We start from the raw sequence: 57,671 nt of genomic DNA, 5'->3' as shown, positions 1-57,671 counted from the left end.
CACCACCCACCCGCACCCGCCCGCACAGCAGGGCGAGCCCGGCCGGTATCCGGCCACCCGGCCGCTCACCGGCTCGCTGGCCGCCCTCACCCCGTACCTCGCGGCCGCCGTCTGCACGCTGGGGATCCTCTACAACGTGCTCAACGGCCGCAGCGTCGACCGCGTGGTACTGCTCACCGGCGGCACGGTCGTGCTCGCGCTGGTGGTGCGCCAGGGGATCATGCTGCTCGACAACATCACCCTCACCCAGGAACTGGCGCAGAAGGAGAACCACTTCCGCTCCCTGGTGCAGGGCTCCAGCGACGTCATCATGATCGCCGCGCCCAACGGCATCCTGCGGTACGTCTCCCCGGCCGCCGCCGGGGTCTACGGACGCCCCGCGGACGAGCTGGTGGGGACCGAACTGGCCGAACTCATCCACCCGGAGGACCTGGGCTGCGTGGTGCACGAGGTGCGCCGCTTCCTCGCCGCCAGCCCCCTGGAGGAACCCACCACGCGCATCGAGTGCCGTTTCCGGTCCGGTGAGGGCGGCTGGCTGAACGTCGAGTCGACCGTCAACCGGCACCACGGCGGCCTGATCTTCAACAGCCGGGACGTGACCGAAAGAGTGCGCCTGCAGGCGCAGTTGCAGCACAACGCCGAGCACGACCCGCTCACCGACCTGCCCAACCGCGCGCTGTTCACCCGGCGCGTCCAGCAGGCCCTGTCCGGCCGCCGCAGCACCGACCGCGGTGCCGCCCTGCGGGGCACGGCCGTGCTCTTCATCGACCTGGACGGCTTCAAGGCCGTCAACGACACGATCGGGCACCAGGCCGGGGACGAGCTGCTCGTCCAGGCCGCGCACAGACTCCAGGAGGCGGTCCGCCAGGGCGACACCGCCTCCCGGCTGGGCGGCGACGAGTTCGCGGCCCTGATCGTCGGCGACGGCACCCGGGACCGGGCCGCCCGCGAACGCAACATCCTGGAGCTCGCCGACCGCCTCAGGGTGACGCTGTCGCAGCCGTACCTCATCGACGGCAACGATGTCCGGGTCGCCGCGTCCATCGGTGTCGCCTTCGCCGAACCGGGCCTCGGCGCGGGCGAACTGCTGCGCAACGCCGACCTCGCGATGTACCGCGCGAAGTCGGCCGGCAAGGGCCGGGTCGAGCTGTACAAGCCGCAGATGCAGCAGGACGTCGTACGCAAGGCGGAACTGGCCACCCGGCTGCGGGCCGCGCTGCACGACGGCGAGTTCACACTGCTGCACCAGCCGGTGGTGTGTCTGGAGGACGGCCGGATCACGTCGGTCACCGCGCAGGCGCGCTGGCGGTCGTCCCAAGGGGTGCTGTTCACGCCCGCGGAGTTCCTGCGCGTGGCCGAGGACAGCGACAAGACGGCCGAGCTGGGCCGCTGGACGCTGGCGGAGGCCGTGGAACGGGCCGCCGAACGCGCCGCGACCGGCCACGCCGTACCGGTCGCCGTCCGGATGGCCGCCCGCCGGCTGCTGGACCGGTCGATGCCCCTCGGCTCCGTCGAGGCGCTGCTGACCCGGCACGGGCTGCCGTCCGGGGCGCTGGTCATCGAGCTGTCCGACATCGATGCCAAGATCCCCCTGGACGACCTGGAGCGTCGCCTGGGCACCCTCCGCAGGCTCGGCGTCCGTATCGCGCTCGACGGCTTCGGCAGCGGCTCCCCGGCCGCCATCACGGCGCTGCGACGCCTCCCGCTGGACGTGCTGAAACTCGACCGAGGCCTGGTCGAGGGCGTCGTCGAGTCCGCCCGGCTGCACAAGATCACCAGCGGGCTGCTGCGCATCGCCGGCGATCTCGGCCTGCAGTCCGTGGCGGACGGCGTGGATCTGCCCGAGCAGGTCGTCGCCCTGCGCGCGATGGGCTGCACGCACGGGCAGGGCATGGCCTTCTCCGGGCCACTGGACGAGTACCGGCTGCGCCGGGCGCTCGGTTCCGGCCATTTCCCGGTGCCGCACGGACCGGCCGAGCCCGCCTTCGCGGGCGGCGGTGCGGGCACGTACTCCGGAGGGGTGACCACCGTCTTCGGAGGCGGCACACCGGTCGGCACGCCCGTCGCCACACCGGTCGGCCCATCGCTCGTCACTCCCCTGCGCTCACATAATGAGACTCCCGTCCCACCCACTTGACAGTGGGTGCGCGCCAGGGGGAGGGTCAGTGCCATGCGCACCCGAATTCTCGTACTTGGACAGCGCGTCGGCTGAGCTGGGACCCACCGGAGGACGATCCGGCAACCCCAGCGACCACACCGGCGCGCTCCCCTCGCTTGCCCTACGGCACGAGGGGTTTTTTGTTGCACAGGCACCTGCCGTACAGCAGTCGTACACCGCACAAACCTCGCAAAAACCCTCAGCATCGAGAAGAGAATGCCGATGACCGAGCAGGCCACCGGGGCCCATCATCCGCAGCCGCGGCCCCGTTCCGGAGGACAGCAGTCCGCCCCCGAGCACGTCACGGGCGCGCAGTCCCTCATCCGCTCTCTCGAGGAGGTCGGCGCCGACACGGTATTCGGCATTCCCGGCGGCGCGATCCTTCCGGCGTACGACCCGCTGATGGACTCCGGCAAGGTCCGCCACGTCCTGGTGCGGCACGAGCAGGGCGCCGGCCACGCGGCCACCGGCTACGCGCAGGCCACCGGCAAGGTCGGCGTCTGCATGGCGACCTCCGGCCCCGGCGCCACCAACCTGGTCACCCCGATCGCCGACGCGCACATGGACTCCGTGCCGCTGGTCGCGATCACCGGCCAGGTCGCCTCCAAGGCGATCGGCACGGACGCCTTCCAGGAGGCGGACATCGTCGGCATCACCATGCCGATCACCAAGCACAACTTCCTGGTCACCAAGGCCGAGGACATCCCCCGGGTGATCGCGCAGGCGTTCCACATCGCCGCCACCGGCCGCCCCGGCCCGGTCCTGGTCGACATCGCCAAGGACGCCCTCCAGGCGAAGACCACCTTCTCCTGGCCGCCCACCATGGACCTGCCCGGCTACCGCCCGGTGACCAAGCCGCACGCCAAGCAGATCCGCGAGGCCGCCAAGCTGATCACCTCCGCCAAGCGACCGGTCCTCTACGTCGGCGGCGGTGTGATCAAGGCAAAGGCCACCGGCGAGCTGAAGGTCCTCGCCGAGCTCACCGGAGCGCCCGTCACCACCACCCTGATGGCGCTCGGCGCGTTCCCCGACGGCCACCCGCTGCACGTGGGCATGCCCGGCATGCACGGCGCCGTCGCCGCCGTCACCGCGCTGCAGAAGGCCGACCTGATCGTCGCCCTCGGCGCCCGCTTCGACGACCGCGTCACCGGCAAGCTGGATAGCTTCGCCCCGTACGCCAAGATCGTGCACGCTGACATCGACCCGGCCGAGATCGGCAAGAACCGCGCCGCCGACGTGCCGATCGTCGGGGACGCCCGCGAGGTCATCGCCGATCTGATCCAGGCCGTGCAGAAGGAGCACAGCGAAGGCCACCGGGGCGACTACGCCGCCTGGTGGAAGGACCTCAACCGCTGGCGCGACACCTACCCCCTCGGCTACGACCAGCCCGAGGACGGCTCGCTGTCCCCGCAGCAGGTCATCGAGCGCATCGGCCAGCTCGCCCCCGAAGGCACGATCTTCGCGGCCGGCGTCGGCCAGCACCAGATGTGGGCCGCGCACTTCATCCAGTACGACAAGCCCGCCACCTGGCTGAACTCCGGCGGCGCCGGGACGATGGGGTACGCCGTCCCCGCCGCGATGGGCGCCAAGGCGGGCGTGCCCGAGCGTACCGTCTGGGCGATCGACGGCGACGGTTGCTTCCAGATGACCAACCAGGAGCTCACCACCTGCGCCCTGAACAACATCCCGATCAAGGTCGCCGTCATCAACAACGGCGCCCTCGGGATGGTCCGCCAGTGGCAGACGCTCTTCTACAACCAGCGGTACTCCAACACCGTGCTGCACTCCGGCCCCGACGACGTCAACCCGCAGGCCCGGGGCACCCGCGTCCCCGACTTCGTGAAGCTGTCGGAGGCCATGGGCTGCTACGCCATCCGCTGCGAGGACCCGGCCGACCTCGACAAGGTCATCGAGGAGGCGAACTCGATCAACGACCGCCCGGTCGTCATCGACTTCATCGTCCACGAGGACGCGATGGTGTGGCCGATGGTCGCCGCCGGCACCTCCAACGACGAGATCATGGCCGCCCGGGACGTCCGCCCCGACTTCGGCGACAACGAAGACGACTGAGCGAGAGAGACGTAAAAAGACCATGTCCAAGCACACGCTCTCCGTCCTGGTGGAGAACACGCCGGGCATCCTGGCCCGGATCGCCGCCCTGTTCTCCCGCCGCGGCTTCAACATCGACTCGCTCGCGGTCGGCGTCACCGAGCACCCCGACATCTCCCGCATCACCATCGTGGTGAACGTCGAGGACCTGCCGCTGGAGCAGGTGACCAAGCAGCTCAACAAGCTGGTCAACGTGCTGAAGATCGTCGAGCTGGAGCCGTCGCAGGCCGTGCAGCGCGAACTCGTCCTGGTGAAGGTGCGCGCCGACAACGAGACGCGCTCCCAGATCGTCGAGATCGTCCAGCTGTTCCGCGCCAAGACCGTCGACGTCTCCCCGGAGGCCGTCACCATCGAGGCCACCGGCTCCAGCGACAAGCTGGAGGCCATGCTGAAGATGCTGGAGCAGTTCGGCATCAAGGAACTGGTCCAGTCCGGCACGATCGCGATCGGACGTGGTGCACGTTCGATCACGGACCGCTCGCTGCGCGCGCTGGACCGATCGGCGTAACGATGTGAAACGGGCGGTCCGCGCGACACGGGCCGCCCGGATGGCGAGACCCCGAACCTTCCCTTCCCCCCGCCGTCATACGGTGGGACGCAACAACTGCACTCCAAGGAGAGACCCAAAGTGGCCGAGCTGTTCTACGACGCCGACGCCGACCTGTCCATCATCCAGGGCCGCAAGGTCGCGGTCATCGGTTACGGCAGCCAGGGCCACGCCCACGCGCTGTCGCTGCGTGACTCGGGTGTCGACGTCCGTGTCGGTCTGCACGAGGGCTCCAAGTCCAAGGCCAAGGCCGAGGAGCAGGGCCTGCGCGTGGTCACCCCGGCGGAGGCCGCCGCCGAGGCCGACGTCATCATGATCCTGGTCCCGGACCCCATCCAGGCGCAGGTCTACGAGGAGCACATCGCCCCGAACCTGAAGGACGGCGACGCGCTGTTCTTCGGCCACGGCTTCAACATCCGCTTCGGCTTCATCAAGCCCCCGGCCGGCGTCGACGTCTGCATGGTCGCCCCCAAGGGCCCGGGCCACCTGGTGCGCCGTCAGTACGAGGAAGGCCGCGGCGTGCCCTGCATCGCCGCCGTCGAGCAGGACGCCACGGGCAACGCCTTCGCGCTGGCCCTGTCGTACGCCAAGGGCATCGGCGGCACCCGCGCCGGTGTCATCAAGACGACGTTCACCGAGGAGACCGAGACCGACCTGTTCGGTGAGCAGGCCGTCCTCTGCGGCGGTACGGCCGCCCTGGTCAAGGCCGGTTTCGAGACGCTGACCGAGGCCGGTTACCAGCCGGAGATCGCGTACTTCGAGTGCCTGCACGAGCTGAAGCTGATCGTCGACCTCATGTACGAGGGCGGCCTGGAGAAGATGCGCTGGTCGATTTCCGAGACCGCCGAGTGGGGCGACTACGTCACCGGCCCGCGGATCATCACCGACGCCACCAAGGCCGAGATGAAGAAGGTCCTCGCCGAGATCCAGGACGGCTCGTTCGCGCAGAACTGGATGGACGAGTACCACGGCGGTCTGAAGAAGTACAACGAGTACAAGCAGCAGGACTCCGAGCACCTGCTGGAGACCACCGGCAAGGAGCTGCGCAAGCTCATGAGCTGGGTGAACGAGGAGGCGTAAGCCTCAGGCAACGGGGCCGGAGCAGTCGCTCCGGCCCCGTTGTCCACCTCGTCCAACCACGGACGAGTGATCCTTCCGCAGAGGCGCGGGACTGCCTCCGCCACGGCACTACACTGCCGTACTACATACGCGTCAGGCCCACAGCGTCGTGCGTCTTCCGCGGCCTAGCGACACCGAAGAAGTGCAGGCACGTTCCCACGCCGCCCGGCACGCACTCTCGCCGCACCGTGTGAAGGCCCTAGTAGCTCCGCTACGAGGACCTTCCCCCGGCACACCGAGAGCACGCACCGAACGACGCGGGAACGCACCCACCCTTCTCCGGTGCCGCTCCCCTCCACCGCCAGCGGCCGTCGGGACGGCCGTCCGCAATGGACATGTGAGGACTCACGTGAGCTCGAAACCCGTCGTACTCATCGCCGAAGAGCTGTCGCCCGCCACCGTGGACGCGCTGGGCCCGGACTTCGAGATCCGGCGCTGCAACGGAGCGGACCGAGCCGAACTGCTCCCGGCCATCGCCGACGTCGACGCGATCCTGATCCGCTCCGCGACCAAGGTCGACGCCGAGGCGATCGCCGCCGCGAACCAGCTCAAGGTCGTCGCACGAGCCGGCGTCGGCCTGGACAACGTCGACGTCTCCGCCGCCACCAAGGCCGGCGTGATGGTCGTCAACGCCCCCACCTCGAACATCGTGACCGCCGCCGAGCTGGCCTGCGGCCTGATCCTCGCCACCGCCCGCAACATCCCGCAGGCCAACGCCGCGCTGAAGAACGGCGAGTGGAAGCGCAGCAAGTACACCGGCGTGGAGCTGGCCGAGAAGACCCTCGGCGTCGTCGGCCTCGGCCGGATCGGCGCCCTGGTCGCCCAGCGCATGTCGGCGTTCGGCATGAAGGTCGTCGCCTACGACCCCTACGTGCAGCCCGCGCGCGCCGCGCAGATGGGCGTCAAGGTGCTGTCGCTGGACGAGCTGCTGGAGGTCTCCGACTTCATCACCGTCCACCTGCCCAAGACCCCCGAGACGCTCGGCCTGATCGGCGCGGAGGCGCTGCGCAAGGTCAAGCCGAGCGTGCGGATCGTCAACGCCGCGCGCGGCGGGATCGTCGACGAGGAGGCGCTGTACTCGGCGCTGAAGGAGGGCCGGGTCGCCGGCGCCGGCCTCGACGTGTACGCCAAGGAGCCCTGCACCGACTCGCCGCTGTTCGAGTTCGACCAGGTCGTGGCCACCCCGCACCTCGGTGCCTCCACCGACGAGGCCCAGGAGAAGGCCGGTATCGCCGTCGCCAAGTCCGTCCGTCTCGCCCTCGCCGGTGAGCTGGTCCCGGACGCGGTGAACGTCCAGGGCGGCGTCATCGCCGAGGACGTCAAGCCGGGCCTGCCGCTCGCCGAGCGCCTCGGCCGGATCTTCACGGCGCTCGCCGGTGAGGTGGCCGTACGGCTGGACGTCGAGGTGTACGGCGAGATCACCCAGCACGATGTGAAGGTGCTGGAGCTGTCCGCGCTCAAGGGCGTCTTCGAGGACGTCGTCGACGAGACCGTGTCCTACGTCAACGCCCCGCTGTTCGCCCAGGAGCGTGGCGTCGAGGTGCGGCTGACCACCAGCTCGGAGTCGCCGGACCACCGCAACGTCGTGACCGTGCGCGGCACGCTGGGCGACGGCGAGGAGGTGTCGGTGTCCGGCACGCTCGCCGGTCCCAAGCACCTGCAGAAGATCGTCGCGGTCGGCGACTACGACGTGGACCTCGCGCTGGCCGACCACATGGTGGTCCTGCGCTACGAGGACCGGCCGGGCGTCGTCGGCACGGTGGGCCGGATCATCGGCGAGGCCGGGATCAACATCGCCGGGATGCAGGTCGCTCGCGCGGCGGCGGGCGGCGAGGCGTTGGCTGTGCTGACCGTCGATGACGCGGTGCCCACGGCAGTGCTCGCCGAGGTCGCCTCGGAGATCGGGGCGACGGCTGCTCGTGCGGTGAACCTCGTCTGAGGTTGCCGTCCCTGGGGGCTGCCGTCCCTCGGGGCTGCCGCCTCCAGACCCCCGCTTCGGCCCTGAACGGGCCTCGTCCTCAAACGCCGGACGAGCTGAGCTTTCTCGGCTCGTCCGGCGTTTCGCATGCACGCTGCCCCACCTCGACCCGCCGCAGCGTGACCGCCGCCAGCACCGCCGCCCCCGCCAGCAGCACCGCCCCCGCGATCGCCGCCCCCTGCATGCCGCTGGTGAACGCCGCCCGCGCTGCCGCAGCCAGCCCCGGCAGCTGATCGGCGACCGCCAGCGCTCCGCCCAGCGTCTCGCGCGCCACGTCCGGAGCCGACGCCGGGATCTCGTGGCTGTAGATCGCCGTGCCGATCGAGCCCAGCACCGCCATACCCAGCGCGCCACCGAACTCCCCACCGGTCTCCATCAACGAGGACGCGGCGCCCGCCCGCTCCACCGGAGCGGTGCCCATGGCGAGGTCCATGATCTGGGACATGACCGTGACGCCCCCGACGGCGAGGACCCCGCTCGCGGTCAGCACCAGCCACATCGAGTCCGTACCGGCGAGGGCCAGCAGCCCGAAACCCGACGCGGCGATCGCGAAGCCCACGGTGACGACATAGGCGCGGTTGACGCCCTTCTGCACCAGCTGGGCCGCGATCGGCCCCGCCGCCCCGATCGGCACCGAGGGCAGCAGCGCCCACAGGGCCGCCTCCAGCGCGCCCTTGCCGAGCACCGACTGCAGGTACTGCGTGGTGAAGTAGGCCGAGCCCATCACCCCGAACATGCAGACGAGGTTGAGGCCCACCGAGGGGGCGAAGCCCCGTCCGCGAAACAGTGCCGGGGAGATCATCGGTGCGGCGGCCGTGCGCTGGCGGTGGACGAAGAGCGCCGCGAACAGCAGGCCCACGGTGATCGAGACGACGTAGCGGACGTTCCAGCCCTCGGAGGGGATCTCTTTCAGGCCGTAGATCACGGGGAGCACCGCCGCCATCGACAGGGGAACGCTCAGCCAGTCGAAGCGGGCGGACGAAGGGTTCCGGTACTCGGGGAGCAGTGCCGGGCCGAGGGCGAGCAGCAGCGCCATCGCGGGCAGGTTGACCAGGAAGACCGAGCCCCACCAGAAGTACTCGACCAGCACCCCGCTCATCACCGAGCCGAGCGCGATCCCGGCCGTCATCACGCCGGACCAGAGGCCGATCGCCTTCGCGCGCTGGGCCGGGTCGGTGAACATCGTGCGGAGCAGGGCCATCGTCGACGGCATCAGGGTCGCGCCGCCGATGCCGAGGATCGCGCGCGCCGCGATCAGGGTCTCGGCGCTGTTCGCGTACGCCGCCACCAGCGAGGCGGTGCCGAAGGCGGCGGCGCCGATCAGCAGGAGGCGGCGGTGGCCGATGCGGTCGCCGAGCGAGCCCATCGTCATCAGCAGGCCGGCCAGCACGAAGGCGTAGATGTCGAAGATCCACAGCTGCTGGGTGCCGCTCGGCTCCAGGTCCGCGCTGATCGCCGGGATCGCGAAGTAGAGGACCGAGACATCCATCGAGACCAGCAGCAGCGGCAGCATCAGCACGCCGAGTGCGGACCATTCGCGGCGCCCGGCGCGGGTGTTCGTCGCGTTCGTCGTCATGGCGGCGACTGTACGGACGTATAAAACGCTTGTCTAGTACGAACGTTTAAGACGGCTGTATATCGATCGCGCTACGATGGGCGCCATGGGACACCGTGAGGATCTGCTCGAAGGCGCCAAGCGCTGCCTGCTCGCCAAGGGCTTCGCCCGCACGACCGCGCGCGACATCGTCAAGGAGTCGGGGACCAACCTGGCGTCCATCGGCTACCACTACGGCTCCAAGGACGCCCTCCTCGCCCAGGCTTACGTCTCGCTGGTCGAGGAGCTGGGCGACGCCTTCGAGGGCGAGGGGACCTCCGGGATCAGCGCCGAGCCCGGCTCGATCGAGCGGTTCCAGGAGGTGTGGTCGAACATCATCGGGACGATGCGGGGTCCCGGCTCCATGTGGCGCCTCAGCGTGGAGGTCATCTCCATGGGCGACCAGCTGCCCGAGGTGCGCGACCATCTGTCGCGTGCCCAGCTGGAGGCCGGGCGCGGGATCATTCCGCTGCTCATGGGCGGGCGGGAGGAGGATGTCCGGGACGAGACCGTGGACACCCTCGGCAAGTTCTATCTGACGCTGATGACCGGCCTCATCGCCCAGTGGACCTTCGACCCCAAGACCGCACCCAGCGCGGAGCAGCTCACCGAAGGCCTCCGCCAGGTGATCGAGGCCGCTACCCGGAAGTGACGCGCCCCGCGCGCATTTCGATCGCCCGGTCCGCGAAATGCCGTACGACGGCGCGGTCGTGGCAGATGAACAGGTAGCCGAGGCCGAGGTCGTCCTGGAGGTCGGCGAGCAGGTTCAGCACGCCCGCACGCACCGAGGGGTCGAGGGCGGAGACCGGCTCGTCCAGCACCAGCAGGCGCGGCTCGGACGCCAACGCGCGGGCGATTCCGGCGCGTTGGCACTGGCCGCCGGAGAGTTCGTGCGGGTGGCGGTCGCCGTACGACGGGTCAAGGCCCACCCGGTCGAGGAGTTCGGCCACGCGGGCGGGGCCGTCGGTGTCGCTCCAGCGGCCCTGCACCTTCAGCGGTTCCGCCACCGCGTCGCGGATGCGGTGGCGAGGGCTCAACGACCCGTACGGGTCCTGGAAGACGGGCTGCATGCGCGGGCGGACCGGGCGCAGCTCGCGTTCGGTGAGGGTCGTCAAATCCCGTCCTTCGAAGAGGACTTCACCGGCGTCCGGGCGGCGCAGCTGGAGCACGGCCAGGGCGGTGGAGGACTTGCCGCAGCCGGACGGGCCGTTCAGGGCGAGGGTCTCGCCCGCGCCGACCGAGAAGGAGACCCGGTCCACAGCGGTGAAGTCGCCGTAGCGGACGACCAGTTCGCGGACGTCGAGGAGCGGGGTCGTGCGGGGGGTCATGCGGGGAGTCATGCGGGTTGCACCTCCTGGAACAGCTCGATCGTGACGTCCTCCGCGCGGTGGCAGGAGACGGTACGGCTGTCCAACGGGCGCGGCTGGGGCTCCTCGGTGCGGCAGCGGTCGGTGGCGAGTGGGCAGCGCGGGGCGAAGGCGCAGCCCGGGGGGAGGGCGCCGGGGGCCGGAGGGGTGCCGGGGAGGGTGGGCAGGCGGCGGCCGCGGGCGTACTGGGGGAGCGAGGCCAGCAGGCCCGCCGTGTAGGGGGCGCGGGGGCGGGTCAGGACGTCCGCCGCCGGGCCGAGTTCGCTCTGGCGGCCGGCGTACATCACCAGGACCCGGTCCGCGTGCGCCCGTACCGCCTCCATGTCGTGCGTGACCAGCACGAGCGCGGCGCCGACCGCCTCACGCTGCTCGCCGAGCAGCCGCAGGACCTGCTCCTGGCGCTCGGCGTCGAGTGCGGTGGTGGGTTCGTCGGCCACGACGACGTCGGGTTCGTTGATCGTCGCCATGGCGATGACGGCGCGCTGCCGCATGCCGCCGGAGTACTCGTGGGGGTACGCGCGTGCCTTGCGGGCGGCGTCCGGGATGCCGACCCGGTCGAGCGCGGCCACGGCGAGGGCGCGGGCCCCCTTGCGGGACACCCGGCGCACGGATCGTACGGCGGCGGCGAGTTGGTCGCCGACGGGGTGCACGGGGGAGAGGGCGGAGAGCGCGTCCTGCGGGACGAGGGTGATCCGGCGGCCGCGGTCCGCCGAGAGGTCCGGCCGGATCGTGCCGCTCGTCGTGGCGTCCCGCGGCAGCATGCCGAGCAGCGCCCGGGCGGTGAGGGACTTGCCCGCGCCGGACTCGCCGACGAGGGCGAGGACTTCGCGCGGGCGGACGTCGAAGGAGAGGCCGCGGACGGCCTCGACGCCGTGGAAGGCGATCCGCAGATCGCGTACCGAGAGCAGTGCGTCAGACGGCAACGGGGGTCTCCTTCACCACGGGCTTCACCGCGGGCGTGAGCTTGCGGACCCGTCGGGTGTATGTGGCACCCGTCACCGCCAGCGCCGCCAGCAGCGCCAGGGCCACGGCCGGGGCGAGGGCGGCCCACGGGGCGCGTTCCACGTAGGCGCGGGACTCGTCGAGGAGCAGGCCCCATTCCGGGGCGGGCGGCTGGGCGCCGAGGCCCAGGAAGCCGAGGGAGGCCAGCGCGAGGGCGATGCCGGGCAGGCGCAGCAGGGCGTGCCGGGCGACGGGTGCGGCGACGGACGGCAGGACGTGCCGGGAGAGGATCCACCACGGCGTCGCCCCGATCGCCCGCTGGGCGGTGAGGAACGCCGACGCCCGCACCTCCTGCACCAGCGCCGCCGCGTGGGCGGCCAGTGGTGGCCAGGAGATCAGCGCGACGGCGACGGCCGCGCCGCCGGTGCCGGGTCCGGCGGCCGCGGCGACCAGGATGCCGACGATGACCGGGGGCAGGGCGTTGGCGATGTCGGCGGCGCCGGCCGCGATGCCGGGGAGGAAGCCGAGGGCGAGCCCCACCAGCAGGGACAGCAGGCATACGGCGGCCGCCGTGCCGACGGTCGAGGCGGCGCCGTGCCCGAGCCGGGCGAGGACGTCGCGGCCCAGGCCGTCGGTGCCCAGGGGGTGGGTCAGGGAGGGCGCGGCGAGGCGGGCCGCGGTGTTCACGGCGTACGGGTCGCGCAGCAGGCCCCAGCCGATGGTCACGGCGAGGACTGTGAACAGGGTCAACGGCACCGCCGGGTGTGTACGGACCGGTCGGGCCGGAGGCAGGGCGAGCCCGGCGTCACGCAGGGCCGGGCCCAGCAGCCTGCGCCGCACGAGAGCGGCGACCGCCCCCGTGGCCAGGCCGAGCAGCAGCAGCGCCAGGACCGAGCCCTGGAGCAGCGGCAGATCCTGCGACTTGGCCGCGCCCAGCGCCGTACGGCCGATGCCCGGCACCGCGAAGACGGTCTCCACCGCGACCGCGCCCCCGGTCAGCCCGACGGCCGCCATCCCGAACTGCGGCACCAACGGCGGCAGTACGCGCTTGAGGGCGGCCGCCGAGATCAGCGTGCGGCCGACTCCCGCACCCCGCCACAGCTCCACCCACCGCTCGTCGAGCACGGCGGGCAGCGCGTCCGCGACCAGCCGGCCGAGCAGACCGCCCGCCGGGACGCCGAGCGCGAGCGCGGGCAGGACCATGTTCTGCGGCCCCTGCCAGCCGGACGTCGGCAGCCACCCCAGCCACACCCCGCACACCAGCAACGCGACGGTGGCCAGCAGGAACTCGGGCACGGCGGCCAGCATCGCGGCGAATCCGCCGCCCGACCCCCGCCCCCGTACCAGCACCGGCGCCACCAGCGCGGCGGCCAGCAGCACCGCCACCCCCAGCGCCACGCCCATCAGCCCCAGCGACACCTGGAGCCCGGCGACGACGGACGGCAGGACGTCCGTGCCCGACACCCACGAGGTGCCGAGGTCCCCGCGCAGCAGGCCACCGGCCCACTGCCCCAGCAGGGCGAGCGGACCGGCGTCCAGACCGAGGTCCCGGCGTACGGCGTCCAGGGCCTCCCTGGTCGGTTCCTGCTCGGCGGAGCGGGCGCGCAGGACGGTCAGCGCGGGGTCGCGGCCGGAGAGCCAGGGCAGCAGGCCGACGGCGGCGACGACCGCGACGAGACACAGGGCGCGGGTGAACCCCGCGGCGGTGGGCTTCACTTGACGTACGTGTCGACCGTGACCAGCTCCCGCTCACGCGGGTCGTGGGCGGCGTCGACGACCCCGGCGGCGTCGCCCTGGATCACGCGCTCGTGCAGCATCGGGATCGCGGCGTCGGTGCCGAGCACGGCGGCCTCGGCCTCGATGATCGCCTTGCGGCGCGCGTCACCGACCTCGGTCTCGCCTGCCTTCTTCAGGGCCTTGTCGACCGTCGGGTCGGCGAGCTGGGCGATGTTGAAGGAGCCGTCGGAGGCGAAGTCGCTGTAGAGGTACGCGGCCGGGTCGCCGGAGTCCAGGACGGTCGCGCGGGAGAGGATGAACGCGTCGAACTCGCCCGCCAGCGCGTCGGATTCGATGTTGGCGTACTCGCGCACGTCCAGCTTGACCTTGAACCCGGCCTTCTGGAGCTGCTGTTGCAGCGCCGCCGCGACCTCGGGCAGCTCGGCGCGGTCGGTGAAGGTGCCGATGGTGACGGACTGGCCGTCCGCCTTCTTGGCCTTGGCCCGCCGCACGTCCGAGCGCAGGCCGGCCGCCCACGGCAGTGCCGGGCCGAGTAGGCCCTCGGCGACGTCGGCGCGGGACTCGTACACACCGTTGACGATCGACTCTGCGTCGATCGCCTCGCGGACGGCGGCGCGCAGCGAGGCGTCCTTGAAGACGCCCTTGTCGGTGTTGAGGTACAGGGTGTTGGTGCGCGGCATCGGGACCTCGGTGATCAGCTCCTCGTCCAGCAGCGCGGCCTGCGACACCGGTATCGCCTCGACGATGTCGGCCTCGCCGCTGCGCAGGGCGGCGGCGCGGGCGGTGCCGTCCGGCACGAACTTCACGTCGATGCCGGCGGCCTTGGCCTTGCCGCCCCAGTAGGCGTCGTAGCGGTCGAGGGTGGCGGAGGTGGTGCCGTTGACCTTGGTCAGCTCGAAGGGGCCGGTGCCGGCGCCGATGGGGTTCACCGTCTTCCCCTGGTAGGCCTTGGCGGCGAGGATCGACAGCTGGGGGGAGCTGAGCCGCTGCGGTACGAGGGGGTCCTCGGCGGCGGTGGTGACGGTGACCCGGTCGTCCCCGGCGGCCTTCGCGGTCAGCTCGACGCCGTCGAGGATGCGGGGCTTGGGGGAGGCGGAGGCGGCCTTGGTGAGGGAGTTGACGACGGCCTGGGCGGTGAGCTCGGTGCCGTCGTGGAAGGTGACGCCGTCGCGGAGGGTGAACGTCCAGCTCCGCCCGGACTGCTCCCACTCGGTGGCCAGCGCGGGTACGGCGTTCCCGTCCGCGTCCAGCTTCACCAGCGTCTCGGCGGTCGACCAGCGGGACAGCTTGAACGCGTCGTCGGAGAGCGGGGACAGGCCCGAGCGGGGCGGCTGCATATGGGCGACGCGGATGCGCTTGCCCTCGGCGGTGTCACCGTCGGTGCCGGTGGTGGCGAAGCAGCCGGTGAGCAGGGCGGAGGCCGCGGTGAGGGACACAAGGCGGGCGGGGAGGCGCACGGGACACTCCGGGTAAGGGCAAGGTTAATGGTTGAGCTTTCGACGACCTTAGCATGATGACAATCGTTTTCATTCGCGCGCTCGTGGACCAGGTGGGGGCGCGGCATGAGGGGGCGCGGCATATGGGGCCGCCGCGACGCTTACAGTCGCGCCCCCTTCAGTGCCATGTGCAGCAGCAGCCGGTCCTCCCCGTCGTCCAGGTCGAGGCCCGTCAGCTGTTCCACCCGGGACAGCCGGTAGTACAGCGTCTGCCGGTGGATGCCCAGTTCGGCGGCGGTCCGGGCGGCCTGGCCCGCGCAGTCCAGATAGACCTCGGCCGTGCGGGCGAGCTCGTGGTGGGTGGGGGAGAGCAGCGGGGCGACGGCGGGGTCGTGGGCCGTCTCCGGGGGGAGTGCGGTCAGCAGGCGGTACGGGCCGATGCGGGACCACTCGGCCACCGGCCCGAGACGGGATTCGGCCAGCGCCGCGCGGGCCGCGGCCGTCGCCTCCTGCCAGGCCGTGCCGAGGCCGGCGAGGCCGGTCAGCGGATCGCCCACGCCGGCCCGGGCGCCCTCCTTCAGCAGCCGGGCCGCCGCCGCCAGCGCCGGAGTGCGTACGTCCGTGGAGCGCAGCCGGACCAGCACCGCCAGGCTCTGGCCGGTCGTACCCCACGGGATCGTGCACAGGGCCGTCGTGTGCGGCACCGCCCGGGCCGACGGGGCGTCCTCCGGGGCGGCGGACGGCCACGGCGCCACGCACACCACCACGTGCGGGCCCTCACCGCGCGGCCCGAGGGCCGTGCGCAGGGCGGCCACCGCCATGTCGCGCTGCCAGCCGCGCTCCGCCGTCAGCACCGCCCGGAACTCCCGGGTGAGGTCGGCGCCCGCCTGCGCCTCGTCGGCGAGCAGCGCGCCGATCCGGCCGGTCACCTCCATGGCGGCGGCCAGCTGGGCGTCCGTGGGCCCGGGCTCGCCGTCGAGCAGCCAGACGTAACCGAGGACGACCCCCCGGTGCCGTACCGGAAGGCAGATACGGCCCCGGTGCACCCCCGCCTCCGGGGTGCGCGGGATCCGCACCGGGCCGGTCGCCCGGGTGATGCCGAAGCTCTCGAACCAGGCGCGGACGGCCGCCGTGGAGCGGCGGGTCAGGATCGAGCGGGTGCGGACCGGGTCCAGGGCCGACGGATCGAGGTCGCCCTCGCTGTCGTAGGCGCCGAAGGCGATCAGCTCGAAGTCGCGGTTCTCCAGGGTCGCGGGGGCGCCCAGGAGCTCGGAGATCTCGTCGACCAGCTCCTGGTAGTCGCCCTGGTAATCGGCCGTCACCCGGGCATTCTCTCCCATTTCCCGAGAGCCTCACCGAGGGCCTTCATACATCTGTCTGAGATCTGCGGCACGGATGCGTGACAGCTGTCGATGGCCGACGATCGGAGCGATCCCTAGGTTTCACGGTGGTTCTCCGTGCCGTCCCCGAATCGTCGGGTATCGGCCTTATGTTGGTTGTGTTCTGGAGGTGCCCCGTGCTGGGTCCCGTGATTCTCGCCGCGTCGCGCAGCGACCGGATGCGACGCCTGATGACGGCGGCCCCGGGGACGAAACAGGTCGTCGACCGCTTCATCCCGGGCGAGCGGGTGGACGACATCGTCCCGATCATCGAGGACCTCACCGACCGGGGCCTGGAGCTGACGATGGACGTCGTCGGCGAGGACATCACCACCCGTGAGCAGGCCGCCGCCGCCCGGGACGCCTATCTGGAGCTCATCGACCGGCTCAAGCCGCTTCAGCTGGGCGAGCGGGTCGAGATGTCGGTGAAGCTGTCGATGTTCGGGCAGGCGCTGGAGGGCGGCCACGAGCTGGCGCTCGCCAATGTCCGTCCGGTCGTCGAGGCCGCCGCCGACATCGGGACGACGGTCACGCTGGACGCGGAGGACCACACCACCCTCGACTCGATGTTCGCCATCCACGAGGAACTGCGGAAGGACTTCCCGCAGACCGGCTGCGTCATCCAGGCCTACCTCTTCCGCACCGAGGCCGACGCCCGCCGCCTCGCCGCGAACGGCAGCCGCGTACGGTTGGTGAAGGGGGCGTACAAGGAGCCCGCCGAGGTCGCCTACCAGCAGAAGCACGAGATCGACAAGGCGTACGTCCGGATCCTGCGCACCCTGATGGAGGGCGAGGGGTACCCGATGATCGGGTCCCACGACCCGCGTCTGATCTCCATCGCCCAGGAGCTCGCCCGGCGTGCCGGGCGCAAGCTGAACGAGTACGAGTTCCAGATGCTGTACGGCATCCGGAGCGAGGAGCACCTGCGGCTCGCCGCCGAAGGTCACCGTATGCGCGTCTACACCGCGTACGGCACCGACTGGTACGGCTACTTCATGAGGCGGCTCGCGGAGAAGCCCGCCAACCTGCGGTTCTTCCTCCGTTCCATGGTCACCAAGGGCTGAACCCGAAACACCCGCTCACTAAGGAGTTACGGAAAACATGGACGCTGTGACCCAGGTCCCCACCCCCGTCAACGAGCCGGTGCACGGCTACGCCCCCGGCTCGCCCGAGCGCGCCCGGCTGGAGGTCAAGCTCAAGGAGCTGGCCGAGAACCCCATCGACCTGCCCTGCACCATCGGCGGTGAGAGGCGGATGGGCGGCGGCGAGGAGTTCCAGGTCGTGCAGCCGCACAACCACAAGGCCGTGCTCGGCACGTATCGCAACGCCACCCAGCAGGACGCGCAGGACGCCATCGACGCCGCCCTCGCCGCCGCGCCGGCCTGGCGCGCGATGTCCTTCGACGACCGCGCGGCGATCATCCTGCGCGCCGCCGAGCTGCTGGCCGGCCCGTGGCGCGAGACCCTGGCCGCCTCCACCATGCTCGGCCAGTCCAAGACGGCCCAGCAGGCCGAGATCGACACGCCCTGCGAGCTGATCGACTTCTGGCGGTTCAACGTCGCCTACGCCCGCCAGATCCTGGCCGAGCAGCCCCCGGCCAACTCCCCGGGCGTCTGGAACCGCCTCGACCACCGCCCGCTGGAGGGCTTCGTCTACGCGATCACGCCGTTCAACTTCACGGCCATCGCGGGCAACCTGCCCACCGCGCCCGCGCTCATGGGCAACGTGGTCGTCTGGAAGCCGAGCCCGACGCAGACCCACGCCGCCGTGCTGCTGATGCGGCTGCTGGAGGAGGCCGGTCTGCCCAAGGGTGTCATCAACCTCGTCACCGGCGACGGCATCGAGGTCTCCAAGGTCGCCCTGGAGCACCGCGATCTCGCCGGCATCCACTTCACCGGCTCGACCAAGACCTTCAAGTACCTGTGGAAGACGGTCGGCGCCAACATCGACAAGTACCGCGCCTACCCGCGCATCGTCGGCGAGACCGGCGGCAAGGACTTCCTGGTCGCCCACCCGTCGGCCGACCGCGCGGTGCTGAAGACCGCGCTGACCCGCGGTGCCTTCGAGTACCAGGGCCAGAAGTGCTCCGCCACCTCCCGGGCCTACATCCCGGCGTCCATCTGGAACTCCGGCTTCAAGGAGGAGTTCGCCGCCGAGGTCGACTACCTCACCATGGGTGACGTCACCGACCTGTCGAACTTCGTCGGCGCCGTGATCGACGAGCGCGCCTTCGCCAAGAACAAGGCCGCGATCGACCGCGCGAAGTCCGACCCGAGCTGCACGATCGTCGCGGGCGGCTCGTACGACGACTCGGTCGGCTACTTCGTCCGCCCGACGGTCATCGAGTGCACCGACGCGGAGAACGAGGTCTTCACCACCGAGTACTTCGGCCCGATCCTCGCCGTGCACGTCTACGAGGACGACGCGTACGACGAGATGCTGACGCAGATGGAGTCGGTGTCGGACTACGCGCTGACCGGCTCGGTCATCGCGGGCGACCGCGCGGCGGCGGCGTACACCGCCGACAAGCTGCGCTACGCGGCCGGCAACTTCTACATCAACGACAAGTCGACCGGCGCCGTCGTCGGCCAGCAGCCCTTCGGCGGCGGCCGCGCGTCCGGCACCAACGACAAGGCGGGCGCCCCGCAGAACCTGATGCGCTGGACCCTGACCCGCGCGATCAAGGAGACGCTGGTCCCGCCGACCGACTACACCTACCCGCACATGGGCTGACGCTCCGTCACCCGCTCATCGGGCCAGGGCACCTCCCCTCGGGAAGGTGCCCTGGCCCGTGTGCGTCCGGCCCGGGCAGACTGCCCTCATGATCTGGGCGGGACGTGGGAGTGAGAGCGCGACCGAGTCCGTGACCGTGACGGCCGACGACGGGGTACGGCTGTGGGCGTCCCGGTCGGGCCGGGGCGCCGAGCCGCTGCTGCTGTGCCACGGCGGACCGGGCCTGTGGGACATGTTCGAGGACGTCGCCGCGATGCTCGGCGACGTGACTACCGTGATCCGCTGGGACCAGCGGGGCTGCGGCCGCTCCGAGCGGTGTGCGGGTCCCTGGACGACGGAGCGCTTCGTGGCGGACCTGGACGCCGTACGCCGCCACTTCGGCCTGCGGCGCATGACCCTGCTGGGCCACTCCTGGGGCGCACGACTGGCGCTCGCCTACGCCCTCGCCCACCCCGGCCGCGTGAACGCGCTGGTCCACGTCGCCGGTACGGGCATCGGACCGGACACCGACTGGCACCCCGCCTACGAGCGGAACCTCTGCACCCGCCTCGGACGGAACCCCGAACACCTCGCGCGCTGGCGTGAGTTGAAGGGCCGCGCGCATCTGACCGAGGAGGAGGACCGTGAGCGGGCGGTCCTGCAGTGGTCCGCCGAGTTCGCGGATCCCGAACGCGGCATGGCGTACGCCCGTCGCATGGCCGACCCGTGGTTCGGCGTCAACGCCGAGTGCAACACGTCCCTGAACGCCGAGGCCAAGCGCGCCGCCGACGTCCACCGGGCCTGCCGGGCCCTCGCCGTCCCGACCCTCATTCTCGACGGCGCCCAGGACATCCGCCCCCGCTCCGCCGTGGACTCCCTGGAGCGGGCGCTACCCCACGTCCGTCGCGTGACCCTCCCGGACGCCGGCCACCTGCCCTGGTTCGAGGACCCACAGGGCTTTCGGCAGGCGGTACAGGACGCTTGGGCGTAGCGGACTGCCCTCGGGGAGGGCCGGGTCGTCGAAGTCGTCGGCCGGGTCGTGAGTCATGCCCAGACGGCGCATCACGGCCCGCGAACGGTCGTTGCCGGTCGCCGTGACGGCGAGGATCTCCGGCAGACCCAGCTCCGCGAAGCCGAACTCCAGCGCGGCCCGGGCCGCCTCCGTGGCATAGCCGTGGCCCCAGGCGGCACGCGCCAGCCGCCAGCCGGCCTCCACGCCGGTGAACGGCTGCCCCTCCTCCACCGGATCCAGGCCGGTGAACCCGATGAACTCGCCCGTGCCGCGCACCTCGACCGCCCAGAACCCCCAGCCCCGCTGCTCCAGAGCGGCCTGAAAGCGGGCCACGGCCGCGTCGCACTGCTCGCGGGTGGGCAGGCCGGGCAGGTACCGGCGGACCTCCGGGTCCGCGTTGAGCGCGGCCCAGGGCACGAGGTCGGACTCCCGCCACTCGCGGAGCAGCAGGCGGTCGGTGCGGAGTCGGGGCATCGGGCCAACGTAACGGGAGTACGGAAGGGGAGCCACCGAATTGGCCCGCGATACTTGCCCCATGACCACCCGGACCGCCCGCACTGCCCACACCGCCGACCTCGCCCCCGACGAACTGCTCACCGTCCGGGGCTTTCTGCACGACGCCTTCGACGGCGATTTCGGTGACGCCGACTGGGACCACACGCTGGGCGGCATGCACGCCCTGGTGCACGACGAGCGCGGGCTCGCCGCACACGGGGCGGTCGTCATGCGCCGCGTGCGGTACGGGCGGCGGTGGGTGCGCGTCGGGTACGTCGAGGGGGTCGCCGTACGGCGCGATGTGCGGCGCACCGGACTCGGCGGCCGGGTCATGGACGCCCTGGAGGGGATCATCACCCGGGCGTACGCCTTCGGCGCCCTGTCCGCCAGCGACGACGGCGCCCGCCTGTACGAGGCCCGGGGCTGGCAGGCGTGGGGCGGACGCGTCTGCGCGCTGGGCCCGGACGGGGTGATCCGGCTGCCCGAGGAGGAGGGATCCACGTACGTGTGGCCCGCCCCCGCCGGGGTGGCCGGTCCCGACGGTGAACTGGTCTTCGACTGGCGCGACGGTGATGTGCTCTAGCGGAAACACGCAGGTCACGGCCGTGTGACGCACTCCACCGTCTCAGATAGTAGGAAGTCCGAGTAATTGTGGAGACAGACGCTCCGTCCTCGCTTAGCTTTGTAGGAGCCGAACGTCTCGCTCGATCCAGCGAATGGCGGTCGTGAGTCGGGCCCCGTGCAGGCAACCCCTGCGGCACCGCTCCCCGCCCCACCCGGCGTCTCGAAACCCCCCTGCCGTACTCCACGCTGTTCGAAGGAGTCGATTTCCCATGGCCGAGACGACCGTCCGCCGCCGAGTCCGTCACCTCTCCCGTACGAGCGAGTCCGACCGCAAGAACGCCGCCGCCGCCCTCCAACGCGCCCTGGACCGCCGCGACAACGGCGGCGAGACCGGCCACTGAGCCGTCCGTATCGCGGACAGTGCGTGTCATCCCATGGGACGAGGAGTAGGGTGCCCGCATGTCTCGCAGCCTCAATCTCGCAGTGATCCCCGGTGACGGCATCGGCCAGGAGGTCGTGACCGAAGGCCTGAAGGTCCTCTCCGCCGCCCTCCCGCAGGATGTGAAGCTGGAGACCGAGGAGTACGACTTCGGCGCCCGGCGCTACCACGCCACCGGTGAGACCCTCACCGACGCCGACCTCGACGCCCTCAAGAAGCACGACGCCATCCTGCTGGGCGCGATCGGCGACCCGAGCGTCCCCTCCGGCGTCCTGGAGCGCGGCTTCCTGCTCAAGCTCCGCTTCGCCTTCGACCACCACGTCAACCTGCGTCCGTCGAAGCTGCTCCCGGGTGTGGACACGCCTTTGAAGGGTGAGCCGTCCATCGACTTCGTCGTGGTCCGCGAGGGCACCGAGGGCCCGTACACCGGCAACGGCGGCACCATCCGCACCGGCACCCCGCACGAGGTCGCCACCGAGGTGTCCGTCAACACGGCCTACGGTGTCGAGCGCGTCGTCCGGGACGCGTTCGCGCGCGCCCAGGCCCGCCCGCGCAAGAAGCTCGCGCTGATCCACAAGAACAACGTGCTGACCTTCGCGGGCCACCTGTGGACGAACATCTTCCACAAGGTGGCCGCGGAGTACCCCGAGGTCACCACCGAGTACATGCACGTCGACGCGGCGACCATCTACCTGGTCACCCAGCCCGAGCGGTTCGACGTCATCGTCACCGACAACCTCTTCGGCGACATCATCACCGACCTCGCCGCGGCCGTCGCCGGCGGCATCGGCGTCGCCGCGAGCGGGAACATCAACCCGTCCGGGGAGTTCCCCTCGATGTTCGAGCCCGTGCACGGCTCGGCGCCCGACATCGCCGGCCAGGGCAAGGCCGACCCCACCGCCACGGTCCTGTCCGTCGCCCTGCTGCTGCGCCACCTCGGCCACGAGGCCGAGGCGACCCGGATCGAGGAGGCCGTCGCTGCCGACCTCGCCGAGCGAGTCGGCAAGCCGGCCCGCAGCACCTCCGAGATCGGCGACGCGCTCGCCGTACGAGTAGCCGGCTGACCCGCCGCGCCGCACTTCACAAGGCCGCCGGGTCGCAATCCGTGCCCGGCGGCTTTTCTCTGTCCCCGTCGGGTGCGACCATCAACCTCTGGGTCGCATTTCACGCCGTTTTTCGTCCACGGCAACTCGCGCGCGATAATCGAACGCGGAGCCGCGGACTGAGGGAATGCTCGGACGTCCTAGCACTGGCCAGTAGCAGTACGGGCGTGAGCGGCGGCCCGTCACTACAACCGGTGAAGGACAACCACTCATGACGACGCCCACGATCGAGCTCAAGCCTTCCGCCAATCCGCTCTCCGACGCGGAGCGGGAGGCGATCCTCGCCAGCCCCGGCTTCGGCCGCCACTTCACCGACCACATGGTCACCATCAAGTGGACCGAGGGCCGCGGCTGGCACGACGGACAGCTCGTCCCGTACGCGCCGATCTCCCTCGACCCGGCCACCATGGTCCTGCACTACGCGCAGGAGATCTTCGAGGGCCTCAAGGCCTACCGGCAGCCGGACGGTTCGGTCGCCACCTTCCGCCCGGACCAGAACGCCCTGCGCTTCCAGCGCTCCGCCCGTCGGCTGGCGATGCCCGAGCTGCCGGTCGAGACGTTCATCGAGGCCTGTGACGCGCTGGTGCGGCAGGACCAGGCATGGGTCCCCGCGCACGGCGGCGAGGAGTCCCTCTACCTGCGCCCCTTCATGATCGCCACCGAGGTCGGGCTGGGCGTGAAGCCCGCGGGCGAGTACCTCTTCCTCGTCATCGCCTCCCCGGCCGGCGCCTACTTCCCGGGCGGCGTCAAGCCGGTCTCCATCTGGGTCTCCGAGGACCGCGTCCGCGCCGTCCCCGGCGGCATGGGCGACGCCAAGACCGGCGGCAACTACGCCGCCTCCCTGCTCGCCCAGGCGGAGGCGGCCAAGGAGGGCTGCGACCAGGTCTGCTACCTCGACGCGGTCGAGCACAAGTGGGTCGAGGAACTCGGCGGCATGAACCTGTACTTCGTGTACGGCGACAAGATCGTCACGCCGACCCTCACCGGCTCCATCCTGGAGGGCGTCACCCGCGACAGCCTCCTCGCCGTCGCCCGCGACCTCGGCTACGAGGCCGAGGAGGGCCGCGTCTCCGTCGACCAGTGGCAGCGCGACTCGGAGAACGGCAGCCTCACCGAGGTCTTCGCCTGCGGTACGGCCGCCGTGATCACGCCGGTCGGCACGGTCAAGCGCGCCGACGCGGAGTGGAAGCAGGGCGACGGCGAGCCCGGCGAGGTCACCCTCCGTCTGCGCCAGGCCCTTCTCGACATCCAGCGGGGCACGGCCGAGGACAAGCACGGCTGGATGCACCGGCTGGGCTGAGCCCTCCGCGAACGGTGCCGAACCACGCCTCACCAGGCACGGTTCGGCACCCTTGTTGTGATTCGGATCACAGCGGGCATAGGGTGAATGGGCCCGAAGGTCCCGCCGGGGTGGCGTGCCGAACGGCGGCGCGCGCCCCGAGCGACCTTCGGGTGAGGAAGTGATCCCGTTGTCCGTCGCCTGGGACGACATCGGCGGGCTCGTCGATGCCCACGAACGGTTTCTGGCCGGTACGCTCGTCGACTCCGCGGTCCGCGACACGGTGCTGAACTCCTGGAAGCGCTGCAGGTCCGCGGGGCTCGAACCGCACCAGCTGGTGGTTCCCTACGCCCCGGACCTGGCGCTGGAGGACCGCTTCCTGCGCGCTGCCGAACCGGTCCTGAAGGATCTGGCCGCCGCGCTCGCCGATGTGGGCATGGCGATCGCGCTCTGTGACGCGCAGGGCCGTATGGTCCAGCGCCTGGGCGGTGACCGGCAGCTGCGCGACCACCTCGACGAGGTGCGGTTCGCCCCGGGCTTCGACGCCTCCGAACGGATCGTGGGCACCAATGGCGTCGGCACGGCCCTGGCCGAGCGCGGTCCCGTCCTCGTGATCGGCCGTGAACACTTCGCCGACTGCCTGCAGCCCTTCGCCTGCGCGGGCGCGCCGGTGCGCGACCCCCTCAGCGGGCACATCGAGGCGGTCCTCGACCTCACCTGCCTGCGCGACGACAACGACCCGACCATGCTGCGGCTGGTGCGCGAGGCGGCCCGCAGCATCGAGGCGCGGTTGCTGGAGCAGGCCACGCAGCGGGAACGGGCCCTGCTCACCGCGTACCGGCGAGCGGGCCGCGACACCGGCCGATGGCCGCAGCAGCCCGCGGTCCGGGCGGCGCCCCCCTGGGGGGCTCCCGACGTCGGGGGCCTCGGGCGGCTCGACCTCGCGGTCATGCGGGAGAAGGCGGAGGAACTCATCGCCTCGCCGCAGCACACCCTCGACGAAGTGGCGCTCTCCGACGGCCGGACAGCCACTCTGCTGCGCCGCCCGGTCATGGGGGCGGCGGGCGTGACGGGCGTGGTCGTCGAGGCCCGTATTCTCGGCGGCCCGCGACTGCGCATGACCGGACCGGCCACGGCGGCCGAGGCCGCGACCGGCGTGTCGACGGGCCCGCCGACCCGGCCGAGGGCGGTGGCCGAGCCGGCGCCCCTGGGCGTTCTGGCCCAGCCGAGGCCGGTGGCCGAGGCGGCGCCCACGGGTGCTCCGGCCCGGCCGAGGTCCGTGGCCGAGGCACTCCTCGCGGCCCTGCCGACGCCGACCGCCACGCCGAGCGTGGCCCCGCCGCCCGCGCCGTATCCCGCCACCGAGGTCGCCTCGGAACCGGGCCTGGCCGTGACCGACCTGACCGACCTGGACGACGGCGACGCCGGCCGACTCGTGCTGGTCGGCGAGCCCGGCGTCGGCCGCCTGGCCGTCCTGGCCCGCAAGCGCCTGGAGCTGCTGCACGACGCGAGCGTCCGGATCGGCACCACGCTCGACGTCACCCGCACGGCCGACGAGCTGGCGGAGGTGACCGTCCCCCGCTTCGCCGACTTCACCGCCGTCGACCTTCCCGACTCCGTGCTGCACGGTGACGAGCCCGGCCCCCTCGGCGCGGACACCCCGCTGCGCAGGGTCTCCCTGGGCGCCGTACACGAGGAGTCCCACCTCTACCGCGTCGGCGACACGGTCCGGTACGTGCCGTCCACACCGCAGGTCCGCAGTCTGGAGAGCCGGCAGTCCGTGCTCGAACCCGTCCTCGGCGAGGCCTACGGCTGGCGCGCCCAGGACCCGCCACGGCTCGAACGGACGCTCGCGGTCGGCATCCACTCCCTGATCACGGTGCCGCTCCGGGCGCGGGGCGCGACCCTCGGCGTCGTCAGCTTCTACCGCTCCGAGAAGCCCGCCCCCTTCGAGGAGGACGACCTGTCCCTGGCGCAGGAGCTGGCCGGCCGCGCGGCCATCTGCATCGACAACGCCCGCCGGTACACGCGCGAGCACAACACCGCCCTCGCCCTGCAGCGCAGCCTGCTGCCGCGCGGCCGGCCCGAGCAGAGCGCCGTCGACGTCGCCTACCGCTATCTGCCCGCTCAGGCCGGCGTGGGCGGCGACTGGTTCGACGTGATCCCGCTGTCCGGCGCCCGGGTCGCGCTGGTCGTCGGCGACGTGGTCGGACACGGGCTGCACGCCGCCGCCACCATGGGCCGGCTGCGCACCGCCGTCCACAACTTCTGTTCGCTGGACCTGCCGCCCGACGACCTCCTGACCCACCTCGACGACCTGGTCGGCCGGCTCGACCGGGGCGAGGGCTGGGCGGTGGAGAGCACCCAGCCGGACTCCGGCATCGTCGGAGCCACCTGCCTGTACGCGGTCTACGACCCGGTGTCCCGGCGCTGCACCCTGACCCGCGCCGGGCACCCCCTGCCCGCGGTGGTCGGCCCCGACGGCACGGTCGAGTTCGTCGACCTGCCCTCGGCGCCGCCACTCGGGCTCGGCGGGCTGCCCTTCGAAACCGTCGAACTGGAACTGGCCGAGGGCAGCCAGCTCGTGCTGTACACCGATGGCCTGATCGAGGACCGGTACCGGGACGTGGACTCGGGCCTGCAGAAGCTCGGCGCCGTCCTGGCCCGGTCCGACCGGACGCCCGAGGACACCTGCGAGGCGGTCCTGGACGCCCTGCTGCCGGCCCGGCCCAGCGATGACGTGGCCCTGCTCGTCGCCCGCACCCACGCCCTGGGGCCCGAGCAGGTCGCACAGTGGGAGCTGCCCAGCGACCCGGCGGTCGTCTCCCGTTCCCGCGCCGCGGTCACCGACCAGCTGTCCGCCTGGGGCCTGGACGACCTGGCCTTCACCACGGAACTCGTCGCCAGCGAACTGGTCACCAACGCCATCCGCCACGCCACCGGTCCGGTCCAGCTGCGGCTGCTCCGCGACCGCGCGCTGATCTGCGAGGTCTTCGACGGCAGCAGCACCTCGCCCCGGCTGCGCCGCGCCCGCACCGAGGACGAGGGCGGACGCGGGCTCTTCCTCGTCGCCCAGCTGACCGAGCGCTGGGGCACCCGCTACACCACGAACGGCAAGATCATCTGGACGGAGCAGTCCCTGACGTCACCCGTCCTTTGACACCGGCTGCACCGGCTGACACCGGCTGCATCGGCGCACCGGCTACACCTCGGCAGTCGCCCGGGCCGCCCCGGAGTCCTCTTCCACGTCGGCCCTCGCGCGGACCGGGATCAGCAGATACGTCAGAGCGCCCACCGCTCCCGACAGCAGGAAACTCACGTCCACCCCGCCGGTCAGGGCCAGCAGCGGCCCCTCGTACGACGGCAGGGACACCGCCAGCACGCCGACGAAAGCGCCCAGCGCCCACGACACGGTGGCCGCGACGTTCCAGCCGCCCCGGTACCAGTACGCCCCGCCCCGCGCGCGCCGGTTGTACACCTGGAGTGCCTCCGCGTCGTACACCCCGCCGCAGCGGACGAAGCCGATCAGCGTGATCACCGCCCACGGCGTGCCGATCGCCGTCAGCAGCAGCACGAACGACGTCATCGCGGCCTGCGCCGCCCAGGCGAAGTGCCCGACGAAGACACAGGCGGTGGCGACGACCGCCACCGCGCAGGTGGCCCGGGCCCGGGAGGCGCGCGGCAGGATGGCGTCCAGGTCGAGGCCCATGGAGTAGAGCATCAGCCCGGCGTTGCCGACCGAACCGGCGGATGCGGCCAGCAAGAGCGGGATCAGGTACCAGGTCGGGGAGGCCGTGACCAGCGGCCCGGCGTAGTCGAGGGCCGCGCGGGCGGCGTACGCCGTGAAGGTGCCGAACAGCTGCGGGACCAGCAGCCCGAGCATCAGGCCCAGCCAGGTCGCGCGCAGCACCCGGCGGGAGGAGTGGCGGGCCGGTGAGATGTAGCGGGTGTAGTCGCCGAGGAGCGTGATGAAGGCGATCGGGCCGGACAGCCCGGCGGCCACCGTCGCCAGTATCCACGTCGGCCAGAAACCGCCGAGCAGATAGCCACCCGCCTCCGGGAGCGCGCCGGTGGTGAAGTCGGGGGCGTAGGCGACGAGACCGAGGACCAGCAGCCCGGTCATGCCGAAGGCGAGGACGCGCGACATGGCGAGCAGCACGCGGTAGCCGTAGATCGCGCCGGCAACGGTGGCGGCGGCGAGCAGCGCGTAGGCCAGGCCGTACGACAGCTCGCTCGCCGGCAGCCCGACGAGCCGTTCCAGCACGCGCACCGTGACGTCGCCGCCGATCCACACGGTCAGCGCGGTGTAGCCGAGGGCGAGGAGCAGCCCGACGATCGAGCCGACGAGTCGGCCGCGCACACCGAACTGGGCGCCGGAGGACGTCGACAGGTTGGTGGCGGTGCGCAGGGAGATCAGGGCGAGTGGGGCGGTGAAGAGGGTCCCGACGACCGTACCGACGACGATCGCGCTCAGCGACCCCCACCAGTCCAGCCCGAAGGACGGCGGCAGCCAGCCGAAGACGATCACCCCGAGACAGAGGTTGGAGCCGAGCAGGATCGAGACGAGGTCGCGCGGTGTGCTGGTGCGTTCCTCGTCGGGGATGGTGTCGACTCCGCGCTGTTCCATCGGCATGGTTGGTCTCCCTCAGTTAGAGTGACGTTCAATCTGAGGTGTGCGACCTCCTGTCGTCAACCCTTCAGTTGCTGCAATCCAACGTTTAGAGTTGCGCTCTAAAGCTAGGAAAGGCAAGGAGGTGCCGCGCAGTGAGACTGACCCCCACGGAACGTGACCGGCTGCTGCTCTTCGGGGCCGCCGAACTGGCCCGGGCACGCAGGTCCCGCGGGCTGCGGCTGAACGTGCCGGAGGCGACCGCGCTCATCGCGGACACCGTGTGCGAAGCCGCCCGGGACGGGGCCCGGCTCGCCGAGGCCATCGAGCGTGCCCGCTCGGTGCTCGGGCCGGACGACGTCCTGCCGGGCGTCGCCGACGTCGTGACCGAGGTGCATGTCGAGGCCGTCTTCGACGACGGCTCACGGCTCGCGGTCGTGTCCGACCCCATCGGGGGCGGGCTGGGGGAGCGGGCGCCGGGCGCGCTGCTGCCGGGGCCGGAGCACGCCGAGCCCGAGGCGGTGGTGCGGCTGACCGTCACCAACACCGCGACCGTGCCCGTCTCCGTCACCTCCCACTTCCACTTCTTCGAGGCCAACCCGCGCCTGGATTTCGTACGGGCCGACGCCTACGGGATGCGGCTCGCCGTGCCCGCCGGGTCGTCCGTGCGCTTCGGGCCCGGCGAGAGCCGCGAGGTCGGGCTCGTGCCGATCGGCGGCGAGCGGATCGCGATCGGATTCGCCGGGCTGGTCGACGGGCCGCTGGACGCGCCTGGGGCCAAGGAGGAGGCCCTGCGCCGGGCCGCCGCCTGCGGCTACCTCGGCGTATCAGGAACCACTGACCAGGAGGTCGAGCGATGAGCCGCCCCGGAGGCCACCCGGCCGAAGCGCGCCGTCTCACCCCGTACGAGTACGCGGCCACCCACGGCCCCCGCGCCGGCGACCGGATACGCCTCGGCGACTCCGGCCTGACGATCCGGGTGGAGTCCGACTCCCAGCGGTACGGCGACGAGTTCCTCGCCGGTTTCGGCAAGACCGCCCGCGACGGGCTGCACCTCAGGGCGGCCGCCGTCCGGGAGACCTGTGACGTCGTGATCAGCAACGTCGTCGTGATCGACGCGGTGCAGGGCATCCGCAAGGTCTCCATCGGCATCCGCGAGGGCCGGATCTGCTCGATCGGGCGGGCCGGTAACCCCGACACCCTCGACGGGGTCGACGTCGTGGTCGGCACCGGCACGTCGATCGTGTCCGGCGAGGGCCTGATCGCCACCGCCGGGGCCGTCGACACCCACGTCCACCTGCTGTCGCCGCGGATCATGGAGGCCTCGCTGGCGTCCGGCGTGACCACGATCATCGGGCAGGAGTTCGGGCCGGTGTGGGGGGTCGGGGTGAACTCCCCGTGGGCGCTGAAGCACGCGTTCAACGCCTTCGACGCCTGGCCGGTCAACATCGGGTTCCTGGGGCGGGGTTCGTCGTCCCACGAGGCGCCCCTGATCGAGGCCCTGGCCGAAGGCGGGGCGTCCGGCTTCAAGGTGCACGAGGACATGGGTGCGCACACGCGGGCGTTGGACACCGCACTCCGCGTCGCCGAGGAGCATGACGTCCAGGTCGCCCTGCACAGCGACGGCCTGAACGAGTGCCTCTCGGTCGAGGACACCCTGCGCGTTCTGGAGGGCCGCACCATCCACGCCTTCCACATCGAGGGCTGCGGCGGCGGGCACGTCCCGAACGTGCTGAAGATGGCCGGGGTGCCCAACGTCATCGGCTCCTCCACCAACCCCACCCTGCCCTTCGGCCGGGACGCGGTCGCCGAGCACTACGGCATGATCGTCTCCGTCCACGATCTGAAGACCGACCTGCCCGGCGACGCCGCCATGGCCCGCGACCGCATCCGCGCCGGGACGATGGGCGCCGAGGACGTGCTGCACGACCTGGGCGCGATCGGCATCACCTCGTCGGACGCGCAGGGCATGGGCCGCGCGGGCGAGACGGTCCGCCGTACGTTCGCCATGGCCGGGAAGATGAAGGCCGAACTCGGCGCCCCGGACGACGGCCACGACAACGAGCGCGTCCTGCGCTACATGGCCAAGCTGACCGTCAACCCCGCCATCGCGCACGGCCTCGCGCACGAGGTCGGGTCGATCGAGGTCGGCAAGCTCGCCGACCTCGTGCTGTGGCGGCCCGAGTACTTCGGCGCCAAGCCGCAGCTGGTGCTCAAGGCGGGCTTCCCGGCGTACGGCGTGGTCGGCGACCCCAACGCCGCCACCGACACCTGCGAACCTCTCGTGCTGGGCCCGCAGTTCGGCGCGCACGGCGCCACGCCCGCCGACATCTCCGTCGCGTTCGTCGCCCAGGCGGCCCTCGACCAGGGCCACGACACCATGCCGACCCGCCGCCGCAGGGTCGCCGTGCGCGGCACGCGCGGGATCGGCCCGGCCGACCTGCGCCTCAACTCCCTTACCGGACAGGTCGACGTCGACCAGCGCACCGGCCTGGTCACCCTCGACGGCGACCCGCTGCGCTCCCGACCGGCCGAGTCCGTCTCCCTCAACCGCCTGTACTTCCTGTGAGGAAAACCCTGTGAGCACCCCCGCATCCGACGGCTTCCGCATGCCCGCCGAGTGGACCCCGCACGAGCGCACCTGGATGGCGTGGCCGGGCCCGAACCCCACCTTCGCCGACCCGGAGGACCTCGCCGCCGCCCGGATCGCCTGGGCCTCGGTCGCCCGTGCGATCCGCCGCTTCGAGCCGGTGACGGTGGTGTGCGGCCCCGGACAGTCGGCGGACGCGAAAAGCCTCCTGGGCGAGGGCGTCGAGACGGTCGAACGCGACCTCGACGACGCGTGGATGCGGGACATCGGCCCGACCTTCCTGACCAACGGCAAGGGGGAACTCGCCGCCGTCGACTGGACGTTCAACGGCTGGGGCGCCCAGGACTGGGCCCGCTGGGAACACGACGCGAAGATCGCCGCGTATGTCTCGGACCTCGCGGGCGCGAAGACGTACGCCTCGCAGCTCGTCAACGAGGGCGGCGCGATCCATGTCGACGGCGAGGGCACGGTCCTGCTGACGGAGACGGTCCAGCTCGGCCCCGAGCGCAACCCCGGCTGGACGCGGGAGGAGGCCGAGGCCGAGATCCATGCCCACCTCGGCACCCGCAAGGCCATCTGGCTGCCCCGCGGCCTCACCGGCGACTACCCCCCGTACGGCTTCGGCACCCTCGGCCACGTCGACATCGTCGCCGCCTTCGCCCGCCCCGGCGTGGTCGTGGCCCATGTGCAACCGGACCCGGCGCACCCCGACCACGAGGTGACGAAGGAGGTCGTCGGCATCCTGAAGGCGCAGACGGACGCGCGGGGCCGCCGCCTGGAGGTCGTCGAGATACCCGCCCCCACCGTCCTGGAGGCCGACGGCCACTGGGCCGACTACTCCTACCTCAACCACTACCTCTGCAACGGCGGCGTGGTGCTCTGCGGTTTCGACGACCCGCGCGACGAGATCGCGGCAGGCATCTTCCGCCGCCTGTTCCCGCAGCGCACAGTGACCCTGGTGGACGCCCGTACGATCTTCGCAGGCGGGGGAGGCATCCACTGCATCACCCAACAGCAGCCGAAGATATAGAGAAGATATAGAGGAGTCACGGATGGCCGGTGCGGCTCGCGCGCGGAAGAACGCACCGCCTCGCGAGGACGTCCTCGCCGCCGCCATGGAGATGATCGCCGAGCGCGGTCTGGAGAAGCTCACGATGGCGGGGCTGGGCCGTGAGGTGGGGATGAGCAGCGGCCATCTCCTGTACTACTTCCACAGCAAGGACGAGCTGCTGCTGCAGACCCTGGAGTGGAGCGAGGGACGGCTGGGCATCGAGCGCGGGCGGCTGCTCAGCCGGGACGGCACCGCGAGGGAACGCCTCGACGCCTACGTCGACCTGTACGTCCCCGACGGTCATCGCGACCCGCACTGGACGCTCTGGCTGGAAGTCTGGAACCGCTCGCAGAACGCCGACGACGACGCCCGCGCCCGGCAGGCCGCCATCGAGGGCGCCTGGCACCGCGATCTCGTCGCGCTGATCGCGGAGGGGGTGTCGAGGGGGGAGTTCCGCCGCGTCGACCCCGACCGTTTCGCCGCCCGGTTGCGCGCGCTGCTCGACGGTTTCTCCATTCATGTGGCGATCGGGCTGCGGGGGACGGACCGGGCGCAGATCCTGGACCACGTACGGGAGTTCCTGGACGGCGGGCTGGTCCGGGGCGATGCCTGAGTGCACGTCTGAGTGCACGTTGCCCCGGCGTGACGGCGGGACTACCGCCCGCATCCTGAGACAGCCGTGAGACGCGGGGCGGTTTGTGCCACACTGCCCCCGTGCTCTCGTTCGCCACGATGATTATTGGCAGCAGGCGCGCCGGTCCGCAGTGACCGCCACGTACGACCACGTACGGGCGGACACCGTCGTCCTCGACCCGCGCGCAGACCTCTCGCACCCGCGAGAGGTTTTTCGCTTTTCTGGCCCACCTTCAGCCGGGAGCGCAGCGCGCGGGATCATAGGGGACGGTGGAGCCGGTCATTCCGGTACAGACCGAGATCCATACACCAGGAGCCTTCAGACCATGACGGAAACCAGCGAGCTCGACGACTCGTTCCACGTCTTCGACACCACCCTGCGAGACGGCGCCCAGCGGGAGGGCATCAACCTCACCGTCGCGGACAAGCTGGCCATCGCACGGCACCTGGACGAGTTCGGCGTGGGCTTCATCGAGGGCGGCTGGCCGGGCGCCAACCCGAGGGACACCGAGTTCTTCGCCCGCGCCCAGCAGGAGATCCAGTTCCGCCACGCCCAGCTGGTCGCCTTCGGCGCCACCCGCCGCGCCGGGGGAAAGGCGAGCGAGGACCCGCAGGTCAAGGCGCTTCTGGAGTCCGGCGCCCCGGTGATCACGCTGGTCGCCAAGTCGCACGACCGGCACGTCGAACTCGCCCTGCGGACCACCCTGGACGAGAACCTGGAGATGGTCCGCGACACGGTGTCCTATCTGCGGGACCAGGGCCGCCGCGTCTTCGTCGACTGCGAGCACTTCTTCGACGGCTACCGCGCCAACCCCGAGTACGCCAAGGCGGTCGTCCGTACGGCGTCGGAAGCCGGCGCGGACGTCGTGATCCTCTGCGACACCAACGGCGGCATGCTCCCCGCCCAGGTCCAGGCGGTCGTCTCCACGGTGCTGGCCGACACGGGCGCCCGCCTCGGCATCCACGCCCAGGACGACACCGGATGCGCCGTCGCCAACACCCTCGCCGCGGTCGACGCGGGCGCGACCCACGTCCAGTGCACGGCGAACGGCTACGGCGAGCGCGTCGGCAACGCCAACCTCTTCCCCGTGGTCGCCGCCCTGGAACTGAAGTACGGCAAGAAGGTCCTCCCCGAGGGACACCTCCGCGAGATGACGCGCATCTCGCACGCCATCGCGGAGGTCGTCAACCTCACCCCGTCCACCCACCAGCCCTACGTCGGCGTCTCCGCCTTCGCGCACAAGGCGGGCCTGCACGCCTCCGCCATCAAGGTCGACCCGGACCTGTACCAGCACATCGACCCCGAGCAGGTCGGCAACACCATGCGGATGCTGGTCTCCGACATGGCGGGCCGCGCCTCGGTCGAGCTGAAAGGCAAGGAACTCGGCATCGACCTGGGCGGCGACCGGGAGCTGGTCGGCCGGGTCGTGGAGCGGGTGAAGGAGCGCGAGCTCAAGGGCTACACGTACGAGGCGGCGGACGCGTCCTTCGAGCTGCTGCTCCGCACGGAGGTCGAGGGCAGGCCGCTGAAGTACTTCGACGTCGAGTCCTGGCGCGCGATCGTCGAGGACCGCCCCGACGGCAGCCACGCCAACGAGGCCACGGTGAAGCTGTGGGCCAAGAGCGAGCGCATCGTCGCGACGGCGGAGGGCAACGGCCCGGTCAACGCCCTCGACCGGGCCCTTCGAGTAGCCCTGGAGAAGATCTACCCCCAGCTCGCCAAGCTGGAGCTGGTCGACTACAAGGTCCGCATCCTGGAGGGCAAGCACGGCACCCAGTCCACGACCCGGGTCCTCATCGCCACCTCCGACGGCGCGGGCGAGTGGTCGACGGTGGGCGTCGCGGAGAACGTCATCGCCGCCTCCTGGCAGGCCCTGGAGGACGCGTACACCTACGGCCTCCTCCGGGCGGGCGTGGAACCGGCCTCGTAGCCGGGCCGGAACACCGAAACCGAGCAGGGCGGTCGGGCGCTGTCGCCCCGGACCGAGCCGGCGCGCGTGCGCGCCGGCTCCCCGAGGCGCGGTTGAGTCGCGTTCGCCCCGTCAGGGGGCCCGCCACACGTTGTCGAAGGCCTCGTTCTCGATGTGGCGGCGTTGCCGGACGGCCTCCAGTTCCGTCAGGGCGTCGTTGACGGCGGCCAGGACGGTCACCGTCGGCTCGGCGGTGGCCTTGTCGGCCCCGGTCGTCGAGGCGTCCTCGATGCCCAAGGCGTCCGCGAGGCCCACGAGGACGGGCTCGTGGGCGGCCCACCGGTCGTTCGCGCGGCGCCGGGAAGGCGAGTCGGCCGTCGCGGCCGGGTCGCGGCGCCGCCGCAGCCAATGACGGCGTGCGCCGCCGGTCGGCGTCTCCTCCTCCAGGACGCCGATGTAGGCCTGGGCCAGCCCCCGCCCGCGGCGCCACAGCCAGTCCTCGATCGTCTCGTACGGCGGCTGCCTGACGAGCGACGCCCCGGCCTCGTCCAGCAGGCGGTCCCCCGTGGAGCGCTCGGCGCCGGGCACGAGGAGATCGTCGTCCAGGGCGAGCACCCCGGCGTCGACGAGGTCGAGCAGTTCCGCTCCGGCGAGGGCGAGCGACAGGTGACCCTGCCCCACGTCACGGCTGGAGGGGACGTTCAGGGCGACGATCAGCAGATCCTGCGGTGTGGTCATCTCGGCTCCAGGTCACGGGCGTGGGTACGGGCCCGTATCTCCACGATGGGGCCGCTGCAGCTTATCCGCAGCCCCACCGCCGCCCCGGCTGCAAGGCGGCGTGACCGACGCCGCGGCGGGCGTCGGTCCGGGGAATTTCCTCCCCGGGCCGATGCCCCTTTCTGTACCCATTCAGGTAGCTTCGAAGATATGAAGGCCGCGCTCGTACAAAGGCTCGTACGCCTGCTGATCGTGCCTGTCGCCGCCGTGCTGGCGGTGCTGGTGGCCGGTGTGCCCGGCGCACACGCGGCCACCGACCTGTCCAAGGTCGCCGAGGCGCTGCGCGAGAGCCCGGTCTACGTCGACCCGGCCGCGTCCGACGTGCTGTCCGGGTCGGACGCCGAAGCGCTCGCCGACAAGATCAAGGACGCGGACAAACCCGTCTTCGTGGCGGTCCTGCCGTCCGATTACCCCAAGGCGAACCTCTTCCAGAACCTGCGCACCGAAACCGGTGTCACCGGCCTGTACGGCATCCGGCTCGGCGACGAGTTCGACGCCCGCGCCGACAGCGCCGTGCTGAGCCGCGGGGCCGTGTCCAACCTGGTCACGTCCGTGCAGAGCGCGGGCGACGCCAAGGCCCAGCTGAACGACTTCGTCGACAGCGCGCTGCGCAACGTCGGCGGCACGGCGCCGAGCAGCTGGAGCGAGGGCACCGGCGAAGGCGTCTCGACCACCGGCCTGATCACCCTCGGCGCGCTACTGGCCGCCGGTGGCGCGAGCGCGTACGCGATCGCGCACCGCAACCGCCGCCGCCACGAGGAGGAGCAGCGGGCGGCGCTGGAGAAGCTGCGGGTGGTGGTCGACGAGGACATCACCGCCTTCGGTGAGGAACTGGACCGTCTGGACTTCCACCCCGCCGAACCCGGCGCCGACGACGCCATGCGCGCGGACTACGAACACGCGCTGGACGCGTATGAGAAGGCCAAGGACCACATGGCGGCGGCCCGGAAGCCCGAGGACGTACGGGCGGTCACCCAGTGCCTGGAGGACGGCCGCTTCTCGCTCGCGACGCTGGCCGCCCGCCGCGAGGGGCACTCGCTCCCCGACCGCCGTCCGCCGTGCTTCTTCGACCCGCGCCACGGCCCCTCGGTGGCCGACGTCACCTGGACGCCGATGGGCGGCGCGACCCGTGACGTGCCGGTCTGCGCGGCCGACCGGGCCCGCCTGTCCGACGGCCAGGACCCGATGATCCGCGAGGTGGAGACGGCTTCCGGCCGCCGCCCGTACTGGGACGCGGGCCCGGCCTACGGCCCCTGGGCCGGCGGTTACTTCGGCGGCGGCATCCTGCCCGGCCTGCTCATCGGCACGATGCTCGGCAGCGCCATGGCCACCCCGTCCTACGCCGCCGACTACGGCTCCGGCTACGGCGACTTCGGCGCCGGCGGCTATGAGGGCGGCGACGTCTCCGGCGCGGACTTCAACGCGGACGACTTCGGCGGCGGCTGGGGCGGCTTCGGCGGTGGGGACTTCGGCGGGGGCGGGGACTTCGGAGGCGGTTTCTGACACTCGTCCTCGCCCGCTGAAGGGGGCTCCGCCCTGGCGATGAGCAGGGCTACATCGTCGAAATGTCCCGGGTGGCGCAGGGTGTCCAGCAGCATTTCGCAGGTTTCGTCCAGCGAGCGGTCGGGGTCGTCGAGGAAGTCGAGGAGGGCGCCCAAGCGTGCGTCGATGGGCTGGTCGCGGGTTTCGACCAGGCCGTCGGTGTAGAGAACGAGTTGGTCACCCGGCACGAGGTCGAGGCAGGTGGTGTCGAAGGTGACGCCGCAGCCGCCCAGCGGTGCGCCGGTCGGCACGCCGAGAAGCGCGCGCGTGCCGTCCGGGTGGAGGAGGACCGGCGGCAGGTGGCCGGCGAGGGAGACGTGGCAGTGTGCGGTGCAGGGGTCGTACACGGCGTAGACGCAGGTCGCGATCGTGTCCATGCCGTCGGTAATGCTGTCGAGGTGGTGCAGGACCTGGGCGGGGTCGAGGTCGAGATCGGCCAGCGTACGGGTGGCGGTGCGGAGCTGGCCCATGGAGGCGGCGGCGCCGATGCCGCTGCCCATGACGTCACCGACCACGAGGGCCGTCTTGTCCGCGCCCAGCGGGATGACGTCGAACCAGTCGCCGCCGATCTCACTGGTGGCTTCGGCGGGCTGGTACCGAGAGGCGAGGGTCAGGCCGGGGCGCTGCGGTGGGGGGTGGGGGAGCAGGCTGCGCTGGAGGGTCACGGCGGTGCGGCGTTGTTCCTGGACGGCACGGTGCCGCTCGGTGACGTCCACGCTGGACGTTGCCACTCCCAGCACCTTCCCGTTGGGGGCTTCGAGTCGGTAGAACGAGATCGACCAGGCGTGCTCGTTCTCCGGATCGGCCGGGGTACGGCCGACGGTGTACTGGTCCAGGATCGGTGTACCGGTGGTCAACACCTTCTTCATCGCTGCTTCGAAGGACTCGTCGAGGTAGGGCAGCACCTCGTGGACATGCCGGCCGACGTGCTCGGCGGCGGGGACACCGTTCATTCGCTCTTCCGCCGGGTTGACCGTGACGTAGCGAAGATCGGTGTCCAGCACGCCCAGTCCGATCGGCGACTGGGATATGAGCTGGGTGGACAGCGCCAGGTCCCGTTCGACCTCCCGCAGCGTCGACTGCTCCGTGGCCAGGCCCAAGGCGTAGAAGTCCTGCTGCTCGTCCTGCAGCCGCATGTTGCGGAACTCGACCAGTCGGGTGCTGCCGTCCTTGTACCGAACGGGAAACACCCCCGCCCAACTACCCGCGCCCGCCATGACCTGGGCAAACAGGCTCAGCACGACCTCCAGGTGCTGCTCGTGGACCAGCAGGCGGCCCGCATACTGCCCCAGGGCCTCCTCGGCGCTGTAGCCGAACAGCTCCTCGGCCTGCGGACTCCACAGCTTGATTCTGCCGTCGGAGTCCAGGACGACGGCGGCGACGGCCAGCACGTCGAGCAGGCCACCTGACGCGGCGCGTGCACTCCCGGCCTGCCCCAGGTCGTCACCGAAGGCTTCGGTCGCACTCATCCCAGGCACCCCTTCCGCCCGCCGCTCCGACTGGCTGTCTGCCTCGGCCCGGGCCCGCCTTGCTGCACGAGTTCCACAATCGTCTCCCCCGCACCCACGGCTCAGCCATCCGCACACGCGCCGCCCGGACCACTGTCCGGACGGCGCGTTGCACCAGGGCGAACGTTGCCTGCTGCGGGACTAGGGCGTGTTTCGAAAGTAGCGTCGTCCGCCCGGAGGGCGGGCCAGACGGGACTTTCGAAACACGCCCTAGGTGTATTGACCCGCAGGGTTGTTCACGCGGGTGATGGGTGGCTGGCCGCCGAGTGCGGTGTGGCAGCGGTGGTGGTTGTAGGTGTGCAGGAAGTCTGCCAGGGCGTCAGTGCGTTCGGTGTTGCTGGTGTAGGGCCGCACGTAGGCCCACTCATCGAGCAGGGTGCGGTTGAAGCGTTCGACCTTGCCGTTGGTCTGCGGCCGGTAGGCGCGGGTGAGTTTGCCGCTTGCGCCGAGGTCGGCCAGTGCCTGCTGCCAGGCGAAGCTCTTGCGGTAGGGCCAGGCGTTGTCGGTCAGGACCCGCTCGATGCGGTCGATGCCGCAGGCGGTGAAGAAGGCTGCGGCCCGGCGCAGGAAGTCTGCGCAGGTGGCGGCCTTCTCGTCGCCGTGGATCTCGCTGTAGGCCAGCCGGGTGTGGTCGTCGACGGCGGAGTGGACGTAGTCGAAGCCCATGCTGTTGCGCGTGGCGCGGCCGGCCTGGCGGCCGAGGACCTTGTGGCCGCCGCCGTCGGGGATCCGGCCGAGTTTCTTGACGTCGACGTGGAGCAGTTCGCCGGGCCGGTCGCGTTCGTAGCGGCGGATGACCTGCCCGGTGGGCCGGTCCAGGTGGGCCAGCCGGTTCAGGCCGTGGCGGACCAGGATGCGATGCGTGGTGGAGGCGGGCAGGCCCAGGATCGGGCCGATGCGGGCGGGCCGAGCTTGTGGGTCTGTCGCATCCTGCACACGCGGGCCTCCACGGTGGCCGGGGTGCGGTGGGGTGTGGTGTGTGGCCTGCTGGGGCGGTCGATGAGTCCTGCCTCGCCGCTTGTGCGCCAACGGCGTAGCCACTTGTGGGCCGTGGCTCGTGAGATGCCCATCTCGGCAGCTACGTGGGCGACCGGTCGTCCAGAACACACGCGTTCGACGAGCAGCCGCCTGCCATGAACGGTCAACCGGGCATTACGGTGGGACACGAAGGCCTCCGTGCGGTGAAGATTCGACACCTCCACCACACACGGGGGCCTTCGCCACGATCAAGACCTGTGACCGTCAACAACGCTCGTGATCAATACACCTAGAGCGTGGCCGCCGCCGAGGCGATTGCGGAGGCGAAGGTGGAGACCTCGGTGTAGACACCGGGGGCGTTGGGACGGGCGCAGCCGATGCCCCAGCTGGTGATCCCGACCTGGATCCAGGCACCTGAGGCGTCCCGGCGGAACATGGGGCCGCCGGAGTCGCCCTGACAGGTGTCGACGCCGCCCGCCGTGTACCCGGCGCAGATCTCCTCGCCCGCGATCAGCCCGCCGTAGCCGCTGTAGGAACGGCAGGTGGCGTCGCTGACGAAGGGCACGTTCGCCTTGAGCAGGTAGCGCTGCTGGCCGCCGCCCTCGCGGGCCGCGCCCCAGCCGGCGACGGTGAAGGTGCCGGTGTTGTACTGCGCGGTGGTGGCGATCTTCAGGGTCGGCAGGTTGATCGGCTGAGCGAGTTTGATCAGGGCCCAGTCCTTGCCGTTGCCGTTGTAGCCGGGGGCTCGGTAGACCTTGGTGGAGCGGACCTGGACGCGGCCGTTGGTGGACTGCAGGTCCACCACACCGGCGGTGGCGGTGATGCTGGTGTTGTTGCCGGTGGCGCCGACGCAGTGGGCGGCGGTCAGCACGATCTGCTGGGTGTACAGCGCACCGCCACAGCCCATCGACAGCCGGACCATGAACGGGAACTCGCCCTGCGCGGCACGCGTGCCGCCGACCACGGGCGCGGGGGCAGCCTGCGCGGCCGAGACGGGCTGAAGGCTGACCACCGCGAGCGCGGCCGCACCGGCGACCGCGCATCTCTTGAGGGCTTTGAGGAGAGTCTTCACCTTGACGCCTTCCGTGGGGGGTCTGGGGATGCGGCAACGTCAGGCCATGGGGATGTCAGGCACATGTCAATTCCCGCGCTGGGATTATGAGAGCCCTGTGAGCCTCCGCACAAGGACCGCGATCCGGCCATCGCACGGCCAGGCCCCGGCCACCCGCAGGGGGTGGCCGGGGCCTGGTGTGAGTGCGGACGCGGCGGTGTCAGCCGAAGGACTTGGCCCCGTTCCAGTCCGACGTCATCACGATCTTCACGGGTGCGTTGGTGTTGGTCCTGGAGGGGTGGTAGATCCGAATCTGGCCGTCGGAGGCGAAGCGGGCCCAGATGTCGGGGATGTTGTCGCCGTTGACGTCGGGGATGCCGAGGGCCGTCGACACGTTGGCCTCGGTCCAGGTGGTTCCGTAGGACACGTCTCCGTTGAGGGAGTTGGCGGCCAGCTTGAGCGAGTCGACGTCGACGCTGCCGCTGACGGGGCCGGGCTTGCCGTGGCGGACGTACATGTTGCCGTTGTCCAGGTTGCGCCACAGCAGGTCGGGGGTGGTGTCGCCGTTGATGTCGGCGACGTTGACGATGTCGCGGCGGGCCCAGGCGTCGCTGTTCATCAGCGTGGCCGACTCGAAGGTCGCGCCGCTGTAGCCGGACAGCGTCCAGAACGCGGTACCGGCCCGCAGGACGAGGTCGGGATGCTTGTCGCCGGTGATGTCGCCGACGGCCTTGATCTGGGTCCAGGTCGACGGTGCCGGGGCGTTCGCGGGCAGGCGGATCCTCAGCCGCTTGTCGACGTTGAAGCTGCCGTAGCCGTCACCGGGGTACATCCAGAAGGTGCCGTCGGGGGTGACCGCGAACAGGTCGGTCATGCCGTCGCCGGGGTAGGTGTCGTCGTAGTGGGTGATCAGCGCGGCCTTGCCGGTGCCCGAGTCGTACCAGTGGCCCGCCGGGTGCAGCTTCTTGTCCGAGGTGTACGCGGCGCCCAGGCAGGAATTCAGCTCGCCGTCGGTGCCTCCGGGGCAGCTGTACAGGTCGCCGCTGGACCACACCATCAGCAGGTCGGCGATGCCGTCGCCGCCGGTGTCGCCAGGGGCGTCGGCCTTGTCGCGCGGCGGGATGTAGAAGGTGTGGCTCGAGTAGACGCTCCGATTGCCGAACTCGTCGTAGGCGTACACGTACACCGTGTTGGGGCCCGCGTGTGGCGGCTTCAGGCCGGTGATGGTGGCGGTGCCGTTGGTGGCGTTCACATAGGTCCAGTCCAGGCCCTCGATGGAGTACTGGAACTTCGTCGCGCCCTGGGAGGTGAAGGTGATGGCGCCGGTCTCGCCGAACTTGACCTTCGCCCAGGTCTGGCCGTCGGAGGTGGCGCGGGGGAAGTCGTCGCTTTCGATCGTGGGCTGCGGCGGGGCGCTGGCGTCGATGTTGATCCGGCAGGGGGAGGTCCCCGGCGGGAAGAACGTCGAGACCAGCCCGCCGGAGTCCTCGGCGCGCACGTCCCACGAGTAGGTGGTCTTGTCCTCCAGCGGGAACGTGGTGGGGATGGTCAGCGTGGCGGTGCCGCTGGAGTTGGGGGTGACCAGGGTGCCGGACGGGACGGTGCCGCCGGTCTTCCAGAAGCGGAAGCGCAGCTTGCTGAGGTTGCCGTCGGGGTCCTTGGCGTTCGCCGACAGCACGATGCTGGTCTTGCCGACGGTCACGCCCGCGCTGTCGACCTCGCAGGCGCCACCGGGCGTGGACTTGCCGCCCGTGGGCTCGTACGGCTTGCGGTTGTACACCACTTCCAGCGTCGCCGAGGTCGCCCGGAACTTGCGCCAGGTCTGGGTGTCGGACTCGCTGGTCGCGCGCATGCCGAAGGTGATGTTCGACCAGCCGTTGTCGGCGCCCTTCTGGGCGGCGGTCGTCACGTTGAACGACTCGTACGCGTCCGGGCAGGAGCTGGAGGACCAGCCGTGCGCGAACGACTTCTTCTGCAGCTGCGTGGACCAGCTCGGCTGCTTGTTCCATGTCGTGCCGGACGAGATCGACCCGGTCAGCCAGAACTGGAACTCGCGCGTGGTGCAGGACCAGGAGTGGTTGTTGAGCACCTTGAAGGTCGCGGCGGAGATCGTGGCGCCCTTCAGGCTGCTGCTGTAGCCCATCCGCCAGAAGGAGCGGGCGGTGCCGCCGGTGTCGTCCTCGTGGCCGACGCGGGCGTCGGAGGTTCCGGAGCTGAAGTTGGTGCCGTTCCAGAAGCTGGTGTTCGGGTACGGCTTGTACGCCGTCGTCCACGCCTGCCAACCGCTGTTGAGCGTCGGGTCGACGAACACCGGGAAGCGGACGTCCTCGTCGGTGAGCAGGCCGGTCCCGGCGACCCGCAGGTCGAGCCGGGCCGTCCCCGTCCTGTCGCCCTCCAGGCGGATCGGCATCGGGGCCGAGTGCGCGCCCGGCTCGATGCCGCTCAGGCCGGACAGCTTCAGCACGTCGGCCGGTGTGGCGACCGAGGTGCGCGGCGTGGACTGTCCCTCGGGGAGTTCGAGGTCACGGCCGCTGGAGTCCCAGGCGAAGGGCGTCGGTATGGAGCCGATCTCCTCGCCGTCCCCGTCGAGCACCAGGACACGCCCGGCGGTCTCGTCGTGCTGGAACACGGCCGTCTTCGAGCGCAGTCCGTACGACACCGTCGCGAGCGCCTCGCTCCGCGCCGCCTCCTCGGTCTTGACGATGAGCAGCTGCGCGAAGCCGCCCTCCTCGCGGGCGACCAGGAGCAGGTCGACGCCCGGCAGCACCTCGGAGTACAGGGCGCGCGGGCCGTCCAGCACCGGCTCGGGCAGCGTGCCCGGCCAGGTGTAGGCGACGGTGTGGCCGTCGATGTCCACCTCGGCCAGCACGGGGTCCCCGGCGGTCTGACCGTCCGTCAGAAGCCTGCGCTGGTACGACCGGTCGGCCCGGGTGTCCTTGCCGGGCGTACCGCTGGAGAACCGCACCGGCACGGCGGGGTTGGCCGGCCGGATGCCGAGGCCGTCGGCGTCGTCCGTCCGCTTCAGCCGGTTGTCGATCGGCGCCCACTTCCCCTCGGCGTTCTTCGCCCGCTGGGGAAGGGCGTGCATCCGGGTGCGCAGCTGTCCGTCCGGCTGGGCCCAGGTCAGCGAGGTGGCGGTGGTCGCCGTATCCACGAGCACCCGCTTCTTGGTGCGCCGGGCCTCGGCCGCGGCGGCGGCCTCGTCGCGGGGGGCGGTCGCCGCCTGTTTCGCGTCGGTCGCCTTGCGCGCCTGTGGATCTGATGGTTCGTCTGGTTGCAGCCAGGGCAACAGGGTGGCGGTCAGGGCGGCCAGAACCAGGCCGAGCGTGAGTGTCAGCCGGGTGCGCGTGCGCACGAAGGGGCTGAGAAAACGAGGCGGCGCGAACACGGCGGGGTCTACTCCCGTGTGGACCAGGCGGATGGGGACAGCACAGAGAGCCCCGGACGGCAGGCCGCGGGGCATGGGCGCGCACACGATCACATGATCCGCACGGATCGTCCATGTATGAAGATTTTATAAAGTTGTGACGATGTGTTGAGACGCCCTTGGCGCACGGTTACGGGTGTGGCGTCTGCGGCTTTTGATCACCTGCTGTGCACCGATGGCGACTGTTTTCAGCCACGCATCCCATTGGTCAGGACAAGGGGCAGGACGTCCCATTTTGCGGCGTGACGCAACTCACGGGCCCGGATTTCAGCCCGCTCCATCGATCTTGAATCGTGTGGCGCTCATGACAGAGGGTGCGGTCACGTTCGTATCGCCTGGGTGGGGGAGTCGACGCGCATGCGCGCTCAAAGTCCACTGTCATGGCTGGGGCGCAGACGCCTTGCCCTGACGGAGTCACAACGACGGCGGCGCCGGCACGGCCGCGCGGCGACCGTCCTTTTGCTGTCCACGACGCTGATGGTGACCAGCCTGGGCGCGGACGCATGGGCGGTCCCCGGCCCCGGCATGACCCGCGAGGAACCGATCGACCTGCCCGACCTGCCCAAGAGCACCTCGCTCGACGGCGACGAGGAGGCCGAGAAGAGCCTGACGACCGCGCCCGAGGTCCCTGTCGACCCGTACGCGCCGGTCGCCGTCACCCCATGGACGGAGAACACCGGCACCGCGACGCTGACCTCGGACGCCGAGCCCGGCACCACGGTCCCGGTCTCCAACGGCCTGCCCGTCGCGCTCGGCGTGCCCGCGGGCACCGACCCGGCCGCGATCGACGGTGAGTGGCAGGTCGACCTGGCCGCGCCGACCGCGTCCCAGGACGCCGGTGTCTCCGGCATGATCATGCAGGTCATCCCGCCGGCCGACGCCGACCCGGCCGCGCAGGTCGCGCTCGCCGTCGACACCACCGGCTTCGCCGACCTCTACGGCCCCCAGGCCGCCGACCGCTTCGGCCTCGTCCTGCTGCCCGAATGCGTCCTGACCAGCCCTGACAGCGGCGACTGCGCCGCCGACGGCGGTGTGACGACCATGTCGGGCAAGGCGGACGACGACAAGGCCGAGCGGCTGCGCAGCACCGTGGAGGTGGTGCCGGCGAAGGACGCGCCCACCAACGCCAAGGCTCCCAAGAACGCCCCCACCCGCAAGATCCTCTCCGGCTCCGTGCCGGTCGCCGACCTGCTGGGCGACGAAAACGCTTCGACGACGTCCGGCGCCTCGGTCCGCCCCGCCTCCTTCTCCCGGAGCGACGCCCTCCAGGCCGTCGACGCCTCCGGCCCGCAGGTCATCGGCGCCATGGACACCGGCGCCTCCGCCGCAGGTGACTTCACCGCGACTCCGCTGCTGTCGTCCGGAGCCTGGTCTGCCGGTGCATCCTCGGGCGCCTTCACCTACGCCTACCAGGTACAGGTCCCGGAGACCGCCGGCGGCCTGATGCCCAAGGTGGCGCTGAACTACTCCTCGCAGTCGGTCGACGGCCGCACCTCCGCCACCAACAACCAGGCCTCCTGGATCGGCGACGGCTGGGACTACAACCCGGGCTCCATCACCCGCACGTACGCCAACTGCCGCGAGGACTCGAAGAAGTCCGGGGCGAACAACGCCACGCACCGCACGGCGGACCTGTGCTGGGGCTCCAACAACGCCACCCTCTCGCTCGGCGGCATGACCACCGAGCTGGTGTGGGACGAGGACCAGGGCAAGTGGTTCACCGCCAACGGCGACGGCGCCAAGGTCGAGCGGATCAAGGACTCCACGACCGGCAACGGCGCCAAGGACGGCGAGTACTGGGTCGTCACCACCCGTGACGGCACCCGCTACCACTTCGGCAAGCACAAGCTGCCCGGCTGGACGTCCGGTCAGCCGGTCACCGACTCCGTGCTGACCGTGCCTGTCTACGGCAACCACGCGGGCGAGGACTGCTACAAGGCCGGTGACTGGCCCGGCTCGTGGTGCACCCAGGGCTGGCGCTGGAACCTCGACTACGTCGAGGACGTCCACGGCAACGCCATGTCCCTGTGGTGGAAGACCGAGCAGAACTACTACGCCCGCAACTTCAACTTCAAGGCGCCGGTCGTCTACGACCGCGGCGGCTACCTGTCCCACATCCACTACGGGCAGCGCAAGGACAACATCTTCACCGAGACGGCCCCGGCCCGCGTCTCCTTCAAGGTCGAGGAACGCTGCATCGCCGAGTCCGCCACGCTGACCTGCACGGACGCCAACTTCAAGGACAAGGACCCGGGCAAGTACCGCATCTGGTACGACACCCCGGCCGACCTGAACTGCGAAGCCGTCACCACGACCCAGACGCGGAAGTGCTGGAACGCCGGCCCGTCCTTCTGGACCCGCAAGCGGCTGACCGAGATCCAGACCTCGGCGCAGCGCCGTACCGACACCACCGCCCGCCAGGTGGTGGACCGGTACACCCTCAAGCAGAGCTTCCCGGTCCTGAAGACCGGCCCGAACACCGCCCTGTGGCTGGAATCGATCCAGCGCACGGGATTCGCCCGGCTCGGCTCCACCGACGACAGCGTCACCCTCAACGCGGTGCGCTTCGAGTCCAACGCGGAAGACATGCCCAACCGGGTCATGCGCCCCAACGACCCGCGCCCCGGCTTCTCCCGGCTGCGCATCGCGCGCGTCATCAACGAGTACGGCGGCGAGACCGTCGTCACCTACAAGCAGCCCGCCGGTGACTGCGCCACGGGCACGAACCTGCCCACCAAGGACGACACCGCGGGGCTGAAGTCCAACACCCGTCTGTGCTACCCGTCGTTCTGGCACCCCGACCCCGAGGTCCAGGACATCGACTGGTTCCACAAGTACGTCGTGGAGTCCATCGAGGAACTCCCCAACGTCGACGGCGCCTTCGCCACCAAGACCTCCTACGCGTACAAGAACGCCGGCTGGAAACTCGCCGAGGCGGAGTTCACCAAGAAGTCCAAGCGCACCTACTCGCAGTTCGCCGGGTTCGAGCAGACCACGGTGATCACGGGCCCGGACCAGGACGAGCCGTCCATCGGCAGCAAGAGGTCCAAGTCCGTCACCCGCTACTTCCGCGGCATGGGCGCCACCGTGCCGGTGACGGACATCACCGGCACCGAGATCGCCAAGGACCTGGAGCCGTTCGCCGGCCGTATCGCCGAAGAGCTCACCTACACCAGCGCGTCCGACGCCGACACCGACTGGCTGTCCCGCAGCGTCACCGTCCCGGCCGCCACCGAGCTGGCCAAGCGCGACCGCGACGACGGTCTGAGCCCGCTGCGCGCCTGGCGTGTCACGGAGCCCGAGGAGATCGCGTACACCAAGTCCTCCGGCACCGGTGACGACACCCGCACCCAGCGGATCGTCAAGAGCAGCACGACGTACGAGCCGACGCACGGCCTGCCCGTCCAGGTGGAGTCGCTCGGCGACACCGGCAAGAGCGGCGACGAGTCCTGCACCAAGCTGGACTACGTCCACCACACCGGCAAGAACCTCATCGGCCTGTCCAAGCAGGCCCTGGTCTCGCCGACCACCTGCGCGAACGCCGACTTCACCGACCTGACGACGCTCAGCGGCGCCGCCCGCACCGCGTACGACGGCCAGGACTACGGCACCGCGCTCGCCGCCACCACGCGCGGCCTGGCCACCGAGACCTGGTCGCTGAACGGCGCCGGAACCGGCTTCCAGACCAACGGCACCAGCGAGTTCGACGCGATCGGCCGCGTGGTCAGGCAGACCGACCCGGACGGCAAGTCCGGCACGATCGCCTACACCCCGTCCTCCGGTCAGGTCTTCGAGGTCACCGAGACCAACGCCCTCGGCCACACCCAGAAGCAGGAACTGGAGCCGGGCCGCTCGACCACCCTGAGGACGACCGATGCCAACGGCCATGTGAGCGAGGCGAAGTACGACCCGCTGGGCCGCCTCGTCGAGGCGTGGGCGCCGGGCCGCACCCCGTCGAGCTCGGCCGTGCCGGACTTCCGGGCCGTCTACACGATCCCGGCGTACGACCCGGCGAACCCGGACCGCAAGCCGCCGTACATCACCACCTACGCACGCGGCCACGAGGACCGCGTCGAGACCTCCGTCACCCTCTACGACGGCCTCGGCCGCGAACGGCAGACACAGGAGGAGGCCGACGGCGGCGGCCACCTGATCACCGACACGCTGTACAACAGCTCCGGCGAGGTCTGGCAGACCAACAACGCCTACCTCACCCACGAGGCCAAGCCGGGCGAGCTGTTCACCCCGCTCGCCGACACGGCCGTCCCCAACATCACCCGCTACAGCTACGACGGCCTCGGCCGCGTCGTGGCGGAGACGCCCGTCCTCAAGGTCGTCGACCCGGTGACGAAGGAAGCCACCTCGCAGCCGGTCCCGGCGAAGGCCACCCGGTACGAGTACGGCGAGGACTGGTCGAAGGTGATCCACCCGGACGGAGCCTCCTCCTACCGGGTCTACACCGACGCGCTCGGCCGCACGGTCCGCACGGACACGTTCAACTCGGCGGCCACCGCCGGCTTCACGTCGATGCGGTATACGTACGACGCGCACGGCCGGCTCACGAAGGCGGTCAACTCCGCCGACACGGCGCACCCGTGGACGTGGGCGTACGACCACCGCGGCCGGCAGACCACCGCCACGGACCCGAACACGGGCACCACACGGACCACGTACGACCACCGTGACCGTCCGCTGACCACGACCAACGCCCGCGGGGTGACCGTCTGGAACGGCTACGACGTCCTGTCGCGGCCCGCCCAGCAGCGCCTGGACAACGCCACCGGCAGCCTGCTGGCCGAGTTCACCTACGACACCGTCACCGGCGGCAAGGGCATGCCCGCCACCGCCACCCGCTACACCGACGGCCAGCCGTACACCCAGCGGGTCAACGGCTACACCAAGGACTACCAGCCGACCTCGACCACCCAGACCCTGCCGTCGCCCGTGGCGACCGCGTGGGGCCTGCAGACGTCGTACACGTACGACTACACGTACAACGACCAGGGCATGCTGAAGGAGGCTTCCCTCCCGGCGGTCGGCCGGTTCGCCGCCGAGAAGCTGGTCGTCCGCTACAACAAGTACGGCAAGCCGCTCTCCATCTCCGGCAAGGACTGGTACGGCGCGGAGACGGTCTACGACTCCTACGGCCAGGTCCTGCGCTCGACCCTGGGCGCGCAGCCGTACCGGGTGTGGACGCAGGCGTCGTACGACGAGTCGACCGGTGAGCTGACCGAGCAGTCGGTCTACCGCGAGCAGACCGGGGACAAGTCCGTGGTCGGCGGGCACCTCGTCTCGCAGCGGTCGTACACCTACGACCCGGCGGGCAACGTCACCTCGGTCCGGGAGCACTCGACCGGCATCGAGGAGCGCCAGTGCTTCGCCTATGACCCGCTGGGCCAGCTGAAGACGGCCTGGACCGCCAAGGACCAGACCGCGTGCACGGGCCCGAAGAACAGCGACGGCACGCTCAATGTGGCAGTCGGCCCGGACAAGTCCGGCTACTGGCAGGAGTACGAGTACGACCTGCTCGGCAACCGCACGAAGCTGACCGAGAAGGACCTCACCGGCGATACCGCCAAGGACGCCACGACCACCTACGCCTACGGCAAGGCGGACGGCACCCAGCCGGGCACGCTGACGAAGGTGACGAAGAAGTACGTCACTCCGCAGGGCGCGCAGGTCACCGCGGAGGCGGAGCGCCTGTACGAGCTGACGGGCGAGACCAAGTCCGTCACCTCCGTCGAGAACGGCGACAAGCAGGAGCTGTCCTGGACCTACGACGGCAAGGTCGACCGGATCAGCGGTCAGGGCGCGGGCGGCAAGACGCCGTATGTGGGTCTGGCGGACAAGTGCCTGGACCTGAAGTCGGGTCTGGCCACCGCCGGGCAGCCCATCCAGCTGTACTCCTGCAATGCCTCGGTGGCGCAGAACTGGCGCTTCACTCCGGTGGCGAATCAGTCGGACCCCGACCGGGGCACGCTGAACGTCTACGACACCTGGTGTGTGCAGCCGACCGCGAACACCGCCGGGTCGGCCGTCCAGCTGCAGAAGTGCGACGGCTCGTCCGCCCAGGAGCTGAAGCGGACCGCGTCCGGTCAGTTCACCCACATCGCCTCGGGCCTGTGCCTGGCGGTCAAGGACGCCAACTCGGCGAACGCGACCCCGATCGTGCTGGCCGCCTGTGACGGCACCAAGGCCGAGCAGCAGTGGGCGGCGCAGAACGACACCCGGCACATCTACGGGCCCGACGGCTCGCGCCTGCTGACGATCAAGGGCAAGCAGGCCACCCTGTACCTGGGCGAGGCCGAGGTCACCGTCCAGTCGGGCGGCGTCCTGGTCAACACCCAGCGCACCTACGCGGCCCCGGGCGGCGCGGTCATGCGCTACGCCTACGGCAACGGCACCGAGCAGCTCGTCGCCCTGGCCGGCGACCACCAGGGCAGCACCTACGCCGAGGTGGCGCTCAACAGTTCGAACTCGGTCCGTATCCGCAAGCAGGACCCGTTCGGCAACCAGCGTGGCGCGGACACGGTCGGCGGCAACCTCCAGACCCACACCGGGTTCCTGGGCGCGACCCGGGACGACGCCTCCGGCTACGTGCCACTGGGTGCCCGTCTGTACGACCCGGTGGTGGGACGGTTCCTGTCCGCGGACCCGGTGCTCGACCTGAACGACCCGCTGCAGTCCAACGGGTACGCCTACGCCCACAACAACCCGGTCACGCACTCGGACCCGACGGGTCTGGCCATCACACTGACCGCGTCCGAGCGAGCGGCGGCCCTGGCAGGTGCGGGCCTGAGCGCGGCGCAGGTCGCGCAGGCGCAGGCCACCATGGGCAAGTCGTTGACGTCGGTGATCCTCGGCGCGGCCTGGAGCGTTCTGAGCGACTTCATCGGTCTCACCGACGCCATGGCCTGCTTCGGCGGTGACATGTGGTCCTGCGGCAGCCTGATCATCGGGGCGATCCCGTGGACCAAGCTGGGCAAGATCCCGTCCGTCCTGAAGGCGGTCAACCGCACGATCGACGCGATCCAGGCCTTCCGTGCGGCGAAGCGGGCGGCCCAGGCCGTCCTGAAGGCCGCGAAGGCGGCCGAGGCGGCGGCGCTGCGGGCGAAGAAGGCGGCGATCGAGAAGGCCAAGAAGGAGGCCGCGCAGAGAGCGAAGAAGAAAGCCGCCGAGCAAGCGAAGAGAACCGCGGACAAGGCGGTCGCCCAGACGAAGAAGACCGGCAACCCGGTCCAGAAACAGGCCCAGGCCAAGGCGGCCCCGAAGGTCTCGACCAGTAAGGGCTCCTCAGGCGGGGGCGGCGGCAAGGGCGGCGGCTCCAAGCCGGGCGGCGACTCCGGCGGCTCCTCCCGCAACAAGGGCGGATCCAGCGGGAGCGGCGGGTCCGGGAAGGCCGACGGCGGAGGCGGCGGTTCCTGCCCGATCAACAACAGCTTCACCCCCGGCACCAAGGTGCTGATGGCTGACGGCTCCACCAAGCCGATCGAGAAGGTCAAGGCCGGCGACAAGGTCGTCGCGACCGACCCGAAGACCGGCGAGCGGCGCATCGAGACGGTCACGGCCGAGATCAAGGGCGAGGGCCTGAAGCACCTGGTCAAGGTCACGATCGACACCGACGGCAAGAAGGGCACGAAGACGGCGGAGGTCACCGCGACCGACGGCCACCCCTTCTGGGTCCCCGAGCTCGACGAGTGGATCGACGCGACCGACCTCCGATCGGGTCAGTGGCTGCAGACCAGCGCGGGCACCTACGTCCAGGTCACCGCGATCCAGCGCTGGACGAGCTCCGGGACAACCGTCCACAACATCACCGTCGGCGACACCCACACGTACTACGTGCTGGCGGGGGCTACCTCGATCCTCGTTCACAACTGCAGCTCAGGTGTGAACTCTGCTGGTGAAGCGTGTGCTTGTGGAGGTGGCCCTCAGGCTTATTCGGTCGCCTTCGAGATGACGCTGGATGCGGCCGATTTCGGTCGATCCCGCAGCACGCATTTCAGGCGGGCGAATGAGGCGCTTGATGCGGCGCTCCAGTCGGACGCTGGCTTCGCTCAATCGATGGAACAGTTGATTCCTGGGATCGGGAGTGCGGTTTCCTCGCGGGGAGGTAGGAGAACCCCGGCCGGGTGGACTTGGCAACATGAGCCAGCCTCCAATGCTGGCGGGCGACAGGGTGTAATGCGCCTCGTGCCGCGCTCTCAGCATGACCCCGGGTCGCTATGGCAGCATCTACTGCACCCCGGCGGGGCCGGTGGCTACGCGGAGTGGGCGGTTCCGAACGGCGCCCCACGTAACAGGAGGTGAGCGGACAGTGTCGATTACATTCACGCATCGCGACGGGGGCATGGAGGACGGTACCGAGGCCGATCTCGCGGCCCTCATCGCCGAGCTCGACGGGCCTGTCGATGAGGAGCATCCAGACGTGGCGGTCACGGACGATGATTCCTCCTGGACTATTTCAGCGTTTCAAAGTGGAGCTCTGGTACTTGAGAATCTTGATGACAGGGACGTGCAGCCTTGCCATATTCGAGATGTCTCGCGTGCAGAAATGATTCGGGTGATGGCCATGTTGGTTCGCGGTGATCTGGCTGCCATTCAACAGCTGGATTGGCATCCCGGCTACAGCTGAACCGGCGGGGTTAAGGCTCATTCGGAGGCCCTCAGCGGAGTGCGTTTGTCCTGCTTTCCGCGTGGGGTGACGGCAGTAGTTGACGGCAACGGCGGCGAACACAAGGGGTGTTCGCCGCCGCTGCCGTGCGTGCGTCAGGAGTGGTCGAGGGCGGTACCCAGTGCCGTCAGGGCCTCTCTCTGGAGGTGGAGTCGGACGAGGGCGTAGACAGTGGCGGTAACGCCGATGTGGGCGGGGTCGAGAAGTTCCTTGATCACGACGAGTTCGACTCCCTGCTCCAGGAGCAGGGCGGTGGAATGCCACCTGATGTCGAACGGTCGTGCCAGGCGGCCGCCGAGTCACTCCTTGAGGGCTGGGCCGAGGACCCGCTGTTCACGATGAGACGGGTACGCCGGGGTACCGACGTGTGGGTTGATGCGGCGTTCGGAGCGTCGGTGGGCCCGGTCGTCGCACTCGGCTATCAGCAGCTCGGCAAGAAAAACCCCCGGTAGGTCATCTGCTCGGTGGCTGCCGCAGCGGACCTGACCCCACGCAGATGAGCAGCCAGAACAACCTGAGGGGTGAAGTGATGTTCAGCGCGCCTGATCGGATCTTCAAGGTCTGGTCCTATTCAGTCACGCATGGTAACACTGGGTCGCCGCTGGCTCCGGCGCTCCACATGCGGTCAGATCCTCCAGGACCGCAGCTGCTCGGCGACGGCGTAAACGCTCAGACGTGTGTCCCGAATCTTCCGGACCAGCTCGGACAGGGCGCCATAGGGAGGATCGATGCCCTCACCGGACTGATCCATGTACTGGGCCGCGACGAACGCGGCAAAAAGGCTGTTCCGGTGCGGCAGTGGCTCAAGACGCACGATCGTGTGCAGGAGCGCTGCCGCACGCCATGCAGTATCGGGATCGGACGCTTCAAGGGTCGGCATCCGGGTCTTGTGCCGCGCCACGGCCGCCACCAGCGCGGAGTAGTCGGACACCGTCACGTCCTCGTGTTCGAGCGCAGCGTCCTGGACGTCCAGCAGCCAGGAGACATCAATGTGCAGGGCCATCAGGCGGCCGTGGCCCCGTTGCCGCTCCGGGAGGGCGGGACTTCCTCGGGGAACGCCTCGTCGAACTCGCCGCGCAGCTTGTCCGCCCACGCGGCGGCGCCGGCGACGAACCGCTTGCGGTGCATCTCGCGCACGCCGAGGTCGTGAAGGTACTGCTTCAGGCTCTTGCCCTCTGCGGCGGCGGCCGCGCGGACACCTTCCATTTCCTCATCAGAGAAGGACACGTTCAGTGATGGCATGCCGTGATGGTACCTAGTTGGTACCCCCGCACGCCAGGCGGCTCCGTCCATCGTGACCGATGCGGGCTGAGGCCCACGCGGCCGGCCTGGCAAGCTCGATCACGTTCGGGAGCAGCCAGGGCGAGGGGCTTGACACAGATCCGGCCGGAGCCCAGGCAGGCCGCTCCCCAACTACCGTTGCTCCACATGACAGTCACCGAGGTGGACATCTCAGAGGACATGATCCGGGATCTGCTGTGTGAGCAGCACCCCGACCTGGCGGATCTCCCCCTGAAGCTCGGAGCGCTCGGCTGGGACAATCAAGTGTGGCGGCTCGGCGACGACCTCGCCGTCCGGTTGCCCTGGGCGACGCAGTCCGCGGACGCGCTGCTGCGCAAGGAACACGCCTGGCTGCCTCTCCTCGCCCCGCACCTTCCTCTCCAGATCCCCGTCCCGCAGCGTCTTGGTGAGCCCTCCGAACGGTTTCCGCGTCCCTGGCTCGTCACCACCTGGGTACCGGGCGAGCCTGCCGACCGCGCCCCCGCTACGCGCGCCGAGGATGCGGCCGTCACCCTGGCCGCCTTCCTGACCGCTCTCCACCGCCCCGCCCCCGACGGGGCACCCGCAGGCCGAGACCGCGGTGGCCCGCTGGCCGACACCGCCGAACGCTTCACCCAAGGGCTCGCCTCGGCCACCGAACTGGGGCTGATTCGCGACCCGGACGCCGTCCGCGCGGTCTGGGAAGACGCCGCCGCCGCGCCGGACTGGGCAGGCCCGCGTCTCTGGCTCCACGGCGACCTGCATCCAGCCAACATCCTGACCACGGACGGCACCTTCTCCGGCGTGATCGACTTCGGCGACCTCTTCGCCGGCGACCCGGCCTGCGACCTCGCCGCCGCCTGGATCCTGCTGCCCGACGGCGCCGTCGACCGCTTCCACGAGGCCTACCAGCCAAGCCCGGACGCCGCGACCTTGCGCCGCGCCCGCGGTTGGGCGGTGCTGCGCGCCCTCGCCGGCATCCACATCGGATACGCCGGCCTCCACGGCCGTCCCGGAGGCAAGCCCACCTGGGGTCCGCCCGCCCACGCCGCACTGCGACGCCTCACCGCAGCGGTCCGCCAGTGACGGGGGTGGTTGGACGTAGGTCCGCGTGGGTGCGACTGCGGGAGTCGCGGTCGTGGCGTCAGCGATGGGCGCGGCGCCGGTGCTGCCGGACTCCGTCGTCACGCGTCCGACGGTCAGGCTCCGGGTCACATGAGGCGGGGCAAGGCAGTGCCTCTGGTTGTGACACGCCTCCGAACGCTGACCAGCGAATAGAGAGGGTTCGAAGAGTCGAAACGACGTCTTATACGAGCCGACCGAGGAATGTGCGCCAGGTGTCGGGGGAGACGGTGAGGACGGGGCCGCCGGGGACTTTGGAGTCGCGGATGTGGATGGCGGTGGGGTGGGTGGCGACTTCGAGGCAGTTGCCGCCTTCGCTGCCGCTGTAGCTGGACTTGAACCATGCCAGGTCGTGCGAGCGCTTGGGCTGCTGTGCTGCGGTTGTCATGACTCTCCTAGCAGTCCGTTCAAGAGGCGCACGCTCTCGTCGGGAGAGAGGGCCTGTGACCGCAGCATTCCATACTTGTGGTGATAGTCGCTGACCTCGTCAGGATCGTCGACGAGGAAGCTGGCGCGCTGCACTTCGAGGTAGACCAAGCGCTCGTGTTCCGGTGTCTCCAGCAGCACCATGGGCCCGTCGAGACCGGCGTGCGGCGTTCGGTCCATGGGCATGATCTGCACGCTCATGTGGACGGGCTCGGTGTACTCCAGGATTTGCCGGATCTGTTCACGCATCACCTCAGGGCCGCCGACCTGGCGCCGCAGGATGCTCTCCTCCAGCACGAAGTGGCCCACGGGCGGCCGATCGCGCTGCCAGACCAACTGCCGTTCCATACGCGCGTTCACCCACTGCTCGGCCGTCTCACTCCCGATCGCCGGATACCTGGAGTCGAAGCGGCCCGACAGCAGTCCCGGGTCTGGAGAAGCCCAGGAACGACCTGAGCCTCGTACGAGAGGAGGCTGACCGCCTCCTGTTCGTGATCGACCAGCCCCTGCGCGAACTGCACAATCCGCTCCCGCACCGGCAGTTTCGCCACCAGCACGCTCAACACCCCACCAGTCCCCAGAAGTTCATCGAACTGCGCCGCCCGGTCCGGCTGCAGGGCGAGCCGCCCCTGCTCGATGGACCCCACCGTGTCCACATGAATGTTCGCCATCTCGGCGAACTGCTCCTGTGTGAGCCCCGCTTGCTTCCGGAAGTGGGTCGTGTCCCTTGACGTGGTGTAGGCGATCAATCGTCGGTCGTGTTGGTGGTGTTGGGGAGTGCGGGGGCGCTTTCGCCGGCTTCGGTGGGGTAGATCTGGTCCATGCTGCCTTCGGGTAGGTAGCGGCGGGGGAAGGCGATCCACTCGTCGTGCATCTCGAAGAGCACGGCGGTGACCAGTCGGAGGAGAGCGTCGTCGTTGGGGAAGACCTGGACGACATCGACGCGGCGTTTGATCTCGCGGTTGATCCGCTCCAGCGGGTTCGTGGACTGAATCTTCTTCCAGTGCCGTTCCGGGAAGGCCGCGAAGGCGGTGAGGTCGTCCTGGCGTCCAGGAGCATCTGCTTGACCTGGGAAACTGTGCGCCCAGCATGTCGGCGACCGTGTCGAGCTGGTTGCGGACGGCGTCCTGGTCGGGCTGGGCGAAGATGGTGCGGATCGTCGCGGCGACCATTTCCGCGGCGTCCTTGGGGATCACGCCGAAGACATTGCGCAGGAAATGAACCCGGCAGCGCTGGTAGGCCGCGCCGATCATGACCTTGCGGATCGCCTTGACCAGGCCCGAGTGGTGATCGCCCAGTACGAGTCGGACACCGCCCAGACCGCGTTCGCGCAGGTGACGCAGGAACTGGGTCCAGAACACCTCGGTCTCGCTGTCGCCGACCATCACCCCAGCACCTCGCGGCCGCCGTCCTCGGTGATGCCGGTGGCGATCACCACGGCCCGCGAGACGATCTGGTGCGCGACCCGTGCCTTGCAGTAGGTCGCATCGAGGTAGACGTAGGGGAAGCGGGTGTGGTCCAGGGGCCGGCCGCGGAACGCGGTCAGCTGGGTGTCCAGGTCCGCGCAGATCCGTGAGACCTCGCTCTTGGAGATCCCGCTGTCCGCACCCAGCGCCTTGACCAGGTCGTCGACCGAACGGGTGGACACTCCGTGCACGTACGCCTCCATGATGACGGCGAACAGAGCCTGGTCGATGCGGCGGCGACGCTCCAGCAGGCTCGGGAAGAAGCTGCCCGAGCGCAGCTTGGGTATGGCCAGGTCCAGGTCACCGGCCTGCGTAGTCAGCGTCTTGTCGCGGTGCCCGTTGCGCAGCGCGGTGCGTGTCTCGGTGTGCTCGTTCCACTCCGCACCGATCCTCGACGTCGCCTCGGCCTCGATCAGCTCCTGCAGCATCCGCTCGGCCACGAAACGGACGAGTTCGAGTCCGTCCGCCGAACGCAGTGACTCCAGCAGCCGAAGTAAGTCATGCTGGGACAGGGCCATCATGCACCTCCTGGTTGAACTGGCCGTTTACCAGGGAGAGTTGCATGGTGGCCCGCCTGCCGGGCAGGGAGCGGAATCCCTATCGACACACGCCCCGGGGCGTACGCCCCAACGTTGATCGGCTACACCACGAAGCGGGACGCCATCCGGAAGTGGGCG

At 70.6% G+C, this 57,671-nt stretch carries 38 protein-coding genes and 5 pseudogenes (1 of these 43 only partly in view); 23 read left to right on the top strand and 20 right to left on the bottom strand.

Going from position 1 to position 57,671, the window contains the following annotated elements:
* From HJD23_RS11440 to serA, 5 genes are all read left to right on the top strand, one after another.
* On the top strand, positions 1-2,137 hold the 3' portion of the coding sequence (locus HJD23_RS11440) for an EAL domain-containing protein (protein ID WP_171112799.1). It extends 908 nt beyond the left edge of the window; the window shows 2,137 of its 3,045 coding nt (coding positions 909-3,045); its start codon lies beyond the left edge, outside the window; the stop codon is at positions 2,135-2,137.
* A gap of 243 nt (positions 2,138-2,380) precedes the next feature.
* On the top strand, positions 2,381-4,228 hold the full coding sequence (locus HJD23_RS11435) for an acetolactate synthase large subunit (protein ID WP_171112801.1): 1,848 nt from the start codon (positions 2,381-2,383) through the stop codon (positions 4,226-4,228).
* Positions 4,229-4,250: 22 nt separating this feature from the next.
* Positions 4,251-4,775 (top strand): acetolactate synthase small subunit, encoded by a 525-nt coding sequence (gene ilvN, locus HJD23_RS11430; RefSeq protein WP_141311524.1) that lies wholly within the window; start codon positions 4,251-4,253, stop codon positions 4,773-4,775.
* 120 nt (positions 4,776-4,895) lie between these two features.
* Positions 4,896-5,894 (top strand): ketol-acid reductoisomerase, encoded by a 999-nt coding sequence (gene ilvC / locus HJD23_RS11425; protein ID WP_171112802.1) that lies wholly within the window; start codon positions 4,896-4,898, stop codon positions 5,892-5,894.
* Between the two features lie 388 nt (positions 5,895-6,282).
* Complete coding sequence (gene serA, locus HJD23_RS11420) at positions 6,283-7,872, top strand: phosphoglycerate dehydrogenase (RefSeq protein WP_171116570.1); 1,590 nt, start codon at positions 6,283-6,285, stop codon at positions 7,870-7,872.
* Between the two features lie 79 nt (positions 7,873-7,951).
* Here the strand turns inward: serA and HJD23_RS11415 are convergent, their stop codons facing one another.
* Positions 7,952-9,487: an MFS transporter gene (locus HJD23_RS11415; protein WP_171116569.1), complete on the bottom strand. Its 1,536-nt coding sequence runs from the start codon at positions 9,485-9,487 to the stop codon at positions 7,952-7,954.
* 85 nt (positions 9,488-9,572) lie between these two features.
* On the opposite strand from HJD23_RS11415, the gene HJD23_RS11410 reads away from it, so the two are divergent.
* Positions 9,573-10,157 (top strand): TetR/AcrR family transcriptional regulator, encoded by a 585-nt coding sequence (locus HJD23_RS11410; protein ID WP_171116567.1) that lies wholly within the window; start codon positions 9,573-9,575, stop codon positions 10,155-10,157.
* On the opposite strand, the gene HJD23_RS11405 is transcribed toward HJD23_RS11410, so the two are convergent.
* The 5 genes from HJD23_RS11405 to HJD23_RS11385 all read right to left on the bottom strand — a co-directional run bounded on the left by HJD23_RS11405 (position 10,144) and on the right by HJD23_RS11385 (position 16,327).
* Positions 10,144-10,845 carry a dipeptide/oligopeptide/nickel ABC transporter ATP-binding protein gene (locus HJD23_RS11405; RefSeq protein ID WP_232108112.1) on the bottom strand — a complete coding sequence of 234 codons (702 nt, stop codon included), beginning with the start codon at positions 10,843-10,845 and terminating at the stop codon, positions 10,144-10,146. The two genes, HJD23_RS11410 and HJD23_RS11405, sit on opposite strands and share 14 nt — an antisense overlap.
* A complete protein-coding gene (locus tag HJD23_RS11400) occupies positions 10,842-11,795 on the bottom strand; it encodes an ABC transporter ATP-binding protein (RefSeq protein ID WP_171116565.1) in 954 nt (317 codons plus the stop codon). The genes HJD23_RS11405 and HJD23_RS11400 overlap by 4 nt, the downstream gene beginning before the upstream one ends.
* Entirely contained in the window at positions 11,785-13,530 is a 1,746-nt protein-coding gene (locus HJD23_RS11395) for an ABC transporter permease subunit (RefSeq protein WP_171116563.1), read from the bottom strand. Before HJD23_RS11395 ends, HJD23_RS11400 begins: the two co-directional genes overlap by 11 nt.
* Complete coding sequence (locus HJD23_RS11390; RefSeq protein WP_171116561.1) at positions 13,527-15,008, bottom strand: ABC transporter substrate-binding protein; 1,482 nt, start codon at positions 15,006-15,008, stop codon at positions 13,527-13,529. Before HJD23_RS11390 ends, HJD23_RS11395 begins: the two co-directional genes overlap by 4 nt.
* Positions 15,009-15,148: 140 nt before the next feature.
* Positions 15,149-16,327 (bottom strand): helix-turn-helix domain-containing protein, encoded by a 1,179-nt coding sequence (locus HJD23_RS11385; protein WP_171116560.1) that lies wholly within the window; start codon positions 16,325-16,327, stop codon positions 15,149-15,151.
* Between the two features lie 176 nt (positions 16,328-16,503).
* On the opposite strand from HJD23_RS11385, the gene HJD23_RS11380 reads away from it, so the two are divergent.
* The 3 genes from HJD23_RS11380 to HJD23_RS11370 all read left to right on the top strand — a co-directional run bounded on the left by HJD23_RS11380 (position 16,504) and on the right by HJD23_RS11370 (position 20,069).
* Entirely contained in the window at positions 16,504-17,430 is a 927-nt protein-coding gene (locus tag HJD23_RS11380) for a proline dehydrogenase family protein (RefSeq protein ID WP_171116559.1), read from the top strand.
* 37 nt (positions 17,431-17,467) lie between these two features.
* Positions 17,468-19,099, top strand: coding sequence for an L-glutamate gamma-semialdehyde dehydrogenase (gene pruA / locus HJD23_RS11375; RefSeq protein ID WP_171116558.1), 1,632 nt, complete (start codon positions 17,468-17,470; stop codon positions 19,097-19,099).
* 88 nt (positions 19,100-19,187) lie between these two features.
* Complete coding sequence (locus HJD23_RS11370) at positions 19,188-20,069, top strand: alpha/beta hydrolase (RefSeq protein ID WP_171116557.1); 882 nt, start codon at positions 19,188-19,190, stop codon at positions 20,067-20,069.
* Here HJD23_RS11370 and HJD23_RS11365 read toward each other — a convergent pair.
* Entirely contained in the window at positions 19,968-20,564 is a 597-nt protein-coding gene (locus tag HJD23_RS11365) for a GNAT family N-acetyltransferase (RefSeq protein WP_171116556.1), read from the bottom strand. The two genes, HJD23_RS11370 and HJD23_RS11365, sit on opposite strands and share 102 nt — an antisense overlap.
* Before the next feature lie 61 nt (positions 20,565-20,625).
* Here HJD23_RS11365 and HJD23_RS11360 point away from each other — a divergent pair, with 61 nt between their 5' ends.
* From HJD23_RS11360 to HJD23_RS11345, 5 genes are all read left to right on the top strand, one after another.
* Entirely contained in the window at positions 20,626-21,168 is a 543-nt protein-coding gene (locus tag HJD23_RS11360) for a GNAT family N-acetyltransferase (protein ID WP_171116555.1), read from the top strand.
* Between the two features lie 250 nt (positions 21,169-21,418).
* A complete protein-coding gene (locus HJD23_RS44715; protein WP_256362880.1) occupies positions 21,419-21,550 on the top strand; it encodes a hypothetical protein in 132 nt (43 codons plus the stop codon).
* A gap of 58 nt (positions 21,551-21,608) precedes the next feature.
* On the top strand, positions 21,609-22,652 hold the full coding sequence (locus HJD23_RS11355) for a 3-isopropylmalate dehydrogenase (protein ID WP_171116554.1): 1,044 nt from the start codon (positions 21,609-21,611) through the stop codon (positions 22,650-22,652).
* Positions 22,653-22,902: 250 nt separating this feature from the next.
* A complete protein-coding gene (locus tag HJD23_RS11350) occupies positions 22,903-23,991 on the top strand; it encodes a branched-chain amino acid aminotransferase (RefSeq protein WP_171116553.1) in 1,089 nt (362 codons plus the stop codon).
* 160 nt (positions 23,992-24,151) lie between these two features.
* The gene (locus HJD23_RS11345; protein WP_171116551.1) at positions 24,152-27,130 is read left to right on the top strand and encodes a SpoIIE family protein phosphatase; all 2,979 of its coding nucleotides are present in this window, start codon (positions 24,152-24,154) and stop codon (positions 27,128-27,130) included.
* Between the two features lie 42 nt (positions 27,131-27,172).
* Here the strand turns inward: HJD23_RS11345 and HJD23_RS11340 are convergent, their stop codons facing one another.
* Entirely contained in the window at positions 27,173-28,603 is a 1,431-nt protein-coding gene (locus HJD23_RS11340; RefSeq protein WP_171116549.1) for a cytosine permease, read from the bottom strand.
* 131 nt (positions 28,604-28,734) lie between these two features.
* On the opposite strand from HJD23_RS11340, the gene ureA reads away from it, so the two are divergent.
* The 5 genes from ureA to cimA all read left to right on the top strand — a co-directional run bounded on the left by ureA (position 28,735) and on the right by cimA (position 34,784).
* Positions 28,735-29,439 (top strand): urease subunit gamma, encoded by a 705-nt coding sequence (gene ureA / locus HJD23_RS11335; protein WP_171116547.1) that lies wholly within the window; start codon positions 28,735-28,737, stop codon positions 29,437-29,439.
* Positions 29,436-31,148 carry an urease subunit alpha gene (locus HJD23_RS11330; RefSeq protein WP_171116545.1) on the top strand — a complete coding sequence of 571 codons (1,713 nt, stop codon included), beginning with the start codon at positions 29,436-29,438 and terminating at the stop codon, positions 31,146-31,148. The genes ureA and HJD23_RS11330 overlap by 4 nt, the downstream gene beginning before the upstream one ends.
* A gap of 40 nt (positions 31,149-31,188) precedes the next feature.
* Positions 31,189-32,199, top strand: coding sequence for an agmatine deiminase family protein (locus HJD23_RS11325; RefSeq protein ID WP_171119009.1), 1,011 nt, complete (start codon positions 31,189-31,191; stop codon positions 32,197-32,199).
* A gap of 22 nt (positions 32,200-32,221) precedes the next feature.
* Complete coding sequence (locus HJD23_RS11320; protein WP_171116543.1) at positions 32,222-32,833, top strand: TetR/AcrR family transcriptional regulator; 612 nt, start codon at positions 32,222-32,224, stop codon at positions 32,831-32,833.
* Between the two features lie 346 nt (positions 32,834-33,179).
* On the top strand, positions 33,180-34,784 hold the full coding sequence (gene cimA / locus HJD23_RS11315; protein WP_171116541.1) for a citramalate synthase: 1,605 nt from the start codon (positions 33,180-33,182) through the stop codon (positions 34,782-34,784).
* 111 nt (positions 34,785-34,895) lie between these two features.
* Here cimA and HJD23_RS11310 read toward each other — a convergent pair whose 3' ends face one another.
* Entirely contained in the window at positions 34,896-35,501 is a 606-nt protein-coding gene (locus HJD23_RS11310; protein WP_171116539.1) for a GPP34 family phosphoprotein, read from the bottom strand.
* 189 nt (positions 35,502-35,690) lie between these two features.
* On the opposite strand from HJD23_RS11310, the gene HJD23_RS11305 reads away from it, so the two are divergent.
* Positions 35,691-37,043, top strand: a complete 1,353-nt coding sequence (locus HJD23_RS11305) for a hypothetical protein (RefSeq protein ID WP_171116537.1) — start codon at positions 35,691-35,693, stop codon at positions 37,041-37,043.
* On the opposite strand, the gene HJD23_RS11300 is transcribed toward HJD23_RS11305, so the two are convergent.
* The 4 genes and pseudogenes from HJD23_RS11300 to HJD23_RS11285 all read right to left on the bottom strand — a co-directional run bounded on the left by HJD23_RS11300 (position 36,926) and on the right by HJD23_RS11285 (position 43,974).
* The gene (locus tag HJD23_RS11300; RefSeq protein WP_171116535.1) at positions 36,926-38,551 is read right to left on the bottom strand and encodes a SpoIIE family protein phosphatase; all 1,626 of its coding nucleotides are present in this window, start codon (positions 38,549-38,551) and stop codon (positions 36,926-36,928) included. The genes HJD23_RS11305 and HJD23_RS11300 overlap by 118 nt on opposite strands.
* Positions 38,552-38,800: 249 nt before the next feature.
* Positions 38,801-39,756 (bottom strand): annotated as a pseudogene (locus HJD23_RS11295) (IS481 family transposase).
* Positions 39,757-39,857: 101 nt separating this feature from the next.
* Positions 39,858-40,640 carry a serine protease gene (locus HJD23_RS11290; protein ID WP_171108553.1) on the bottom strand — a complete coding sequence of 261 codons (783 nt, stop codon included), beginning with the start codon at positions 40,638-40,640 and terminating at the stop codon, positions 39,858-39,860.
* Positions 40,641-40,839: 199 nt separating this feature from the next.
* Complete coding sequence (locus HJD23_RS11285; RefSeq protein ID WP_240980686.1) at positions 40,840-43,974, bottom strand: DNRLRE domain-containing protein; 3,135 nt, start codon at positions 43,972-43,974, stop codon at positions 40,840-40,842.
* A gap of 549 nt (positions 43,975-44,523) precedes the next feature.
* On the opposite strand from HJD23_RS11285, the gene HJD23_RS11280 reads away from it, so the two are divergent.
* Together HJD23_RS11280 and HJD23_RS11275 are read left to right on the top strand one after the other, a co-directional pair.
* Positions 44,524-52,356, top strand: coding sequence for a ricin-type beta-trefoil lectin domain protein (locus HJD23_RS11280; RefSeq protein WP_240980685.1), 7,833 nt, complete (start codon positions 44,524-44,526; stop codon positions 52,354-52,356).
* Positions 52,357-52,363: 7 nt separating this feature from the next.
* Positions 52,364-52,681: a hypothetical protein gene (locus HJD23_RS11275; RefSeq protein ID WP_171108555.1), complete on the top strand. Its 318-nt coding sequence runs from the start codon at positions 52,364-52,366 to the stop codon at positions 52,679-52,681.
* Positions 52,682-52,815: 134 nt separating this feature from the next.
* Here the strand turns inward: HJD23_RS11275 and HJD23_RS43700 are convergent.
* The 4 genes and pseudogenes from HJD23_RS43700 to HJD23_RS11260 form a co-directional block, all read right to left on the bottom strand.
* Positions 52,816-52,992: pseudogene (locus HJD23_RS43700) on the bottom strand (site-specific integrase); the annotation flags it as partial.
* A gap of 102 nt (positions 52,993-53,094) precedes the next feature.
* Positions 53,095-53,192: pseudogene (locus tag HJD23_RS43695) on the bottom strand (AAA family ATPase); the annotation flags it as partial.
* Positions 53,193-53,345: 153 nt separating this feature from the next.
* Entirely contained in the window at positions 53,346-53,723 is a 378-nt protein-coding gene (locus HJD23_RS11265) for a toxin Doc (protein WP_171108559.1), read from the bottom strand.
* Entirely contained in the window at positions 53,723-53,962 is a 240-nt protein-coding gene (locus HJD23_RS11260; protein WP_171108561.1) for a hypothetical protein, read from the bottom strand. The genes HJD23_RS11265 and HJD23_RS11260 overlap by 1 nt, the downstream gene beginning before the upstream one ends.
* 186 nt (positions 53,963-54,148) lie before the next feature.
* Here HJD23_RS11260 and HJD23_RS11255 point away from each other — a divergent pair, with 186 nt between their 5' ends.
* Entirely contained in the window at positions 54,149-55,066 is a 918-nt protein-coding gene (locus tag HJD23_RS11255) for an aminoglycoside phosphotransferase family protein (protein WP_171108563.1), read from the top strand.
* 220 nt (positions 55,067-55,286) lie between these two features.
* On the opposite strand, the gene HJD23_RS11250 is transcribed toward HJD23_RS11255, so the two are convergent.
* The 3 genes and pseudogenes from HJD23_RS11250 to HJD23_RS11240 all read right to left on the bottom strand — a co-directional run bounded on the left by HJD23_RS11250 (position 55,287) and on the right by HJD23_RS11240 (position 57,512).
* Positions 55,287-55,490, bottom strand: coding sequence for a DUF397 domain-containing protein (locus HJD23_RS11250; RefSeq protein WP_171108564.1), 204 nt, complete (start codon positions 55,488-55,490; stop codon positions 55,287-55,289).
* Positions 55,487-56,277, bottom strand: a pseudogene (locus HJD23_RS11245) (helix-turn-helix transcriptional regulator). The gene HJD23_RS11250 and the pseudogene HJD23_RS11245 overlap by 4 nt, the downstream one beginning before the upstream one ends.
* Positions 56,274-57,512: pseudogene (locus tag HJD23_RS11240) on the bottom strand (IS256 family transposase). The pseudogenes HJD23_RS11245 and HJD23_RS11240 overlap by 4 nt, the downstream one beginning before the upstream one ends.
* Positions 57,513-57,671: the final 159 nt, after the last annotated feature.

This window comes from Streptomyces sp. Z423-1 (assembly GCF_013009255.1).
GTDB lineage: Bacteria > Actinomycetota > Actinomycetes > Streptomycetales > Streptomycetaceae > Streptomyces > Streptomyces gossypiisoli.
Note: the sequence above shows the minus strand (reverse complement) of the source record. Positions and strands in the feature narration are given on the sequence as shown.

Coding starts and splice junctions, on each gene's coding strand:
- HJD23_RS11435 (WP_171112801.1), top strand. CDS start 2,381: ATGACCGAGCAGGCCACCGGGGCCCATCATCCGCAGCCGCGGCCCCGT.
- ilvN (WP_141311524.1), top strand. CDS start 4,251: ATGTCCAAGCACACGCTCTCCGTCCTGGTGGAGAACACGCCGGGCATC.
- HJD23_RS11415 (WP_171116569.1), bottom strand. CDS start 9,487: ATGACGACGAACGCGACGAACACCCGCGCCGGGCGCCGCGAATGGTCC.
- HJD23_RS11410 (WP_171116567.1), top strand. CDS start 9,573: ATGGGACACCGTGAGGATCTGCTCGAAGGCGCCAAGCGCTGCCTGCTC.
- HJD23_RS11405 (WP_232108112.1), bottom strand. CDS start 10,845: ATGACTCCCCGCATGACCCCCCGCACGACCCCGCTCCTCGACGTCCGC.
- HJD23_RS11385 (WP_171116560.1), bottom strand. CDS start 16,327: ATGGGAGAGAATGCCCGGGTGACGGCCGATTACCAGGGCGACTACCAG.
- pruA (WP_171116558.1), top strand. CDS start 17,468: ATGGACGCTGTGACCCAGGTCCCCACCCCCGTCAACGAGCCGGTGCAC.
- HJD23_RS11370 (WP_171116557.1), top strand. CDS start 19,188: ATGATCTGGGCGGGACGTGGGAGTGAGAGCGCGACCGAGTCCGTGACC.
- HJD23_RS11365 (WP_171116556.1), bottom strand. CDS start 20,564: ATGCCCCGACTCCGCACCGACCGCCTGCTGCTCCGCGAGTGGCGGGAG.
- HJD23_RS11360 (WP_171116555.1), top strand. CDS start 20,626: ATGACCACCCGGACCGCCCGCACTGCCCACACCGCCGACCTCGCCCCC.
- HJD23_RS44715 (WP_256362880.1), top strand. CDS start 21,419: ATGGCCGAGACGACCGTCCGCCGCCGAGTCCGTCACCTCTCCCGTACG.
- HJD23_RS11355 (WP_171116554.1), top strand. CDS start 21,609: ATGTCTCGCAGCCTCAATCTCGCAGTGATCCCCGGTGACGGCATCGGC.
- HJD23_RS11350 (WP_171116553.1), top strand. CDS start 22,903: ATGACGACGCCCACGATCGAGCTCAAGCCTTCCGCCAATCCGCTCTCC.
- HJD23_RS11340 (WP_171116549.1), bottom strand. CDS start 28,603: ATGCCGATGGAACAGCGCGGAGTCGACACCATCCCCGACGAGGAACGC.
- HJD23_RS11330 (WP_171116545.1), top strand. CDS start 29,436: ATGAGCCGCCCCGGAGGCCACCCGGCCGAAGCGCGCCGTCTCACCCCG.
- HJD23_RS11325 (WP_171119009.1), top strand. CDS start 31,189: ATGCCCGCCGAGTGGACCCCGCACGAGCGCACCTGGATGGCGTGGCCG.
- HJD23_RS11320 (WP_171116543.1), top strand. CDS start 32,222: ATGGCCGGTGCGGCTCGCGCGCGGAAGAACGCACCGCCTCGCGAGGAC.
- cimA (WP_171116541.1), top strand. CDS start 33,180: ATGACGGAAACCAGCGAGCTCGACGACTCGTTCCACGTCTTCGACACC.
- HJD23_RS11310 (WP_171116539.1), bottom strand. CDS start 35,501: ATGACCACACCGCAGGATCTGCTGATCGTCGCCCTGAACGTCCCCTCC.
- HJD23_RS11305 (WP_171116537.1), top strand. CDS start 35,691: ATGAAGGCCGCGCTCGTACAAAGGCTCGTACGCCTGCTGATCGTGCCT.
- HJD23_RS11300 (WP_171116535.1), bottom strand. CDS start 38,551: ATGAGTGCGACCGAAGCCTTCGGTGACGACCTGGGGCAGGCCGGGAGT.
- HJD23_RS11280 (WP_240980685.1), top strand. CDS start 44,524: ATGGTGACCAGCCTGGGCGCGGACGCATGGGCGGTCCCCGGCCCCGGC.
- HJD23_RS11265 (WP_171108559.1), bottom strand. CDS start 53,723: ATGGCCCTGCACATTGATGTCTCCTGGCTGCTGGACGTCCAGGACGCT.
- HJD23_RS11260 (WP_171108561.1), bottom strand. CDS start 53,962: ATGCCATCACTGAACGTGTCCTTCTCTGATGAGGAAATGGAAGGTGTC.
- HJD23_RS11255 (WP_171108563.1), top strand. CDS start 54,149: ATGACAGTCACCGAGGTGGACATCTCAGAGGACATGATCCGGGATCTG.
- HJD23_RS11250 (WP_171108564.1), bottom strand. CDS start 55,490: ATGACAACCGCAGCACAGCAGCCCAAGCGCTCGCACGACCTGGCATGG.